Genomic DNA, 51,181 nt, shown 5'->3' on the forward strand with positions numbered 1-51,181 from the left:
TTAACCGGAAAACCTAATATTGGAATTACTGCAAACATCGTAAGCAAATCAAGCATTGGACCGAATGAAAGGATATATTCTTTTATACTCGCATTGCTTCTCCAAAGAAGTATGAATCCTATTAGTAAAAAAATACTTCCTATTGTTCTAACGAGTGATTTTACTGTAAACATCGTATGAAGAACAATAAAGGCACAAAAAGAAGAAATAAAAAATTGTAAATCCAAATGAAACAAAGAGGAAAATAAATATAAAAAAATTACTAATCCAAACACATACTTTAACATTGTATCACCATCCTCTCTTGAACTTTGGTATACCAAAAGATATTAATTAGTATGATTTACAAGAAATTATACCATAATTACCTAGTTTTGGTATACAATTTTATCTTTTTCTGTTTTTCACTGAAAAGATATGTATAAGTTATAGGTGAATACATGTAAGCGCTTTGACTTCAAAAAGTTATTTTTTAATGGACTTTAAACTTTATGAAATTAGAGCAACAATCTTATATGGTTTTAAAGATTATTATATACAAATCACTATATGTTTAACCAATTTAAATGAGTGCACAATTTTAAAAACCTTACCGCATTCCGATAAGGTTTATATTTGCCTTTTAAGTTCTCACTTGAATTAATTTACATTAAAAAAAGAAATTATAGACGTATCAATCCCCTTATTAATGTAAAAGATAAAATTAAGGGAGGTGTCTTATAATGGCAAAAGATGTACTTTGCGAAGTTGATAACTGTAAATTTTGGGCTTCTGGAAACAAATGTAGTGCGGATTCCATTTATGTTGTGAGCCATAAAGGGAAACAAGCTAAAAACAACGCTGAAACTGATTGTAAAACATTTGAAGCTGGAATGTAATTGTATGAAGGGTAACCTACTTAGAAGGTTGCCCTTTCTTATTTATAGTATTGATAATAACTATCATTTTCATTCAAATTTATTCCAATTATTTTATATTATTTACATCTAAACCATCAAAAATATTAAATCTTGGATCTATTTCAATCATAATCGCTGTTTTCTTATGATTACATTTCAAAAAAATTATCTTTTTCAACTTTACACACTCTTAAAGCGAATGATTCATACCAGTCTTTTTTTCCACGTTCTTGCGCAACTTTGTGAGCTGCGTGCTCCTTCCAAGTCTTAATAGCATCCAATGACTCCCAATATGAAACCGTTATCCCCATTTCATGATCTCGAGCACTTTCCACTCCTAAGAACCCTTGTTGACTTGAAGCTAATTCAACCATTTTGTCAGACATCTTACTATACCCATTATCTCCATCCGTTCTTTTAGAACAAAAGATTACAGCAAAATATGGAGGTTTTGGCGTTTTTGCAAATGAACTCATTTTTCTCCCCTCCTTCTTCTATTAATCATATTTGATGAAAGAGTTAAATAACATAGACAAATTCAAAAAAGATAAATAAAAAAGCGATACTAGGATGTATCGCTTTTAAATCTTACTCAAAAATATAAGGATTTCCGCTTATGTTAGTTCTCATTTCTTCAGTTACTTGAAAATCTTCTTGTTGAAAATTTTGTTCAAATACTTCTTTATTAATTCCGCTGCCATCATAATGCGTTAATTTATTTTCCATAAAAATCACCTTCTAATTAATATTAGTTTTATGCCGTAAAACTTAATTATTAGAATAACCAATTCTGAAAAATAAATTATAAAAACGATGCAAAAAAACGCATCGTTTCCATTTTTTATATTAATTTAGTCTCATTCACTTTATTTGTTAAAACAAAAGAATAAATCGCAGAAAGTAATGCAAAAATAACAATAATGCCTCCTACTAACGCGTTCATTGTTACTGTATATTGAGTAATTAGGATCCCACCTAAACTTGACCCTAAAGCAATTCCTGTATGAGAAAAAGAGTTATTTAAACCAACTTGAATATCCGCAGAATCTTTTGCTACTCTCGCTAGACTATCTTGAACGGCTGGACTAATTGACCAAGATACCGTTCCCCATAGAACAACTATAATAAATAAACTAATTATTGAACTAGGAGCGAATGTTAAAGTTAAAATAGAAATAGCTAATAAACCTAAATTAAACACTAATGTTTTACTTCCACCAAATTTATCAGTAGACCAACCACCTAACCATCCACCTAAAATCCCTGCCATACCAAATACTAGTAAAACAATACTGATCATGTTAGTAGATAATCCCATCGTTTTCATTAAGTATGGTGTAAAGTAAGTATAAATTGTAAAATGTCCTGTTAATTGTAAAAAAGAAATGAGTTGAATTGATAAAATACGTTTATTTTTAAGTGTTGCTACTTGCTTAATCAATGGAATTGTAGGCTGACCTTTAACTTTCGGTAAGAATTTATAAATCCCTAGCATAGCCAATAAGCTTAATAAACCGACTAATACAAATGTCATTCTCCAACCGAAGTTTTCACCGATCACTGTACCCAAAGGGACACCAAAAACTAGAGATGAACTGATTCCCATAAATATAACTCCAATTGCTCTACCTCTAATTTCAGGAGAAACGATGTTTGTTGCAGTCGTTATTGAAACAACAATTACAACCGAGCAACTTGCTGCAAGTATAATACGCGCGATTAATAATACAGCGAAATTCGGACTAATGATGGAAAGAATATTTCCAAAGAAAAATACTGATAATGCGATTAATAGTAATTTTTTACGTTCTATTTTTGAAGTGATCGCTATAAAAATTGGAGCTCCAAAAGCAAATACTACTGAAAAAATTGATACTAGTTGACCAACCGCACCAACTGAAACATGTAAATCTCCTGCAATCATTGACAGTAAACCAGTAATAATAAATTCAACGGTTCCTGCGACAAATGTTGCAATAGCTAAAATATATATACTTTTATGCATTGCTAAACTCCTCAAGTATGACTATTCATTCATAATAATTTTTTGCCACATTAGTTTATTATATAGGTATAATTAAAATTGTCTATGCAAAAAAACGAATCTACCTAAGATTCGTTTTTTACACGTTGTTGAAAAACAACATTGTCAATTAAATTACCAAATTTTCGTAAAAGGAGTAGAGTGATGTTGTTTTCCATTACAGGATGCTCGCTTTCCATGGGGCGGGACCTGAGCCTCCTCGGCAAGCCTGCGGGGTCTCAGCCTTCCCGCTAATCCCATAGGAGTCAAGCACCCCTCCATTCCAATCAACTTTTTCATCAAAAAAAGTATGCAATAAAGCCTAATCAAATAGCCTTTACTTAGAGTAATCTAGCAGTTTTTATTAATCAGTTTGTAGTACATTAAACTAAATTAATCAAATGATTTTGTTTTTTTAGAATAAGCTCATAATTTTTTAACTTCTAAAAAAAACATGTCTAGTATTATTGGAATCATAAAATTGCTCGAAAATATTAACATTTAAAACCATGAAAAGATCATCCAGAAAAATGATAATTTCATCATTATTAAATGTTCATTTAATGTCCGTTTTCCCTATTGACCATTTTATATTTCAACACTCTGAAAAAAAACAAATCCACCTAAAGATTCGTTTTTTATTATTCTTCATTATTTTCTATATTTGATTTAACTAGTTTTATACTTTGGTCTTCGTTATTTTCAACTAGATGCTGAAGGATAGATAATTTATTTGCCCAAAATTGCTCATAATATGATAACCATTGTTTAATCTCTAAAAATGCTTCTGGTTGTAGTTTGTATCTTCTTTCTCTGCCAACTTTTCTTCCACTAATTAATTCAGCTTCAGAAAGGATATGGAGATGTTTTGCAATTGCTGTTCGACTCATTGGAAAATTACTTGATATCTCTGAAATGGGCAATTCATTATTAGCTAATAATTTAAGTACTTCTCTTCTAGTAGGATCGGCTATCGCCTGAAATACGTCATATTTTTGTGCAGAACTGGTCACTAGTTTTCAACAACCTTTTTAAGCTTCTGAACAATACCAGCCCAACCACCATTCATATTGTCACGTACTATACCACTTTTTTGGTTTGGTTTTGGAAGAATTTCATCAGCAGTTTTCCATCCACTATGGATTAACGTAAATTCAGTTTGATCCCCTAAATCTTTTAAATTAAATGAAACTACCCATCCATCAACATCCCAAGTAAACGATACTCGATTTGGTTCATCAATTTCTAAAACTTTACAAGGTGATGGACCAAATGGACCTTGTAAATGAAACTCGTGACCTACGACTGGTTTAAAGTCATTTGGCATGAACCATGCAGATATACCTTCCGATGTTGAGACGACCTCCCAGACTTTTTGAATAGGTGCATTATATATTAGAGTTTGTTTAATATCTTCAACTTGGTTTTGTACGCCCATTTCAATCCTTCTTTCTAGTTAATATAAAACCTTTTGGTTATGTTTGAAATTATATACAACCATTTGGTTTCATGTCAATCAAATTTTACGTACTTATTTTTTCCTTAAGTTATTAAATTATTATAAATCGAAAAACTCCCTTACATTATGAATTTTCCTTAAACAACAAGAATATGTTATTTGTTGCAAAACGCTTTCATACATACTAAACTAATATAACAGGCTATGACTTTAGCTTCCTTCTACACTCAAATTTAGAATTTATCTAGCGGGTCTCTTTCCTGTATTCCTTATCAGAATTGATAAGGTTACGAGGCTATATTGAATCTTCCTTCTATTAGGTTTGTACTCTAAGTACTTTTTCTAGATTCAATAATTTCCTCGTTTTTTTTATTATAAAATTTGGAGGCAATACATGAATCAAACAAACATCCTTTTCCGAAGAAAAAATTCCCTCTATATCGAAAAACAAGAAAACAACCTCCCAAAACCATTACTTGCAACAGCCTTGAAACAACTTGAAGCGTTCAGTTATACTTTTTCACTTGAGCTTATTGAAATTTTACAAACATGGAACGATCAAGAATTTATAGCTTGGTTTATAGATTTCAGGGAAACTATTGCTAATGAATTAGGCTATAATGTTGACCATATTCCTTTTTACAAAAACTTTCCTAATGACGTAATGAAAATTGATGAAGCTGAAATTTATATAAATAGCTTGTTGTATTATATTTTTGATGTTCAGCCTCTTACCTTAATTCAAAAACGACCACCACTTAGAAATAAAAAAGAGCTAAAGATAATTAAACTTGCAAAACAAGATGATTTAATTCTAATTATTAAAAGATTAATTGACAGTACTGGTTCTTTTAAATCCCAGGACATTGAAGATATTGAATTTGTACTCTTAGCTCAAAATAAACCACAAAATTTATTACCAGAACTATTTTTATCAAAAGAAAAAATGGTTATTGTCCTAAAACTATTGTATCAATCAAAAAAAATAAGCGAAAATGAAATCGCAAATTATTTAAAAACGGCAACAGATATATTACGCTTTTGTGTTGCATTAAGTGATGGTGATCCATCGTTAAGCATGAATACTAAATTTAAATCATTTAGTAGAAAAGAGCGCAAATTCGTACTTTCATTATTAAATGAAATCCCTCATGCAATTGAAGAAATGGTTAAAAGACGCAACGTATGGATAAGAGTTGGAGAAAAACTACATCCTGGTGAATACTCGAAGCGTTTTCCGCACACTGCAAATTTATTCAATATCCTTAGAAACGAAAAGCAAATAAGTACATACCAAAGTAAAATCACTAAATACATAAGTGAAAAGAATCTCACTAAATTAACTAATGAATTAATAAAACGTCCTGGTGAGTTTGCTAGAAAACTAGATTTTGTTTTACGTTCATTTACTGAAGAAAATGATCAGCGATATATTGTTTCACAGTTTTCAATCGTTTGTAAGGATGTTTCAACTCCGGTTCTATTGAGTCTTTGGAATCATTATAATAAACGGAATGATGAGAGAAGAATTCGCACCTTTTTTCCAAAAGGAAATGTTGCGAAACTCTATGCAATTGAAAATAAAATAATAAAACTTAGTGAAGTTATAATCGATGTTGTTTTAAATATTGTTAAAAAAACTTTGTCCGAACGTTTTTCTGTTAAAGAATCTCTTGGCAAAGTATGGATCGATGAATCCTATCGTAACTTTACATTACCTAATGGATTGCGCTCGGCAAGTAAGTCACTTAGAACAATCCCTCGAGGTTCAAATGTTCCGATTGGTGAAGGTGATATTATTAGATTCTTTCTTTATTGGAAAGAAGGCGATGTAGATGGAGTACATACAGGAACTGTCGATATTGATTTAAGTGCAGTATTTTACGATGATAATTTTAATTATATAAGTGATATCTCTTACTATGAGCTAAGAAATCAACAGTTTAAATGTTATCACAGTGGTGATTTCACAAGTGCTCCTAAAGGGGCTAGTGAGTTCATAGACTGCCATATTCCTACACTTAAAAATAATGGGATTCGTTATGTTGTATTAAGTGTAAATAGTTTTTCAGATCATTCATTTTGTAATTTACCTAGTTGTTTTGCTGGATGGATGCTAAGAGACGATTTCAAGTCCGGTAAGGTTTTTGAGCCTAGTACTGTAATGGATCGCTTCGATCTAGCAAATGATCAAAAAATATGTATTCCACTAATTTTTGACACTTTCGAACAGAAAATTATCTGGTGTGATTTAGGTTTACAAGACAATCTAGAGTACTATAACAACGCAAAAAGTAATTCGAATAGTTTAGCAATACTAACTGAAGCTATGACTGAAAAGAATAGTATTTCTCTTTATGAACTATTAGAGTTACATGCTGTTGCCAGGGGTGAACTTGTAACAAATAAAGATGAAGCAGATACTGTGTTTACATTTAATGAAGAAGTCACACCATACCGTTATGATTTAATAGTAAGTGAGTTTATGAGCTAAGCTTTATTCCCCAGACAATTTATTAAAGTCTGGGGAATATTTAGTTTCCACTAATCATTGTTATAAATTCAGCACGCTCAGTACAAAACTCATTTTCCGCTTTAAATCCAAAATTTTCATAAAGTCGAATTGCTCTTTTATTAAACTTAGCAACTGTTAATCTCAGTGTAAAAAGATTAGTCGTTTCATGAATTCTTTCAAGAATAAACTTGAAAAATTCACTCCCAAATCCTTTCCCTGTTAAATCTGGTCTAACTCCTAATCCAATATCAACCATCCTTTTTTCATAAACGCCAAACTCGTTGCCTTTTGGTACTTGAGCTGACTGACCAATACAATAAAAGCCAATTAAGTTCTCATCTTGATCAATTACTGCTAAATACTCATTATTTACTAGTTCATCTAGTCCTTCTTTGCTTAATTCATTATTATAAAAATCGTAAGGTGGGGCATAATTCCAATTAAGAATTTCAGTAGCGTAAGACTCTGTCATTTTTCTAATGTATAATTTCATGATTTCTCCTTATTTTCTACTTGTTAATGCTGTAAAATTAAAAAGCATTACTCTTTTAAAATAGAGTAATGCTTGATTTAAATTAAGGTCTATGTAAAACTAAACAACCTGATCGAGCATAATAAATTTACGAAACTACTCTATTTCTAACAAAAAAGAATACTCCGATATTAATTAATAAAATTCCGAAAAATGCTGCTAATAATAATTGAATACCTAAAATTATACTTGCGTTATCACTAGCATGAAGGATCCACCAAATACTCGCAATGCCTAGGATGAATAGGTTAATATTAAATGCAATTGACATTGTAGCTAATACATTGTGTGTTTTATTTTGCATTTTAACCTCTACCCACACAGATAAAATCAAGGATACGAAAATAATACTAAGGAATTCAATAAACTGTAGATTCATTTCTTATTCCTCCTAAATTTTATTTGGCAATCAACTTACTATTAGGTTATTCTTTTGATTCGTTATAAAAGAATAAATTCCTTCCAAAAAATAGCATTATCATTTTAAATAAGAACTTTTACCTATAACTTTTGATCTGAAAAATCATGGTTTACTAAAAAAACAATCTTTTATCGGATTGCTTACGCTATTGAAAAATAGCCTAGTCAATTAATTATCAAATTTTCGTAAAAGGAGTAGAGTGATGTTGATTTCCACTACGGGATGCTCGCTTTCCATGGGGCGAGACCTGAGCCTCCTCGTCACGTTCGTTCCTGTGGGGTCTCAGCCTTCCCGCATTTCCCATAGGAGTCGAACAACCCTCCGTTCCAATCAACTTATTCAACAAAAATGGTTACACTAAAAACCTACTTTAATATCCTTTACTTAGAGTAGCATAACAGCTAGTTAATCAGTATGTAGATTAATTAAGTAAGAACATCAACTTATAATAATAATCATTTGAACTTGTTTATCTAAAATTTAGCAATTAAATATTTTTAACTTCTAAAATAAACAATTACTAGAGTTTGTTGATATTATAAAACTGCTCAAACAAATTAACATTTAAAATCATAAATAGATCAAATAAAATGAATTATATTATCAATAAGATTCTCTTAATATACGTTTGACCATTTTATATTTCAACATACAAAAAGCAACCCTTTTAAGGATTGCTCTCATTTATTTTTCATATTGAGTCCAATTGGATCCGTATATCTTATTTGAAACATAAATTATTTTTTTCTTAACTCTTTGTTCTTCAGGGCCTTTTAAAAATAATGGTTGATAATTATTTCGGCTAGATACTGAAGAAATTGAAAATGGAACAATTCTTATTTCTTTTTGATTTGTAAGTATCCCATTATTTAGATGAAAAGTTTGTTGGAAAACAAATGTATCTTTATCTTTTGGATTTTTATTACCACCGAACATAAAATTCCCTAAACTATACACAATAAACTTCCCTTTATACTCTTCAATTCCTTGAACAACATGTGGGTGATGGCCAACTATTAAATCCGCTCCATGGTCGATTGCATAATGAGCTAAATTCTTTTGAGTACTATTCGGTACGTAGTCTCGTTCGATTCCCCAATGGAAATGGATTAGAATAATTTTGACACCACTTTTTCTTAAATTTTGTATATCATTATTAATTTTAATCCTTAAGTCAGGTGAATCATTCCAGCCTTCATAGCCTAGTGCAGCAACTTTAATCCCTTTAATCGTTGTTACATATTGGTCGTTATAACCAAAATAACCTATTTTTTCTTTTTTTAAATTGTTAATCGTATCTTCAAAACCTTTTTGCATATAATCATGACTATGGTTATTTGCTACATTGACCGCTTCAATACCACTTAAAGTTAATATTTTGGCATAAGAAGGATTACCTTTAAAACGAAATGTTTTAGATGCTCTTATTTTTGAATTCGTTAACGTCGTTTCTAAATTAACAGTTGATAAATCATCTTGTTTAAAGATATTATTTAGTCCTTTTGTAAAATAAGCTAATCCATTTTTATTTGCTTCTGCTGGAAAAGAATTAATATATTGAAAATCCTCATCTGATCCAAGTGTAAAATCTCCAGCTGCACTAATTTTTATAGTCGTTTCTAAGTTTTTTGGTTTTGCCGTATTGTTATTTTCTGGCTTTTGAACTGGTGGCTTTATAGCTGGCTTCTTAATCGATTTTGGTTTGTCTACTACTTTATTTTCAGTCTCATGTTTTACTAAATTGCTTTCTTCATAAACTTTCTTATAAACAAAATAACTAAATCCTGATATACATCCAAATAGAACTAATATCATAAACCATATTACTATTTTTTTACTATTTCTTTTTTCAGTATTTTTATCCTTCCGACTCCTCATATGTTTTTATTTCTCCTTTTTATATCTTTGCTAGAAATATATTTTCGATTATTAGTTCAATAAAAAAATCTATTTCTTTTTAGTATGGATACCTGAGCCTCACCTACTACATTTAGACAAAGATATTACATAAAATCGCTCAAAATACTCATATAGAAAACTCGTCGACTGACCGGGCATAAGCGAAGGCAGAGGCGTAGTAGCACTTATACTTTATTCCTAACATTGGTCACCACGTAGAGTATGACTCCTTGCTGCCAAATTATACTTTCCTAAAGTGAAAAAAGAGAAAGTGAGTTTTTCTCTCACTTTCTATATGAGAAACTATTTCGTTTCTTAATTTTTCAACGTTAATACATAAGTCACAAATTCATTTAGATTATCTTTTAACATCACTTTAGAAACCAATATTTTTTTACCGGATGGACTCCAAGTAATTGGCCCAGCAATCTCGTCTAAATCAGTCGATAATTGTGTTATCTTTCTAGATTTGACATCGATCACGAATAATCCTCTTTCTCCCTTATCTTCTGAAATTACAGAAAAAGCTAATGTTTTGGAGTTTGGCGACCAACCTGCACCGAAAATTTGAGTTCCAGTAGCTAACGATACAGTTTTTCTTCCATTTTCATCGGTAATAAACAACTCTCTTTTGGTTGGAGTAATTTTTCTAACAATAGCGAATTGCTTTTGATCTAGTGATGGGATAACCCATTCAACTTTTTGCTCGTTGTATTTTTTCCTTATTAAATTAACTTTATCAGAGTTCGCATCAATCTTTTTTACTTGTCCATCTAAATCAGCTGAATACATTTGCTGAAATATTGTTGAATAAATGATAGTCTGATTGTCGATCCATCGTCCTTCTGTCGCAAATGCATAGATGGTATCCGGCTCTGACACTTTAACCTTCCCAGTTCCTTCAGAATTTATAATAAATCCTGTACCAGAATTTCCATCCTCTGTTTGCTTATAAAAAATATGCTTTTTATCAGGTGAAATAACGGCACCTACTTGATCATGCTCCTCACTTGCTAATACTTTTGATTTGTTTGTGTTTAGATCATATGAGAATAAATTAATATGATAAGTATAATCACCATTATCTGTCATTACTGATTTTGGTAATTTCGTATTTTTTTGCTCAGTTAAAATTGTATGATCATCCAACCAATCCGTCCCGCGAATACCCTCATAACGATCTATTTTCTCAAGGGCTAACTCGTTTGTTACAACCTCTTCATTTCCTGTTAATACAGTAATCTTTTTATGTTTTTTTTCAATTACTATATCTTCATTTTGACTTTGACATCCAGATATTAATAGTATTGTACTAACTAGAAAAAATACTTTAATCATGTACTTTTTATACATCACATCACCTTCCTACATTCGTACAAATTTTATGATACGTTTAGAATGTTTCTATTTTTGACATATCATGTTTCAAATTTGTAAACTTTTACTCCGCTAACGGAAATGTAATGATAAAATTTGATCCGCTACCTTCTTTCGATTCAACACGAATCGTACCATTTTGCTTTTCAATTAAATCCTTTGTTAAAGCAAGCCCTAAACCAGATCCTCCTGATTGGCGAGAACGATCTTTATTTACAGTAAAAAATGGTTCAAATATTTTATCCACTAATTCCGAAGAAATACCAATACCCGTATCTGATATATTCATAACTAAACGATTATTTTCAATCTTATTCGAAACGTATATCTCACCATTTGTTTTATTATATTTAATGGCATTATCTAATAAATTCATAATGATTAATGTAAAGCTTTCTTTATCAATAAGAATCGTTGCGTGTTCAAAATTTGTACGGATAGATAAACCAAACTTAGTCATTTTCCCTTTCATTCTTAAACAGAGATCTTCTAAAAGGGAATAAACATCAATTTTTTCTTTTACAATTTCAAAGTCATATTTTTCAAGCTCTGCTAGCTTTAATATTTTTTCAACCATATCGTAAAGACGAAGTGATTCTTTACCTATTGTACTAATTGCTTCTTCTAATAATTTTGGATCATCTGAATACATGTCTAATAAATCAATATAAGCCCTAATTACGGTCAGTGGGGTTTTAAACTCATGTGTAATCGATCCAATAAATTGCTTTTGTTGTTTTTCTAAAACTTTAAGCTTTTCAACAGCTAATTGCAGATTTTCCTTTTCTTGTTGAATGCCTTTTATATTATTTTGAATTTCATTACTCATGTAGAAAATTGCTTGGCTTAAATAACCCAATTCATCTTTTCGACTTAAAGTAGAACGGTCTGGATAGTTTCCTAATTGGATTTCCTCCGTTACTTTTCTAAGTTTTAAAATACTCATAACAAGAGAATTAAAAAAGAAATATCCAATGATAAAACTAAGAATTGTAGTTATTAAACCAATTTTAATAAAGAGTTTAATTGTATTATCATAAAACTTCTTACTATTAATTAATGAATAATCAAACTGAACTACCCCAATTTGATGATTCGCATTATAAATTGGTGCAAAATAAGATAATGTATCACCGCTCTCCTGATATGCAATCTTACCTTTTAACGCATAACTTAATGTATCCCTTACATTTCTTGTAGATTCTAATGGAAGAGAATCTCCTACAACTTTTCCAGACATATTAAAAATTGTCACATGAAGACTACTAATAATCCCAATCTGTCTAGCAATTTCCCGACCATATTGTTTAAAAAAATCTTGAGGATTTTCTGTTGTTTGACTTAAATAAACTTGCTTTACATATACATTTGCTAATTTACTTTGCCTAGCAAGTGTTTCTTCAGTTTGTTTTTGCTGATTTTGTTTTATCCCCTGTAAGACTAATATACTTAAGACAATGACAGTTCCAATTAATAGCATAGCTAAAAACAAGCTCGATTTAACTTTAATACTTAGTTTCATTTAGTTTCACTAGATATCTTATATCCAACTCCAAAAACAGTTTGAATTAAATGTTGATAAGAATTACCAAGCTTTTTACGTAAACGTTGGATATGAATATCGACAGTTCTCGTTCCACCGATATACTCCATTCCCCATACTAAATCTAATAATTCATCTCTGCTAAAAATTCGATCCATATTTGAAATTAATAAAACAAGAAGGTCGAATTCTTTAGGTGTTAGTTCTATATTGCTTCCATCAACAGTCACTTTTCTTTGAGCAGGAATTACTTGAAGCTTATTAATTGAAATGCTCTTTTTTTCATCAGGTGTTGATTGTTTTTTTAATCTTCGTAGTAAAGATCTAGTTCTAGCAAGTAATTCCCTAATATCAAACGGTTTTGTTATATAATCATCGGCTCCAAACTCTAATCCTAAAACTCGATCAATAATATCATCCTTAGCTGTAAGTAAAATAATGCCAAGTCCTTCTTTATTTCCAATTTGTTTACATAAGTCTAAACCGTTCATTACAGGCATCATAATATCCGATATTAAAATATCTGGTTTAAAATCTGGAATCTTATCTAATGCTTCTTTTCCATTAAATGCGTTTTCTACGATAAACCCTTCTCTACGAAATGCGTAAGTTAATGGATCTACAATACTTTTTTCATCATCTACAATTAATACTTTCCCTTGCAATTACCTCACCTAAATTCATAATTTATGTTTTTAGTTTTATTTACTTAAACTTTATTTTTGGATTTTTAATATTTCCTTAGAAAAATTATAGATTGCTCGGTACTGAATTACTAAACGTTTTTACTTTAAATGCAAAAAATTTACATCTTGGAAACATCTTGTTCTTTTTTTTCATTGTTCTTATCATTAATTAGTTTGGACAATATTCTAGTCCTTTATCTGAAATCATACATTTAGTAATGAGTACAAATGGGAGGGATTTCATGGAACACCCACATATTCGAAATATGCAAGATAAATGCAAAAAATATAAACTATGCCATGTAGTGTTTCAAACTTCTGAAAGAGCTTTATTAGAAGGAATTTTATTAGATAACAATTCGAGTAGCGCGGAATTACTCGTCCCTGAAGACCTCGCCGCACCGGAATCGCGTTTTTTTGAAGTAAGACAAAACAGCGGCGAAACTTTTCCCCCTAGATACCGAATATATAAAAAGGTCACTGTCCCACTTTCTTCCGTTGTATCAATATACTTGTTTCCATATTACTATCCAAGCTATCCATACATTTATCAAAGGAATTATCATCCTCAATAGTAAAAAAAGCATCTAGAATCTAGATGCTTTTTCATTTTTGATTTTGAAGTTTTATTCCGCTACAAATGCAAATATCGATAAAGGTTTGATTTCATTGGAAGTAATAGACTCTTCTAGCATTTTTACTTCTGATCGAATTAGTCCATTTAATTTACTAGGCATATTTTCAAAATTATTGAGTTCAATATCGATATCCGCCAAAGTCTTATTAATCTCCCATCTAGCATCCTGTAATTTTGGAGAGAATATAGATGTTTCATTCATTATGTTCCACCCTGAAGCTTTACAAATATTTTTCATATCATTTGGAGTAAAAAGGGTGCGAATATTTGATTCACTGTTTTGTTTTAATGACTCATACTGAGCTTGAATTAAAATAGATAGTAAATGCGGGTACTGCTCAATTGAGCTAATTCTTGTATCCCATTCGGCAAAGCATAATTTTTTACCCCATTTTTTAATCTTTTTTAAGACTGCAGTAAATTCTTCATGTGATTTTAAGTACCATGAGCAGTGAGACATTACAATATAATCAAACTCATCTTCATGGAAATCAACAGTTGGTGATAATATATCAATTTCAAATTCTATCTTTAGTTGTTTACCTAAATTGGATTGTAATAGGAAGTCCGCTGAATCTCCTAATGAAACTGGACTGCCGTATGTTGGTGGGCCAATATCGATTCCATGAACAAATCCATTTTCCCCGACAATATATGCTAAAACGGCCGTCGTATCTCCTTGACCACAGCCTATCTCTAATACTTTACTACCCTTTTCTATATTCCAAAACTCAACTAATTTAAAACGATGTTCTGTTTGTATTCTTTGTATATCAGACATCCCCTTACCTGATGCCATACAATCAATAACTGATTCAACTGCATTTTTTAGCATTGAATTCCTCCTTAGAGATAAAAGTTTTTATGAAACTATTTTTCTATTACTTTCAAATTGATTTTATATTAATCTACTTTAAAGTTTACCTCTCCTACACCTAAATCTACATTTATTGTTAATTTAACATCAGCGTTTTCATACGCTTCATTAACATAAACACCATTTCCTTTTGAAATTAAATCGATTACATTCGTTTTGCCAATTCCCTTACTTAAATTTATCTTTACACCCACATCAGAAGGTAACACGATGGTCGTTTTTCCAACCCCTGTTTCAATATTTGCTTCGAAGCTTTTTTTCCAGTTTCCACCTAAATTAACATTAAGCTCCCCGACTCCAGCCTCGATCTCTAATTCATTTAAATTCAGTCCACGTAAATCAAGATTTGTTTTTGATGCGCCAGTATTAACATCTAAATCAATCGGAAGTTTATTCGAAAGCTTCAAATTCCATTCATTCTTTAATTTACCAATTTTCACTTTTGGAAAATGCTTTTTAGATTGATCTATTCTTATTTCTCCCGTGGAATCTTTGAGCTTATATGATACATTCGGATTAAAATATTTATTGTTATATTCGATCGTTCCGTCTACCCAATTTTTTGTACCTTTAGAAACATTCATGATTCCAGCACCTAAATCTAAACTAACATCCAATTTTTTAGCTTGATCTTTATGAATAGAAACAGTTTCTTCTTTTACCTTTTCATTGTTAAAAATTGAACAACTCGCAAGAACGAATACCGAGGTAATCATTAATAAAGCAGAAATAATAAATTTTTTCATTTTTTAACCTCCAATTAAAAACTTCTAATAATCACATTTTATGGAAATTAAAAAATCTAGATAACATCCTGCAGTATCAATCTGTCTACGACCAAAGTATGAAAGTAAATAAAGTACGAGGTATCCATTAATAATTATTAGATTTTTAGACAGTATTCTCCTTTAATTGTTAATAAAATGATTTATAATTCCAACTGAAACTAGTCATACCTTCAAATTCAAATCAATTACATACGTTCTCTTGAATGCGAATAAAATGTAATGAAGGAATTGTAAAGGAGGAGAATATATGACAAGTTCTCCACTAACAACTGATCAAATGATTTCAATCATTCAAAACGGCCTTAGAAAAACTGAATCCTCAAAAAAAGTAATTATCGTAGGCGCTGGAATGGCTGGTTTGACCGCAGCTTCATTATTAAAGAATGCAGGACACCATGTCACAATTATTGAGGCAAATGATCGAATTGGTGGTCGTGCTTATACTTTACGTGCTCCGTTTAGTAATGGGCTCTATTTAAATGCTGGTCCATTACGAATCCCAAATGTTCATCATTTAACTTTAGAGTATATTAGAAAATTCAATTTGCCAGTAAATGAATTTATTAATGAAACCCGAAACGATATCATTTATGCAAATGGAATAAAAACAAATCAAACTAACTATAAAAGCAATCCTGATATATTAAATTATCCAGTAGCACCAAACGAAAAAGGAAAAACTTCAGATGTGTTATTGGACCAAGCTTTACAGCCATTTATCAATTTTATTAACCAAAATCAATCGACTAATTGGGAAATAGTCGAAAAAAGGTATGGTAATATTTCATTTGGTTCTTTTTTAAATTCGTACTTTTCTGTAGGTGCAGTTGATATGATTGGGGTGCTCCTTGATTTTGAAGCATTTATGGGAATGTCCTTTTTAGAAGTATTGAGGGAACAGGTCACTTTTAAATCGGCAACGAAATTTTATGAAATAACAGGTGGAATGGATCTTTTACCTAAAGCGTTTCTTCCTCAATTAAAGGATAATATACTATTAAATTATAAACTGACTAAAATTATTCAAAATGGTAATTCCCTAACAATCCAAACAACTGACAATACAACTGCAAACCAATACATTATGAACGCAGACCTTGCCATTATAGCTATACCATTTTCACTCTTAAGATTTGTGGAAATTGAACCATTTCATTCGATTTCTTATTACAAACGAAAAGCAATTCGCGAAATAAACTACATGTCTGCAACAAAAATTGGAATTGAATTTAAAAGTAGATTTTGGGAGAAATATGGTCAATTCGGTGGTATGTCTACAACCGATTTGCCTACCAGACTTTCACTCTATCCTAGTACTGGAATTGGCACCTCAGGTCCAGCAGTTGTCAAGGCAAGCTATACGTGGGCAGATGAGGCGCTAACATTGAGTGCCTTAACTGAAGAAGAGCGTATTCATTATGCTTTAAGGGATTTGTCTAAGATTTGGGGGAACCAAGTTTATTCTGAATTTGTAACTGGAACGTCCTTTAGCTGGAGTCAAAATCCATTTTCTGTTGGTGCCTTTACATTTTTTGAACCGGGGCAAGAAGAAGAACTGAATTCTTATATTTCTTCTCCTGAAGGCAGATTACACTTTGCAGGTGAACATACTTCAAGGTCCCACGCTTGGATTCAAGGTGCAATTGAGTCTGGTATACGGGCTGCTAATGAAGTGAATAGCCTATACTAAACTACTTAAAAGTAGGAAAGACCGGGTAATTACTGCCCGGTCCAATTTTATGTACAAATATTTTTCATTTTTACTTCACTCATCTAATGAATTAGCTCATATCATACGTTTTGATTTAAGTCTGTTTAACTCCCCAAATCGAAACTGATTTTATGCAATTACTAACTATTATTGAATCGGACCACCTGGCCTAAATCGGCACATCATTATTTCATTAACAAATTGCCCATTTGCTTTTATATTCCCTCTTTTAACACCTTCAACTTTAAACCCAAACTTTTCATATAGCGCTTGTGCCTTAGGATTTGTCTCCAATACTCCTAGCTCTACTCTTTCTAACATTAACCAATGATCTGCCAAATCTAATACTCTCGTAAGCAATGCTTTTCCAATTCCTTTATTATGATGATTTCCATCAGTTGCGATAAATAAATCTCCCACATGAGACCTGCGACCTGTTCTTTGCACTAAACCAACTAACCCTACTACATCTCCATTACATTCTGCGACAAATTCATATTCGTTTGCTTGTAAGTTTCTAATTCTATTTTCCATCATGTCTACTCGCATACTAGGTAGAAATATCATATATGGAAAAACATTTTCTTGGGTGCATATGCGATGAAGTGCCTTAGCATCATTTATTTCTACTGGTCTAATCAATACTTCCATCTATGCTCACTCCTACAACTTTTTATATTAAATCTTCAAGCCACTCATGATTAGGTTGATGTATCAAGATTGCTTCACGTAACCATGCTTTACTGTGAAAGGACAAATAATCTTTCACGTTTTTAAAGTCCTGATGATCTTTTTCTCTTGTATTTCTAACCTTATATAAAAGCACTATTTCTGGATTCAAGTAAGGAATCCCCTCATTTGTAACACGATAAAATCTGTCAAGCTTACAAGTAATCAATTCATCTCTTCTAAACTTCCAATCATTTAACTCGATTTCATTTAATAAAACTTCTAATTCATCTTTTGTCTTATCATTTTTGGCATGTATTTCATGAGTAGGTAGCTCTAAATATTCATTCTCCCAAGTTGATAATTCCCCTTTAATGACTTTATTAAACGTCCAGTTATGTAAATATTCTTTAAGATATAGTTGATCCTTACGCGCAATGGCTATTTCAATATCATGGTGATTTCTCGTTTGTTTTTCTATGAAAAGGTCAATTGCCCATCCACCAGCTATATACCATCCTTTATTAAAATCCTTCATACTTTTATACACTTTATAACATTGTTCAAAGGACACAGCATTCCAACCTCCTAATAAAAAAAGTACCACACAAAATGTATGATACTTATTTATAGATTTATCTAGTTCTAATAAATAATAATTTTTCTACCTTAGGATGAATTGGCTCATCTGCATATGAACGATTAGATCGATCATATGGTTGGAACCCATCATCTGTAGACTCACTTTGATCAATTTCATCCGAATAAAGTTGTGTTCCTAAATCATCTGAAACAATTGAGGTCTCCGAACCATCAGAAACTAAATTAGGACCGTAATTAATAGATAGTACAGTGAACAAACACAATATTGTTATAATGTTGAATAGTCTTTTCATCATGTTATTTCCTGCTTTCGATCATTTTTAATAGCGTGCTATTGTATTCTTTATATAACATGTTTTGTTTTTCTAACGATTCGTGTTTTTCATAGTATTCTGTAACAAGATCATAGTATTTAATTAATTTTTCATGATCATTGGTTTGAGCCCATAATGGCAAGCCAACTTCACGTAAATATGTAACTAAATTTGCTTCGTCCTTTTTTGCTTCTAGTAATAAAACCTTCATTCGAATAAAGGATGCACTACTTTTATCCTTTATTTTAGAGAGATTCTTACATAACAACTTAGTAGCCGTCTCGTAATCATTTATAATCATCATATTATTCGCGATGTTTGAAATGACCAAAAAATACTCTTCTGTGTCCTCTTGAATATTAGATAAATATTCTTGGTAATATTTAATTGCTTTCTTATGTTGATTAGAATGGTAGTATAAATAGCCTAAATTATGTAAAGCACTCATATGTATTGTTTTATCACTTAATATGACAGAAGAATCTAGTATTTCAATTAGAAATTGCTCGGCTCGATCTAATAACTTGCTCTTAATTAATTGAAGTGAAAGTAACATTTTTGCATCAAGGATCCGTTTAATATTATTATTTTGTAGAAAAATAGGAATTGCTTTATTACAAAAATACATAGATAAGGAAGTCTGATTAATAAAGCTATATACTAAAGCTCTATAGAAGCAATATTCCTGGAAATCTATCTCGAGGTTTGGCGTAATTTCTTGTACTTCATCCATTACTAGAAGAGAGTCATTATATCTCTTTTCTTTTATGTAATATATTGATAGTGTAAACAAATATTTTATCGTTTCATATTGGGAAAATTTCTTCTTTTTTACCTCAAGTTGTTTCCATTTTTTCTTTGCCATTTTAAGATCTTCAACAAAAATATAATATCTCCAAATTGTAATACAAAAATCATTTGATATATTAGTATAATTTATACTTTCCTCTTTACCAATCAATTCTTCAAACAGTATTTTACTAGAATCATAGTCAGCTCGTTCGATTGAATTCCATAATCGTTTAAGTTGACCCGTCACTTCATCTATACTATCATTTGCATCTATTTCAACTCGCATCTTTTTTAAAAGCAATTCAATCGTTTCTATACCAGCCTCTTTTGTACCGTTTTCAATTTTACTTAAATGTGAAACAGAGCATATTCCTTCACATAATTTCTCCTGGGTCCATCCTAATTTTTTTCGATGATGAAAGATCATCATGCCATAATCCATAATAAAATCTCCTGTTCACCTTTATTTAAAATAGATATTTATATGACTAGAAACTATTAATTTCTTATATTAATATTTTTAATTTTCTCTTAATAATTAAATTTTATTAGATTTTCCGACACATTAATATACTTTTTCGTTTTTTTTCAGACAAATTATATTCAAAAAATTTTCCCAATACAAAAAAGTCAAACAGAATGATATGATTTTAGTACAAGCAATTAAACGATACTAACGACTAATAACTTCATTAGTATTTTTTAAATGCACCCCCATTTAATAACCAGTTTTAAAGCAAGATGTAATCATTACATCTTGCGATTTTTTTGATTAAAGCCATTTTTATTTTTATAAATAATTTAAACATTGTTTCTAGTTTTCAAGCCATCAAGTAATTTAATAAATTCAAGCTAGTAATCGTCCAAATTAATTTATACTCGTAGAGGTCCTATATGACAAAAAAACCACTCATTTTATATTTGGTAATTATTGGAATATCCATCATTATTATATTAACATTAAAACAATCTATTGAAAAAGAAAAACAGAAGAGATTGGACGATGAAGCATCTACAGAATTCATAATTGAACAAAATGTTCAAAATTCTGTAAGAAACTACATTACAGCTTTAAAGTGGAAAGATGTTGAGATTTATAACTCTGTTGTAATAGATTCATTAAAAATCAGCAATCACTCTTACTACTTTACTAAGATAATGTCTAACGTAATTGATGCAAAATTCATCGGTGATAATTTATCTGTCATTCATTTAAATAAGAAAGATCAAAAAACAACGGTAAATATAAAATACGAAATAACATTTGTTGACGGGATAAAGCCTGAAGGAAAATATAAAAACGGTAGAAATATATGTAATGTAACAATGGATCTTGTTAAAATAAAAAATAAATGGGTCATTTCAAGTATATACGATTTAAAAGTTATCTAAAAAAACGTTCTCAATAAAGACCGTTATAAATGAAGAAAATCCACTAGGTGATAATTTTTTTCCTTGTGGTTTTTTTATGTATTTAATCTTTTTTCCTTCCTTTAATCTATGCATTTTCGCCAAAAAATTTATACAAAAAAGGAGAACTCAAAAGTACTCTGACTTTGAGCTCTCCTTTTTAAGTCATCTGTAGTTTCTTCCCAAATCAACTAGCCTAATTACTAAAACAAATTCGATTAAATTGTATCTAAATCTTTTAGCAACATATCTTTACTTTCTTCAAACTTTACTTCTTTTACATAATCATACGCTTTAGTTTTAGCAGCTAAGCTTTCAGTAGACTGATTTATTTTTGCATACGCTCTTGATAAAGCCTCATATGCATATGCTATGTAGAATGGCTCTACTTCTGCTTCTAAACTAATCTTCACACATTTTTTTGCGTAATCTAAAGCCGTTTCCCCTTGCCCTATAACAGCATACACTCGTGACAATTGCCAATATCCGATCGATATATTTCTTGGTGTATGGCTCTCTACTTTTGTCCAATGCCAAAATGAGCTATGACATAAATGAACCATTTCCTCTGTTTCACTTTGAGATCTATTTTCTAATTCAAGTAAATCCCACACTTTATTAAAACATGAAGCAGCAAGCTCCCTATGAGTGAAGCTATTTTGATTAATCGTCTCTTCCATAATTTACTCCTCCATAATTAAAATCAAGAATATGTATTACCTCAACTCTAAGTATAATTTTATTCACATTCCGAGTTTGAGTCCGCATCACAGCTAGCAATGGTTTCAAAGCCTGTTGAGCTATTTTTAATTTGTATGACTGAATTTCTTCGTTGCTCCTCTAACTTCAATCCTTTCTCACCAACGGATTGTTCATAATAATTTATTTCTTGTTCTTGTCGCTCGTCAGCATTAGCATTAAAGCTCATTAAAATACCTACTGGAGTTGCTAAAACTAACAAAAATACACCAATTCTAAGAGCCGCGTACTTAAATGCTTTGTACCCGTTTTTTAATAATTTATCCATTTGTATAGATCTCCTCAAATTGAATATAATATTCGAAATCCTTTAGCAATTATTGACTAACAATACTATTCTCTGTACTATTCATATTTTCCTGTTTGGCAATTATGGATTAAATAAATTCTAAGAGTAATCCTGGCCAAATGCTTAATCAAAAAAAACAAAAAACGCGTTCATACAGATGAAAATTAATTCATCTAAATGAACACGTTTATCTTAATTCATTCTATTTATTGTTGCTAAGCTACTATTCACCTAAATCTACATTGTGGTAAACACGTTGAACATCTTCTATATCTTCAAGAACGTCTAACATTTTTTCGAACTTTGCAAGACCATCTTCTGGAAGAGTTACATCATTTTGCGCTAACATTGTTAATTCAGCTACTGTAAACTCCGTAATACCTTCGTTTTTAAACGCTTCTTGTATTGCATAGAATTGGTCTTGATCAGCATAAACAATTACAGCGTCGTCTTCTTCTAAGATATCGCGAACATCTACATCTGCTTCCATTAAGATTTCAAGAACTTCATCAGAAGTCTTCCCCTCAAGTCCAATTACAGCCGTTGCATCGAACATATATGATACTGAACCTGTTACTCCAAGGTTACCACCGTTTTTACTAAATGCAGCACGAACTTCTGCAGCTGTACGGTTTACATTATTAGTAAGTGCATCAACAATTACCATTGATCCATTTGGTCCGAAACCTTCGTAACGAAGCTCATCAAAACTTTCTTCAGAACCACCTTTTGCTTTTTCAATCGCACGATCAACTATATGTTTCGGTACACTATAAGTTTTCGCACGCTCTAGTACAACTTTTAAAGCTTGGTTTGATTCTGGATCCGGCTCACCTTGCTTCGCAGCTACATATATTTCACGTCCAAACTTTGCATAAATACGACTAGTATTTGCATCTTTTGAAGCTTTCTTCTCTTTAATATTATTCCATTTACGACCCATCTTGTTCCACTCTCTTTCAACTTTAAATCTACGTTTAATTTACTATGTATTTGACTTTCGCCAAACATTTACCATTTAATATTATACCTCATTTATACTTTTTTTCGAAATTAATCGTTACTAAAAATTAGTGGAAATAAAAAACATTACTTTCTTTTTTGAAGTAATGCTTTTATTTTTAGATAACTTTTACCTTTATCAAATAAGTAAAATAATTATTCCCCTTCCAGATACCTTTTACTTCATAAATTATTTCTCCTTTTTTAGATCCAAGTTGGAATGAGTAACTTCCGTAGTTATTTAAATTGTGGTCATAAATGTATGCTTTTTTAGTCCCACTGTGCTCTAATATTTCCACATTTTCGGGTTGTTCTGAAAAATATATCTTTAGAAACTGTCCTTCGAATGCTGTAATAGCTACTTCTTCTTGAATATTTTTATATGTACCATTTGTTGATTGATCTTTATCTAATAATTTTCCCCAAGAATAATTTGCTATTTTATATGGAATTGTTTTATCTGCTAGCTCAAATTTAACTTTCGGTTTTTCATCATTAGACAAAATTGTTTGGTTAATAATGACCGAAATCGTAAAAATTGCCACTAAATATAAGATCCCTTTTTTAAACATCGAACTTCCGCTCCATATTTTTTCATTTAATAAGTTTAATGTAATCTATTTCTATTAAATTGTATATTGGGAAAATTCTGTACATTTTCAATAAATTCTACCAATTAATTTATAAGACCACCTTTTTTAAATTTTCAACATATTTTTCATAGAATTAACAAAAATTAAGGTAATATGATGGGAGAAGTAATAGAAAGGATTGATAAAATGTTTAACAATAATCCAGAATATTGGATTTCTAAACTTGGACTAGTAGCACATCCAGAAGGGGGATATTACAAATCTACCTATCAATCAAAGGAGCAAATATCTGATCGTGAATTAACGGTAAATTATGATGATCATAGATTGCTTTATACTAGTATCTATTTTTTGCTACAATCACATGATATTTCTCATTTTCACAGATTAAAGTCTGACGAATTATGGTATTTCCATGCAGGAAGTTCATTAACTGTTCATGTTATACATGAGAATGGTCAATACGAAGAAATAAAATTAGGACTTAATTTAGAAAATGGAGAAGTTCCTCAATATTTAGTACCGAAAAATTCAATATTCGGTTCATCAGTTATGGAAGAAAATACTTTTTCATTAGTAGGCTGTATGGTTTCACCTGGATTTGATTTTAAAGACTTTGAATTATTTACCCAAGAGCAATTACATAATAAATACCCAGAACATAAAGAGATTATTAATAAGTTAGCTTATAAGGAACTTCCTTATTAGGTCAAAAAAAGAAAGTGAGTTTTTAGCTCACTTTCTTCATGCTGTTGAAAAACAACCTTGTCAATCGAATCACCAAATTTTCGTAAAAGGAGTAGTGTGATGTTGATTTCCACTACAGGATGCTCGCTTTCCATGGGGCGAGATTCTTTAGCCTCCTCGGCAAGCCTGCGGGGTCTCAGCCTTCCCGCTAATCCCATAGGAGTCGAGCACCCCTCCGCTCCAATCAACTTGTTCATCAAAAAAAGTCTGCAATAAAATCCAAATCAAATAGCCTTTTACTTAGAGTAACTTAACAGTTGTATATTAATCAGATTGTAGATCAATTAATATCAAACTTTAATTAAACTAATCAACTGAATTTGTTTTTTTAATTAATATTTTTAATTTCTGAAAAAATCATTACTAGTGATTATTGGAATCAAGAAATTGCTGAAAATATTAACATTTAAATCCATTAATAAATCATCCAAAAAATGATTATTTCATCAGAATAAGCTCAATTTAATGTCCTCTTTCCCAATTGAACATTTTATATTTAACACACTGAAAGAAAGTGAGCTTTTAGCTCACTTTCTTTTTTTGGGGGGAATAGATTAATGAAACAACTAACTCAGAGTTAAGATAATCTTATTGATGGTATTTCACTAGATTACTTCATATTTAAATAACTAGTACTCACAAATCCTTTTTTACCATTGTAAGAAACAATTGCCCACTTATAATCGATTTGAGTTTTTCCTTCAGTTTGATAACCAAGGAAACTGACTTTTGCACCTTTTGGTATCACTGTTAGAACTTTATATTTCGTACTTGGACCTGTACGTAAATTTAAATTAGCTTTTGTTGTAACAGTAGTTGGTACTTTTTGTAAATATTTAGTATTTACATAAGCTATACCATTTTTAGTAGTTGTTGTTTTAATTTGTGCCCAGCTAGCATTATAGAATTTTACTATCTCAATTTGATCTTTCTTTCTTAAAGTGTCTACTACTTTTGAACTTGTATTTGGAGCACTTCGTACGTTTAATACACTTGCAGTTACCTCATATACACTAATCGGAGCATTTAAAACCGCAGCACTAACATGTGTCGGCCCGGCTGTTACACCATTTGAAACTAATAATGCGCCAGATAAGGCCATAGTTGATACAAAAGCTTTTAATAATTTTTTCTTCATTTTAAATTCCTCCTCTCACTTTACATCTCAATAATATTGAATCAATGTTTCAAAATTAGCCATAAAATGTATCCAAATTGTAAACTTTTCGGTTGTTTTGAGTCGATACACCTAATTGGAAAAATTTGCATATCGTTCCAAATTTATGGACATTCTAAATTTTGTATTTGTATGAATGGAGGAAAACTATGGATAATCAAGAGAATAATGAAGAAATATTGACTAATCGGCAAGGCCATCCAGTAACAGATAATCAAAACGTGAGAACCGTTGGGAATCGTGGACCAACAACTTTAGAAAACTATGACTTTCTTGAAAAAATCTCTCATTTTGATCGTGAACGAATTCCAGAACGTGTTGTGCATGCTCGTGGAGCCGGTGCACAAGGGTATTTCGAAGCCTATGGAAAAGTAGGTGATCACGCAATTTCTAAATATACTAGAGCAAAATTATTTCAAGAGAAGGGGAAAAAAACACCTGTGTATGTTCGATTTTCCACAGTTGTAGGTGGTGGACATTCTCCTGAAACTTTACGTGATCCACGTGGTTTCGCTACAAAGTTTTATACTGAAGATGGAAATTGGGATTTAGTCGGTAATAATTTAAAAATCTTTTTTATTCGTGATCCTTTAAAATTTCCAGATATGGTTCACTCATTTAAACCAGATCCAGTAACAAATCTTCCTGATCCTGAAAGAATGTTTGACTTTCTTCATCTAACACCAGAATCCACTCATATGGTTACATTTCTCTTTTCACCATGGGGAATTCCAGCTAACTATCGACAAATGCAAGGGTCCGGTGTTAATACATATAAGTGGGTAAACAAAGATGGCGAGGCAGTTCTTATTAAATACCACTGGGAACCGCTAAAACAGGAAATAAAAAATTTATCACAACGTGAAGCAGATGAAATCCAATCTACAAATTATAATCATGCAACTCAAGACCTTTACGAGGCGATTGAGAAAGGCGATTATCCAGAATGGGAATTATGTGTACAAATCATGAGTGATGATGAGCATCCAGAACTTGATTTTGATCCACTGGATCCTACAAAACTATGGGATCCAGAAAAGTTTCCTTTTTTACCAGTTGGAAAAATGGTATTAAACAAAAATCCAGAAAACTATTTTGCAGAAGTTGAACAAATTGCATTTGGGACTGGTGTTCTAGTTGACGGACTGGATTTTTCAGATGATAAATTACTTCAAGGTCGTACTTTTTCGTACTCAGATACACAACGATATCGAGTTGGAACAAATTACTTACAATTACCAGTTAATTCACCAAAAAATCATGTAGCAACAAATCAACGTGATGGGCAAATGGAATATAAAGTTGACGCAGCGCCAGGTCAAAACCCACATGTGAATTATGAACCTTCATCACTAGGTGGATTAAAAGAGGCGCCAAAGAATGGAAAAGATCATGAACCCGCGTACAATAATAAATTAGTACGACAAAAAATTGACCGACCTAATGACTTTATCCAAGCTGGTAATACTTACCGTGCTTTCGACGAAACTGAAAAAAGTGAACTAATTTCAAATTTAGTCGATGCACTAAAAATATGTAAGCCTCATATCCAAGAAACGATGGTTGGTTATTTTACAAAAGCGGATGAAGAATATGGACGCAGAGTGCGTGAAGGTTTAGAAAAAGCGAATAGTAATCAAACTGAACACACTAGCACTGAAGCAGCTGATGTCGCGTCTGACAAAGCTAAAAACATGGGTCATGAATCGGATCGATATTAAAAGTATCAATTGGGATAGGCAGACGCCTATCCTTTTTAGCGTAATCGTTTATTATTTTTATCAATATCTTACTAAATTTTATTTTTCCATTAAAATCAAAAGAGTATTATCTGAATATTACGACTCAATATTCACAATTAAGAGATAACAGTTTAAAATAAGTTTGTAAGGACAATGATGATACATATGAAATTAATTGAGAGTGGGCTGATACTTAAATGAATAATGTGACTAAGTTTAATATTTTCAAACCAGCAAAAGACATATTTGAGGCATTTGTTGATCCAACTAAAATAGGTAACTTTTGGTTTTCTTCTAGCTCTGAGCGATGGGAAGAAGGAAAAGTCATTACTCTAAAATACGATCTTTACAATGCAGAAGGTAAAATTAAAGTCATCGAGATTGAGTCAAATAAGAAGATTGTGTTTGCTTGGGGACCTACAGAAGAAGGAAATATCGTAACGATTACATTAAATGAACAAGATCAAAATAACACAATTATTGAAGTCGTGGAAGAAGGCTTTAATGAAAGCAACCCAGAATATGTTCATCATTTAATCGATAATAAAGAAGGCTGGGTATTTATGCTTAGCTGTTTAAAATGTTATTTAGAATTTGGCGTCACTAAGTTAAGAGGCGGATTGGTGAAATAATTTTAAAATAATACGATTGTATATGGGGCTGTCTCATAAGTCAGGTTAACTGACTCTTGGGTGCCCCTTTTTAATCGTAAATAGTTCAGAATTCTGTAGCCATAACTATGAGGGGGTATCTCTGGGGTACTTATCATTTGTAGTTGGACTGATTAATCTTTTTTATAGATGATTAGCAGATTTTTATTCGGTTTAGTTAGTAAATGAACAGTTCTGCTAGTTTACCATTAGAAAGATACTACTTTTACACGATTCCCAACTTATAATACCCCTACCAGTATGGGTAACATATAAGTTTATTTGCGGTTCCTTGGAATTTAATTGCAGTATTATTAATTTTTTGCGATTCTCTGTTTTTAATTGCAGTTTCTCCAATTTTAATTGCGATTTTCAGATTTTATTTGCAGATAGCAGTTTAATTGCAGCATTTCACCATTTATTTGCACTGTTGGACTCTTTATTTGATGTTCTATTAAACTTATTTGCCGCACCAGTAATTATTTGCGATTCTCAGATTTTATTTGCAGATAGCAGTTTAATTGCAGCATTTCACCATTTATTCGCACTGTTGGACTCGTTATTTTGCTGTTCTATTAGACTTATTTGCAGCACTAGAAATTATTTGCGATTCTCAGATTTTATATGTCCCTTTTTGTTCCAACAATAAAAGTGCAGCTAAACTCATTAATAGAATTTTAGCTACACTAAGAATTAACTAAACCTTTTCAACCCTTCTTCAAGAAGGCCCACAGCAAACTCTAATTCACTTTTAGTTACAATTAAAGGTGGATGCCATGTTATACAATTGCCTCCAGAAAGCTTAAATGAAAGTCCATTATTTAAACAATAATAAAGAATTTTTTCGGCTAATTCATCATTCTTTTCTTTTGTATCGCGAGACTTTACTAACTCAATTGAGATTAATAGACCCGCAATTCGAATATCACCGATTCTCTCATACTTTTCATAAAGTTCATCTAATTTTAACTTTACGTATTCGGATTGTATTCGGCAATTCTCTTCCAAGTTGTAGTCATCTATATACTCAATTGTTGAACAAATCGCTGCACAACCTAATGACGGTTTCTCATGTGTATAATGTCCAAGCGATATTTCTTCGGCAACATCGTATTTTGTACGAGCTAGTACAGCCGCTTGAGGTATTACCGCTCCACCTAAACCTTTTCCTAGAACTAGAATATCTGGCTCAATCTCAAATTTTTGATGAACATAAAATGTACCACTTCTCATTAGAGCTGTCGGAACTTCATCAAAAATTAATAGAATGCCATGTCGATCACACATCTCTCTTAGTCTCTTAAAATAAGATTTTGTTGGTATATGTGTATCAGTTGCCCGAATTGGTTCTAATAGAATTGCTCCAATTTCTCCTTCATGCTCAATCATATATTCAATATGGTCCAAGCAAAAATTCGCTATTTCTTCATGTGAGTCAGTTTTTAATAGATTACGATATCCATTAAAAGGAATCGCTTTTAATGTACCCGGCATAAGAGGGCCCATATCCTTTTTAAAGACGTATTCTCCACCAACTGAAATGGCATCTAAACCAGCTCCATGAAATGATTCCCACATCGAAATGACTTTATGACGTCCAGTCACCTTTCGCGCAATTTTTAGGGCTAGTCCGAAAGCTGCACTCCCAGATGGGGTAAATAGAACCTTGTAATCTTTTGAAGTTGTTTTATTTACTAATGCATTAGCTGCCTTAATGACAATCTCAGACGTAAACCTTCTTGGAATAAATGGGAGTTCATCAACTTGTCTTTTGATTGCTTCAACTACATATGGATTTTTATAGCCAACTTGATGTGAGCTATTTCCATGAAAATCTAAATATTTGTCTCCATTCACACCAATTAGATAACTTCCATTAGCATCGACAATTCCATTAAGACAAGGCGTAGACATTGATTGTCTTGCAAAAACCTTTGCATCCTCTTGAATGACTTCTCGACTAATTTGATTTAATTGATCCATCCATTCCGTGCGAAGAGGGCTTGAGTTAATATCGCCCTCTCTTTTCAAATGAGTATTTAACATGTTACTTTCTTACCTTCTACAATTAAATCATTAATTTTGTCAATTAACATAGGCAATTCACTCATTGATTTAATTGTAAAATCTGCACCATTTTTTCTAAATGATTGTTCAGTTTTTGATATGATTGCTTCTTTCTCACTATCTGTTAAGCTACTAAACTCTTCTAAACTAAGTCCCATTTCTGAACTTCCGATAATGACGCCGACAGACCAAACACCTGCATTAATACCTTCTTTAATATCTGAAATTGTATCGCCAACTTTCACGACTTTCCATGGAGCTGTTAACTTTAATGCTTCCATGTTACGGTAAATCATATATGGATACGGTCTACCAAATGAATTTGTTTCGTCAGGAGTAATATAGAAGTCTGGATAATAGCCTTTAATCTCAGCATTTGGAACGACTACATCCATCATTTTATTTGTGTATCCTGTTGTTGATCCTATTTTAAGACCTTTATTCCTTAATTCTTGCACTACTTCGATTACTCCAGGAATCGGATCTGCATAATCAGATAGTGAAGCCATTAAAGCTGGCTCAAAGTTTGCGTATAGTATATTCACATCTTGTTCATTAAATGGTCTCTCATATTTTTCAATCCAAAGCTTAGAAATTCTAGGCATTGAAAGCATTTCACGAATATGATCGATTTTTAACATCCCCATTGGTGCACGAGCTTCTTCCATTGTTACTTCAATTCCAGCATTTTTAAAAATATCGATAAACACATTTACTGGCGCAAAACATCCAAAGTCAACTGTAGTACCAGCCCAATCTAAAATAATTCCTTCTACTTTATTCATTTTGTCACCACTCCCATATATTCTTCAATAATATTACATAAACTTTGGATGTCTTCTTCATAAATTTCTCCAATATTTCCTACACGGAATGTATCAGCATCTGTTAGCTTACCAGGATAGATGACAAATCCTTTTTCTTTTATGAAATAATAGAAGTTTTCAAAGCTAAACTGTTCACTTGGAAATAAAAAGGTTGTAATAATTGGCGATTGATTTTCCTCAGAAATATAAGCGTTGATTCCCACTTCTTTCAGTCTCATTCTTAAAACGCGGTTATTATTCTTGTAGCGAGCATACCTAGCTGAAATGCCACCTTCTTCAATTAACTCATCAATCGCTTTTGAAAATGCCGCAACAACATGCGTTGGAGAAGTAAATCTCCATTTTCCATCCTTGTCCATTTCCTTCCATTGATCGAATAAATCTAAAGATACACTTCGAGCAATTCCCTCACACTGAACGAGCTTATTTAGTTTTGCTATAACAAATCCAAATCCTGGTACTCCTTGAATACATTTATTAGCACTACTAATTAAGTAATCAATCCCCAGTTTTTGAATATCAATTTCAATGCCACCAAAGCTACTCATTGCATCGATAATTAATGTTTTATTATATTCTTTTGAAAGATCGGCGACCATTTCAATTGGGTTTAAAATTCCAGTTGTTGTTTCGCAATGAACCATTACGATGTGAGTAATAGCTGAATCTTTTTCAATAATATCTCTTAACTCTTCTTCTTTAGGTAGCTCATCATATGCAATGCTATATTGAACGAAATTAAGCCCAATATACTTAGCCATTTTTACAATACGTTCACCATAAGCTCCATTCGTTACAATCAATACTTTGTCATTTTTTGAGATTGATGAACTTATAACTGATTCAACTGAAAATGTACCACTGCCTTGCATTAAAACAACTGTATAATCTTCTTCTGAAGCATTTGCCAACTCTAGAAGTTGTGTTCTAATTTTTTGTGTTATTTCTTTATAATCGTTATCCCAAGTACATCGGTCAAAGAGCATTTCTTCTTTGACCGTATTTGTAGTTGTTAATGGACCTGGTGTAAGTAATTTATAGTTTTTCATAACCTTCATCCCCTTAGTAATTATTTTGCTGCATTAAAGAACTGTTGGTGCTCTTCTAATAATTTAACTGTTAATGGTTGACTAAATTTCATAGAATGAGCTGGTTTATGCTCGTCGCTAACGGTTTCGCCTTTGTATAAAGCAACTGGGTAATTTTTAATTAAATCTTTACGAGCATCTTTAATAATTACTTCTGCCATTTTCATTGCTAATTCATTTGATTTCTTATCTTTTTTAACAACTGCAACTGATTCAGTTAGTGAGAAGTTTCCTTCTGTTGGATCTACGTAGTCAATTGGTAAACCTGAATTTTTATCTAACACTGCTTGGTGACGTAATCCGATACCTGCTGCAACTTCTCCAGCTTCTACCTTCTTAATTGGACCTGAACCTGAGCTCTCTAAATGTGGACCACAGTTTGCGATTAAATCATGTAAAATTGTTTTACCTTCTACTTCACCATACTGAGTAATAATCGCTTGAATTAATAACCATCCAGTTGAAGAATCCATGATATTTGGAATTGATACTAAACCTTTAAATTCTGGTTTTGCTAAATCTTTAATTGATGTTGGCATCGGTAAGCCTTTTTCTTTCATTACTTTTGTATTTACAAAAATTGATCCTGTGTTAGCTAAAATTGGTGTATAAAATGAAGGATATTTCTCTAAAGAATTTGTTTTAAATGTTAAGTCTTCAAACATATTGTGTTTTTCCTGAGCACTGTCTAAAAAGTATGAACTCATTGTTACTAAATTTGCCTCGATTTTATCGCCTTCAGCCATAAGTTTTCCACCTAATTCAGAAGTACCAAATGTTTGGAATACGTATTTTCCTTCATAACCTGCTTTTTTCAATGCACTTTCCATTGATGTAATGGCTTCTTCATCACCATTCGTATAAATAACAACTTTTCCTGAGGCATTTGTTTTAGAACTATTACATGCAGTTAATGAAAAAACTAAACATAATGCGAATAATGACAACACAATCCCTTTGAATTTCTTAAACATTTGAAATAACCTCTCTTATTTTAATTTTTTATAAATTATTGATTATCCCTGAATAACACTTTTCCGTTGAAAATAGTCGCAAATGAATTTAACGATTAAGTTCGTAAAAAAGATTAATAGCGATAATACAAATATTTCATCATATTTTTGGAAGTGCTGAAGTTCTTTTATTTTGCTTGCAACTAAAGAAGTTTCAGCTGTTATTAAGAATATGATCCCACTTACCGTTACCATTGAATTGATAAAATAGTAACTAATCATTTCAAAAACTGTTGACTTAGAGTTCGGTAAGACAACTCTGTAAATTGTTTTAAACCAGGAATCCCCCATTAATTCTCCAGTTGTCTCCCAACCAGGATTCATTTTAGATAATGAGTTTTTCGCTAATAAATATGGTGTAGTAAAGAAATGAACGATGTTGCAAAGAATGATAATTGCAAATGTTCCTTTTAAACTACTATTATTGAAAAATAGTAAATACGATAAACCTAAAACCATTCCTGGAACAGTGTTTGTTAGCATCGAAATTAAATCAATGACTAGCTTAGATTTACTTTTTATAGCTGTTCTCACATTTAATAGTGCCGAGCTATATGCAACAAGAGTTCCTAGAATTGCTGTTACTACTGAAACATATAACGAGTTTTTATAAACTCCAATTAAATCTGTAGATTGAAAAGCATCTACGAAATGTTGTAGCGAAAAAGTTAATTTAAATGGATAACTAATAAAAAATGGTATGATGAACATTACTGCAAATACTGAAAGAATACCAACTAAAATGATTGTAGAAATGATCCCGAAACAAATATCTCGAACCTTGTTGGAAATCATTTCAACGTTTGTAAACTTATCATAATGAAAATTGAATTTTTCAAGATAGTTTAGCAATAAAACACCAAATACAGCTGGAACTAGCATCAATACTGCAATAACTGCACCATTATTAAAATTAGGAATTGATCCAAGCATAACTTGATATAGCTGGGTAGCTACAACGTAATATGTACCACCCACAGAAGCCGGTATACCGTAATCTGTGAAGCTTAAAATAAAGGAAAGAACAAAAGCTCCACCAAGCGTTCCAAGTAATGGGCGAATAATTGTATTTTTGAAGCTTCTAAATGGTCCGTCACCCATCAATTCAGAAACAACCATAAATTTTTTATCAATATATTTAAAAGAATTATTAATTAATAGAAATGCAGCTGGTAATGTATAAATTACATATCCAATTAGTAATCCATTAAATCCATAAATTTCGAATAGATTTTTTCCTATTAATTTTGTAATTAAACCTTGTTGACCAAAGGAATAAATAATCGCAAATCCATATGTGATCGTTGGAAGTAACATTGGAATGAGAATAACGACTTTCATAAATCCTTTTAAAGGTCGAATCAATTTCGTACAGTTAATTGAATATGCCAGAATAAAAGCTAAGACTGTACTGATACAAGCAGTAATAGTAGAAACCTTAATACTATTTCCAATTGCTTGTACTAGGTTTTTATCTGACAGTATTGTTATATAATTATTAATTCCAAAACCATAATCCGTTTCGAATGAGCGATAAAATAATGTGATTAATGGTACTAATAGAAATGAGACAAATAATATGAATATTGCTAAATAAATAATTCGCATTTCCGGTTTAACTTTATGCATATTTCTCACCAAACAAGTTGTAAATATTATGTCTCTTAATTTGAAGTTGCTTTAATATAAACTCTTCAACAAATCGATTATTTGGTTCGTTTATGATTTCGCTTGGCGTACCAAATTGTGAAATTTTACCTTCATTAATAATTAAAATTTTATCTGATAATGTTAATGCTTCTTCTGGATCGTGAGTTACGATGATAGTTGTTAGTTTAAATTCTCTTGCAATCGATTTAATTCGTTCTTTAATTGATTCTTTTATGACGCCATCTAGCGCACTTAAAGGTTCATCTAATAGTAAAATTTTTGGCTTCGTTACTAATGTTCTAGCAAGAGCAACTCTTTGTTTCTGACCCCCAGATAACTCTCCTATTTTCTTATTTAAATGAGGCTTTAATTCTAAGAAATCAATATATTCCTGTAATTCTTGATCCGATACAAGACCTTTCTTATTCCTTAATCCATAAACAATATTTTCATAAGAATTCAAGTTAGGAAAAAGTGCATAATCTTGGAAAACAATATTGAATCCTCTATTTTTCATTGGCGTTTTAGTAATATCTACATCATTGAATATTATTTGACCTTGATCCATTTGCGTTAGACCTAGGATTAGATTTAGTAAAGTTGTTTTTCCACTTCCACTTGGACCTAGTAATGACACGATTTCTCCGGTTTTTATGTCGAGATTTATATCAGATAATACGACTTTTTTATCAAACTGTTTGCTAACGTTTTGTAGTTTCAGCAAACTGTTCACCTCCTTAAGTACAACCTTAGTATAAAATTCATATGTAAATCCAATTAGCTTTTTAAGTAAATAATATGTAAATTATACGTAAGTTTTGCATAACTTGTGCACATATTTACATTTTTTTAATCAAACATTTGCATTTCTACTATTGAAAATGTGTATTCATTTCAATTAAACTGTAAGCAAATAACATTAAATTACTGAATGGGTGAGGTTATGTTTCCACTTGAAAGACAACAAAAAATAATCGATTTATTAAAGGTAAATAACGTATTAAAAATAACTGAGCTAACTGAAGCTCTAAATATATCTACTGATACTTTACGTAGAGATTTAAATTTACTTGAAAAGCAAGGCAAAATAGAGAAAATATATGGTGGTGCAAAAATAGCTGAATCGAAGTTTTTTGAATCATCAATGGAAGAAAGAATGGTGAGTCACTTAGAGGAAAAAGAAAAGATTGCTGCCAAATGCGCTGAACACATTGAAGATGGAGATTGTATTTATTTAGATAGTGGCTCTACTACACTACAAATTGCGAAATATATTAAAGATAAAAAGAATTTAACAGTCGTTACGAATTCGATTCCAATCATCAATGAGTTAATGAATAGTTCGATTGAATTGATCATAATCGGCGGTAAAATTAGACGAAATGAACAATCAGTCGTTACGTACGATTACTTATTTAATTTTAACGAATTAAATATTCTAAAGACGTTTATATGCGCAAGTGGAATTACAATTGAAAAAGGAATTTCCGATTATAATTTAGAAGAGGCATTTACAAGGAAGAAAATAATTGAGTTATCCAACCTTAATTATGTTGCAGCTGACAGCACAAAATTCGGTAAGAATGTCACTGTTCACATAGCACCGCTTGAAAAAATTGATTATATCATTACTGATTCTCATATAAATAAAAGTTTTATTTCTAAATTTAATAAGACAAATACAAATCTGGTAATTACAGAATAAATAAAAGCAGGAGGATTCATTTATTGGGATCCTCCTATTTTCATTTAAGAGATGAGTAGTGTTGAATAATATCAGAGCTGAAAGTGCAATTAAATTCTGGGAATCGCAATTTAATTTGACAAATCTGCAATTAAATTCTAAGTAATTCTAATTAAAATTAGCTAATCTGCAATTAAATTACAAGGAACCGCAATTAAAATAAAATAATAACTATACTAGTAAGGGTACTTTAACCTAAAACTTATAAAAACAGGTACCTTCAAAAATAGAAAACTGCCAATTTGCTATTAATCTTTCTATATTGAATAAAAAATTGATAGAACCCGCTAATTATCTATAGAAGTGAGGATAATTTGCTAAGATAGCCCACTATTAACAACTTTCAGATCTTAAAACTGTTCAAATAAAAAAAGGGCTACCATATGTCACCCTCTGTGACCAATGGAACCCCCATAAGCTTACTTTAATCTTAAATTCTTTTTCCTCATTAAAAGTAAAGCCTTTTTATTCTCTTCTATTCAATGGTTACATATTAAAATACCACTCGTCACAAGAGTAATTTTAGATCATTATGTCTATCTCCGCTGTTTGGCCCCTCTTACATAAAGGATAATAATCGCAAAGATAATCATTCCACAAACAATAAAAGGCATTAAGCCTGAACTGTAAACCATATATACTCGAATATGACGTATTGCATTAACAACTATAAAAAGCACCATGCATAACCATAAAATTACAATAAGAGCCGCATTCTTATTTCTTCGCATAAACATCAGCCCCTTCCAAAAAAAGCAACTACAAAAAATTATTTTATTCTATTATATAGTCGAATTACCTAATCAATGACCACACGTTTTTGAGTATTTGTAAAAGTTTTAAAAAATTAAAAGGATAGCCAGTCTATAATAACTAGAGCTACCCTATGTTTTTAGCTTTTATAAAAAGTATAAAACTACATTAAAAATCCTGGTTGTGCTTCCTTTATTGATATATCGAAAAATCTGTGATATTTGCATATGGTAGATCATTATTAATCTTATTTTCTAAATCAATAAGTGTATATTTTTGCCATTCCTCTAATCGATTCAAATCCCATTTTTGAACAAATAAATGGTACAAAAATATTTCTCTCAATTTAAGAAAAACTGGGATTTGTTTTACTATGTCATTATGAAGTAAGTTTTCTAGTTTATATCCTTTAAAAAAGCGCGTCAAAAAAGTCTTAATAAACTGTTCATTCATTTGGTTAAAAGAGTTCTGTTGCCAATATGCATGATAAAAAGCTGTAGCAATATCCTGTGCGAACCAATTAAATGCACAATCATCAAAATCGATTATAAAGGGCGTATTACCAACTAGAATTATATTCCCTTGATGAAAATCATTATGAATAAGCCCAAATGTATCGGATTTCACTTGAAATTGTAATAGCTTTTCCATGTGTTTATCATAAATCTCTTTCATAGTAGGAACTAACTGATCTCTAATCCCAAAAACATCAACACGATTAGGTGACCATACAGGACGATGTACTTCACTTAATTTATACTTCTTGACTAAAGAGTGCATCTTCCCCAATTCTTTACCCCATTGTTCAAACAGTTGTATGTTCCAATGATTAGGATTTGTAACATCAATTTATTCGCCATTAATATAATCAAAATAAGTTATGACTCTTTCATCTTCTTTTCCTAGATTATGATCCACTCTTGGGACATTTACTCCTTGCATATGTAAAAAATTTATAAACTGAATTTCCTGTAACACCATTTCTTTTGTTCTTCCTAATTTAGACTTTCTAACCACCTTATTATATTCTTCATCAAAAAAAACATCATTTTGAAGCCCACCGCTTAAACGGAATTGATTACTACGCTTCTTATTCATTGATAGTCCCCATCTCTCTTATAGACTTTCATACAATCCCCTTTTTGTGTTCACAACCAAAATATATTAAGATATTTTTAAGTGTTTAATTCTTTCTATATTAAATATTATATCTATTCAATTTAAGGAGTTTTCAAAATATGAGTATGCCATTTGAATTTAATTGGTTAATTGTAACGAACGATCACGCCGTTAGACAAGAAAACAATCTATTCTCTTTAGAACTTAACGGGTACCATTTATTTCCTATTGATACACCAATCAATGTCTCCCGAAAGAATGATGAAAAACCTTTTGGAGTAGCTGTTATTCAAAGCATTGAATGGCGGAATAAGAATACTTATATGGTTTATGAACTAAAAGCAATTGATACAGTGAACTAAGATGTTGAAGAAATTTTATTAGAGCCCCAAGCCTATTGCTTCTTTTCCAAAATAAAAAACGGATAGCTTAGCTATCCGTTCTAGTGTGTAGACAAAGTCCTAAAAATCTGATTTTCAGACTGATTGCAAGCGCTTGACTTTCGAGGCGCGAAGCCTGGTGAGGAGCGGAGTTACCTTTGACGGTAATGAGCACCACAGACAGGCGAAGCAACGAAGAAAGCGAGCGTTTGTCAACAGTCTGAAACGGATAGCCTTAGCTATCCGTTCTTTTTAGGCCTTAAACCATCATAACTCGATAATCGATTGATATGCCTGTTTTGCTAAAGCATTATGACCAAGTTCATTTGGATGAACGCCATCAGTACCTTCAAAAAACTCCGAGTTTAGATTCTTATGTTGTTGAAATGGAATTCGAAAATCAATGAGATTAAATTGATTCACTTTTACCATTTTCTCGATTCGATTAGCTAACTCTTGTGCCTTCAACACAAATGTATCAAAACCAGCAATCGGTTCCCACACTTCTTCATGATTGATATGATCTATATGGATTGGTGGATGGATTGCTAAAATAGGTTGAATACCATTGTGCATTGCTTGCTTTACCATCGAATAAATATTTGAAAGTATATAGTTTATTTCAACATCCCACCACAAATCATTTCCACCTGCACAAATAATAACGTGTGATGGATTATTTAATATGACATCATGGTAAAATCGTGACAGCATTCCAGTACTTGTATCTCCTGAAATCCCTTTATTAATAACCTCGACTGATAATTCATTTTGAAGAATAGTTGGCCATGCATCAACTTTCGAGATTCCTAAGCCTTCTGTAAGGCTATCACCGATACATATAATCTTCATCTTCTCACCATTGTTCCTTTATAGTTTCTTGTCTCACCCTTGGTCTTATTTTTATTAAATAAGTTATTCCACTAACTCCAAACATAAAGACAATATTAATCGTGAATGCAATAAATCCTGAATCAAAATCTTTCAAAAATTGAGGAGCATGAGGGAATATTGTTCCAAAAGTTGTATTTTTTATTGTTACGTATGCTACTGTAACTAGTCCAGATAGTATCCCTGCAACTGCACCTATTTTTGTAACTGGATTACGTTTAAAGAACGTAACAATTAGTGCAGGGAATAATTGTAAGACGAAGCTATATGCCATTAATAAAAGAGAAAGCATTGTCTTTCCACCATAAAATGTAAAAAATAATGCGATTAAAGCAATGATCGGGACTAAAATTCTTGTAAGTCCTGCTAACTTTGCATCGCTTGTTTCCGGTTTTATTGCTTTATAAATATTTTTAGAAAGTAAGGTTGAGGCAGTTAATAATAACAACGAACTAGGAACTAAAGCTGCTAGTAAACCAGCCGAGCCAATTACACCAATAAACCAAGGCGGAAGTGTTGCTTTAGCAATTTCGAATAAAACTAAATCAGTACGTCCATCTGGTATATGTGGCATTTGTAAAAGTGCAGTAAAACCAATAAAAAGAATAAAAACCATCAAAATTTGATAAAGAGGTATAAGTGCCGCATTTTTACGTAATGTTTGTGAGTCCTTTGATGATAGACTTGCTCCGAAAACATGCGGCCACATATATTGACCGAGCGCAATAATTAAACAAACTGATACATACCATGAGATACTATAGCCAGACTTAGGTAATAATAGGAACCCGGGTTTAGCGGCATCTAATGTTCTAAACATCGGTTCTACACCACCGTAAAAATGGAAAGGTAAATAAATCCCTAAAAACAAAATTGTTATGAGCATCAAAATATCTTTTAATATAGCTGTAAATGCTGAACCATGAATTCCTGAAATATAAACAAAGATTGTTACAACAATTACACCAATCCACACTGCTAAATTTGGAGAAATAGCGCCGTAGGAAGCTTCAGATACTATTATTTTTATTCCATTTAGTTGGAGGACCATATATGGAACAATTGAAACAACTCCAACTAGTGCAACAAGTAGTCCTAATGATTTACTATTATATTTTTTAACAAAGAAATCTGGCTGTGTTAATAAATTATGTTTTTTTGCATAGCGCCAAATGTGAGGTAAGATCCAAAATGGAATAATATAAGTAACAGCACAGAAAATATAGATTACTGGACCACCCATCGAATAAGATGCACTACTAGCTCCTAAGAAAATAAACGTTGTAAACATTTCACCTGCCATAAGGACGAACATGACAATACTACCAAAATTCCGATCCCCGACTACCCATGATTCCATATTCATTTCTCTTCCTCTTCGGGCACGGATACCTAAATAAAGAGCTATTAGAAACGTAATTCCAATTAATAGAATGCTCATTGATTTTCCTCCTGTTTCTCTAATATTGCATTACTAATAAAAAGGCAAACAGATGTGATTACTAACCAACTCGCAGACCAAAATACAATAAATGGTAATCCTAATATGTAAGGCTCCACTCGATTCACAACACTTAATGATCCTATGAAAGCAAAAATAGTTAAAAAAATTGCTAAATATTTCATTCCGTTTCCTCCTTGTCTTTAAGTTGATTATTTAAAAAATTCTGTTAATATTTTATAGACTTATGTTAAACTCGTTTTATAAAATAGTAAAATCTTACTCTCTTATTGTAAGCGCTTAATAAAGGAGCATAAATGATGAAAAGTTATTCTAATCTTTCAGAAATACTAGAATTTGATAAAGAAGTGTTGCTAAATATTTTAAACTATTCTTCAGATGAAATTTATATTTTAAACCGAAATCTTGAAATCATTTATGTTAATAAAATGTGCGAGCAACATTACGGTTTACGACAGAACGAAATTATAGGAAAACATAATGACATTTTTTTGGAAAAAGGGTATTGGACCCCTTCAATTATTCCAATAGTTTTAGAGAAAAATAATACCGTTACAATCAATCAGACTACACATACTGGTAAAGAATTAGTAACAACTGCCATTCCAATTTTCAATCCTATTAATAAAAAATTAGATTTCATTTTTATTACATCTCGCGAAAAGAATTATATTTCTATAATTCATAATAACACTTATGAAATGCTTGATTCGAGCAAACATTTTAATTCAAATGGATTTTTAACAATTGACGAAGAAATGACAAATATCATTGAATTTTGTAAAAAGATTGCTCCTGTTGATACAAATATTTTAATTCAAGGTGAATCGGGAACAGGAAAAGGTGTACTAGCAAAATATATTCATGATTTAAGTAATCGGAATGCCGGTCCTTTTCTCGCCATTAATTGTGCTGCCATTCCAGAAGATTTATTGGAATCTGAACTATTTGGCTATGCAACGGGCGCATTCACAGGAGCCTTAAAGAATGGAAAAATTGGCTTACTCGAAACTGCAAATAAGGGAACAATTTTTTTAGACGAAATCGGAGAAATTTCTTTGAAATTCCAAGCAAAATTACTCCAAGTATTACAAGATCGTAGCTTTTTTTCAGTAGGTGGCAGAGAATTAAAAAAGGTTGACGTTCGTATTATTACGGCGACGAACCGTAATCTATTAGAAATGGTAAAATCAAAACAGTTTAGAGAAGATCTATTTTACCGATTAAATGTAATTGATATTCAAATTCCTCCACTTAGAAATAGAAAAAAAGATATTCCTATATTAGCTGATCATTTCTTAACTAAATTCAATCATAAATACAAAGTGAACCGCACATTCTCAACAAATGTAAAAAATACTTTTGAAGCTTTTCAATGGCCAGGTAATATCAGACAACTTGAAAATATTATTGAAAGACTTGTTATTACTAGCGAATCAGTCATACGATTGTCTGATTTGCCGTCGCAATTAATTCCTGAAAATCATCCAGTTACAATCCAAGAGGATAATTCATTGGAAAATATTTTGGAAGAAACTGAGAAAAAAATGATTATCGAATCTTACAGGATTCATAAGAGCTCTCGAAAAGTTGCAAAGGATCTTGGTTTAAGTCAAACAAAAGCAAACAAATTAATCCAAAAGTATTGTAAAAACGAATAGATTTTGACTGATTAAACTAAAAGGGAGATACTTCTATAGTATTTCCCTTTTTTTGTGTAGACAAAGTACTAAAAACTTGCTTTTCAGACTGATTGCGAGCGCTTGTCTTTCGAGCCGCGAAGCCAGGTGAGGAGTGGAGTTACCTTTGACGGTAATGAGCACTGCGCTGAACAGGCGAAGCAACGAAGAAAGCGAGCGTATCAACAGTCTAAAATAATTAATTTTTTTGAGTCTGTAAAACATTCATATTAGAAGCTATCAATTCAACAATACAATCCCCTACTTCTGAAGTGGAAGATGAACCCCCTAGATCAGGCGTTAAGACATTTTTTTCAATTAATAATTGTTCAATTGCGGTAAGAATTACCTTACCATATTGTTCATACCCTAAATGATCGAGCAACTGGCTAGCTGACCAAATTGCTGCAAGTGGATTTGATAACTGTTTTCCAGCTATATCTGGAGCTGAACCATGAATTGGTTCAAACATTGATGGATATACTCTCTCAGGATTTATGTTTGCTCCAGCTGCAAGTCCCAAACCTCCTGCAATAGCCGCACCTAGATCTGTTAAAATATCACCAAATAAATTAGAAGTCACTACTACCTCAAATCGTTTTGGATCTTTAATCATGAGCATAGCAGCTGCATCAACAAGATAAGAATATGTTTTTACTGAAGGATATTCTTTGCCCACTTCTTCAAATAGTTGATCCCAAAATACCATTGAGTAATTTAGAGCATTACCTTTACTTATGCTTGTTAATGTTTTTCCTTGTTTTAGGGCTACTTCGAATGCATATCGAATGATTCGTTCAGTACCTTTACGTGAAAAGACGCTATTTTGTAAAACTACTTCATTCTCTTTTCCTCTATATAGCCAATCTCCTGCACCTGCATATTCACCTTCTGTATTCTCTCGGATAAATAACATATTTATATCTTCAGAATTGAAATTAACGAGAGGGCACGGTGCTCCTTTTAATAAAGTTATAGGACGTATATTCACGTATTGATCGAAGCTCTTACGAATTTTTAATAGCAAGTCCCACAATGAGATATGATCAGGTACACCAGGAAATCCAACAGCTCCTAAATAAATTGCTTCAAATTCTTTTAATCTTTCAATCCCATCATCATCCATCATTTTTCCGTATCGCGCATAGTACTCACAGCCCCAAGGGAAAGACGTAAATTCAAATTGAAAAGTATGATCGAGACTAGCTATTTTATTTAAAACTTTCACGCCTTCATTAATTACTTCCGGCCCTATTCCATCCCCTGGAATAACTGCTATTTTATGTGTTTTCATACCATATCTCCTACCTTACTTAATTCAGTTTTGATTCCAGACAATTAGCTTCATCTCTGTCATTTCTTCAACTGCAAACTTTATCCCTTCTCTTCCAGTTCCGCTTTCCTTCACACCACCATAAGGCATATTATCCACTCGGAACGTTGGAACATCATTAATGATTACCGCACCTACATGGAGCTCGTTTGAAGCAAGTAGTGCATTCGATACGCTATCCGTATAGATTCCAGCCTGTAGCCCATAGTGTGAATTGTTTACATGGGAGATGGCTTCACGGATTGATTTCACCTTAGTAACCGTTACAATTGGAGCGAATACTTCCTGACAAGAAACCTTTAAACTAGGTGTACAATTAGCAATAATTGTTGGCTCTAGTATATTTCCTTGTGCTTTACCACCTGCTAGAATAGTTGCATTGCTTTGTTTAGCTTCTTCAATCCAGCTTAACGTTCGATCTAATTCATCCGGAGTTATTAATGAAGAAAGATATGTTTCATGGTCGAACGGATTACCAAGTTTTAATTGTTTAGCTGCCTCTACAAATTTATTAGTAAACTCTTCGTAAATCTCTTCATGAACAAAAATTCTCTGTAAAGAAATACATACTTGACCTTGATTTGAAAAAGCACCCATTATACATCGATCAATAATTTTATCAATATTAATATTTTTATCAATAATGACGGCAGCGTTTGATCCAAGTTCAAGCGTTGTTTTCTTTAACTTTGCTTTATTCCTTATGTTAATCCCAACACTAGTACTACCAGTAAATGTAATCATGTTTACTCGACCATCTTCAACAATCGTGTCGCCAACCGTACGGCCAGGACCCGTTACAACGTTTAATACACCATCCGGTAAGCCAGCTTGTTTGAATAGCTTAGCTATAAATAGTGCCGAAAGCGGCGTTTGAGATGCCGGTTTTAAAACCACCGTATTTCCAGACGCAATCGCTGGACCAACTTTATGAGCCACTAGATTCATAGGAAAGTTAAATGGAGTAATCGCTCCAATTACACCAATCGGATTTCTTACTGTATATCCTACTCTTCCTATACCACCAGACGCAGCATCAAACGGAATTGTTTCTCCATGTATTCGCTTTGCTTCCTCTGCTGCAAATTTATATGTTTCAATTGTTCGGGTTACTTCTCCCAATGAAAATGTAATTGGTTTAGCAGTTTCCCTTGTAATAATTTCCGCTGCTTCATTAAAATTTTCTTTTAATAACTGTACGACATTTTCAAGAATTTGTGCTCTCAAAAATGCAGGCATTCTAGCAAACTCGTCTTTCGACTGATATGCTGCTTCAATAGCCTGTTCTGTTTGTTCTTTAGTTGCAACAGCAATCTCTGAAATTACTTCTCTAGTGTAAGGGGAATAGAGGTTTGAATACTCTTTTGTTTGTACCTCTTCTCCATTAATAAATAAATGCTTTTTTATCGGACTCACTTTGTTTATCATCATTCTTCCTCCAAAGCTCTTAGGACCGTTTCATGGAACTGTACAATTGCTTTCTCTGACGATGAATAAAAGCCTTTATTAAATGCTCGTGAACGGAATCCAACTTGTTCTAATTCAACTAGTTCAACATCTTCATTTCGAACCACTTCTGCAAATTCAACTAAGTCTTTTTCTTCTTGTGTTAAATTTTCATCTCTAAAGTAGTAAGTATAGACTCCAAGTGTTGTTTCATGGTCGATAGGAATCATTTGGATCGTAGCAATATTTCCTGGGCCAGGATAAATGGTCATCATTAAATTTGGCCATAACCAATAGAAAGTACCACCTTGCATTTCTACTTCATTAAAATCTAATGATCCCATTTTCTTATTTGCTTTTACGACCGATCCTTGAACAGAATAATTTTGACATGTAATAATTTGATAGTCTTTCATATCTAGCGTAGCAACAAAGCTAGGATGCGCTACATGACAATGATCACACTCTAAATAATTATCAATGAATGCTTTCCAGTTTGCTTTAATAATTCTCGATTTACTGCTCGTTCTTTTTAATTCACTTAAAAAAGGAAATTTACTTAGCTTTTCAAAAAAGTCTCCATATGTTTCAATTAACGATGTAGCTTGATCATCTAAATTAACGAAAATAAATGACTCAGCAATTTCCATCCTTACAGATCGTAAACAAGCATTTGATACACAAGCTAAATCTTCCCCTCTAAAGTTAGGAGCTTTATTTAATTTACCATCTAAATGAAAAGTCCATCCATGGTAACCACATTGTAGAATTTTTTTATTTCCACTTTCATTTTTCTCTAGTTTAGTTGCTCGATGAGGACATACATTATAAAAAGCTTGAATAACCTCATTCTTGTCGCGAGTTACAATAATCGGTTCACCCGCTACCTCGGCAGTGAAGAAATCTCCAATATTTTCTAACTGACTAACATGCCCAACTAATTGCCAAGTCTTTGAAAAGATTTTTTCTTGTTCTTGTTCTAAAACCTTTGGATCAGTGTATAAATCATACGTTAAAGTTCTTTCGAAGATTTCAGTTGTTGCATTTTGTACTTTATTAAAAGTCATTTACAAAAACTCCCCTCACATTTCCCTAATTTTTTCCCCTATATCTTTTACCTTGCAATAACCGTGCCAGGATTAAAGAACTCCAATAAATCAACATTTATTGAGTCTTAACGACTCAAATTAATAAAAAAAGTGAACTGAATACAACTCGATTGAGTTATTTTCAGTTCACTTTTTGAGTTGGATAAGAGCAATTAATAAATTCAATTACTTACAATGTGCATTATCTTGATCTAATACTTGAATTATATTAACAAGTTTCCTTAAAATTAAAAAACTCGCAATGATTTACGAGTTTTTCAACTTAATTTATCGGATTTAAATACTTTGAATATATTATAGGTACATTATTTTTATTAACCAATTCAATAATAGCAACCTTTTGTAACTTCCCAGCCAATGTATCATTTCGATGTAAACAATAATTATACGCTTCTACTAGTTTGTTCGGTGACAATCTATTAGCTAATGTACAATGTGGTACCCACTTACCAGGCAAATACATAGAATTTGGATTATCATTAAATTGTTTAAAATAAGTATGATAATCTTCATGAAAATCAATCAACTCTCTTGAAACAATTGGTGAAAAAAACAATGTCCCAGTATTTAGAAATGAACCAACTGAATTAAGCGTAATATTTATCTCCGGCATATTCTCATAAAATTTATCAAATTGATCAAAGAAGTTTTTTCTATCTAAACTATGATAACTTGCTAAAGTAATATGCGGTTTACGATCTACTACTTCATCCGCATAGAAAGAAATCGATTTCTCTCTTAACTCTGACCAAATATCTTTAATAATTTGTTCGGTTTCTGCATCAAATAACGCGACAACTCCGTACATCAATCTTCCCTCTTTCTATACTTATACTAGATCCATATGCATAATAAAGAGCTCACCTTTTCTCCCCATTACTCTCTTTCCGCTATCAATAAATCCGCTTTTTAAATAAACATGCTGTGCAGCAGTATTTTTATGATTCACGCCCAAAATGATTTCATCTCGTTCAGGGAAATTCGCTTTTACAAAAGAAGGCAATAAATTTAAAGAGTGTTTTGCAATCCCTTTTCCTTGAAAATTTGTATCAACAGAATAAGCCCTTAATAGAATTGCATTTGTATTATCACTATATTGTCTAACTCCTTCCCAACCATGCAAAACAAAAAATCCTGCAACATCATTGTTACTCAAAATTAAAATCGCATGACGATCAGCCTCTATTACACATTTCTCTATATTATCAATAGGCAGACCAGTGAACTTTAGATGCTCATCAGCTAGAAAATAGTTTTTTAATTGATCATCATATTGATCATTATAAAATTGTAAAGAAATAGTATTTGTCGTCAATAAAGAATTAGACATGAAAATATCCCCCAATAAAAATAGAATTACAAGAATAGTACAACAATTATTATCGTATTTCCACATTGTTTTTTTAACTAATTTATTACGATTCTTAATCAACTATTTTGAATTCATGGAGGGTTAAATACTAATATGTACTCATTTTATAAACAAAAAACCACCTTTTTAGTGGTTTTTCCTCGACAGTTTTCTTTAAAACCTATTTTTGCTCAAATGGTTCTGGATATTTTTGCTGAAAATACGATAATAAATCGCTTTTTTTAAGAAGGAGATTTAAACAAATTTGCTGGCTGATTGCAGATTTAAATACAAGTTTATTGCAAAACTGACACTTTTCCTTTTCAATAAATGCATGTTTAATAGACAAAGGGAAAATCGTTTGTTGTTTTCCGGCTAATAATATGTAGCTTTGATGATTAACTGAAAAGCTTATTTTATAACCGTCGTATCCTCCAAGCTTACTAATTATTACGTTTTGAATATCTAAGTCTTGAATCACCATGTGTAATAGCACCTCCGTTTTCAACAAAATATATGACGAAATGCTATTTTTATGACTCATTATCGTTAAATATTTTCATAAAAAAATAAAAACTACCCAAAAAGTAGTTTTTTATCACGATTTCTTTATTAATTTATTATTTTACTTTGGTCGATGATTGTCAAAAGCCATTTTAAGTCTGTTTAAAATTGTTCAGAATAATGTTCTTGGAAATAAGTTAATAATTCTTTTCTTCTATTAAATAATGTTGGACAAACTTGTTGACTAATATTTGATGGTAAAACTAGTTTATTGCAAAGCTTACATGTACCTTTGTCATTAAAAGTATGAATTAGAGACAAAGGAAATAATATATTTGTTTTACCGACTAAAAGGACATAATGCTGTTGATCGATCGAAAATCTAATTTTATAGCCTTTATAATCCGTATGTTTTGTAATGAGTATGTTATGAATATCAAACTCAAGCTTTGTCACTATGGCTAGCACCTCCGATTAAAGGGTTGGATTAAGATTTTAATAGACTTTTTTACGCTTGTATTATCTATATTATTAGTTTAATTAACAAAACTTTCATAAAGCAATAATCTTATAGGTATTTACTGAAATAAAAAAACTATTACAGTTTTTTCACGTCGTTGAATAATGAGAATGCAATGTTTCTTTTTTGTTTTTTTTGTTAAATTTTGATTTAATTTTACTTTTTCGGAAAAATTTTACACTAAATAAGTGAAGCCACCCATGTTATTATGTTAGAATTTAAACTAAATGTGATCTCACATTGTAAATATTTTAATTACCAAATTCATGTAATCTAAGATTTGCCCTTACTATCAAATGAGGTAAGGGATTTTTCTTTGTTATTTCAGTTATTGGTTAGAGGGAAGGTTAGTAATGAAATCGAAATCAGCAAGTACCTTAATAAAGTTAAATTTGAAAGGAGAAAGAAATAAAAAAAGAGCATTAAACTCAATGGCATTAGTTGGACTTGCATCAACATTAACAATTCAAATTCCATATAACACTACTGCAGCTGCAGCCTCTATTGATTCCAAGAAAACTCTGCAATCTAGTAAACTTTATTCAAATAATAATATAAGTACATATAAATCAATCGGCAATGGTGTCCGTGTAAGATCTGGAGCTGGGACTTCTTATCAAATTTTAGGTAGTGTGAATAAAAATCAAAAATTAGATGTAATTTCATTATCTAATGGTTGGTATAAAATAAAATTTAATGGATCAACAGGATATATTAGTGCATCTTATGTTGGAAAAGTAATCGAATCGAATAATACTAATATTAATCAAGTGGTCAGTTCGGGGAACTACATTTCTACTGGTAATGGTGTCCGCATAAGATCTGGTGCTGGAACTTCTTATCAGATTCTAGGTAGTGTGAATAAAAATCAAAGACTAGATGTAATCTCATTGTCTAATGGTTGGTATAAAGTAAAATTTAATGGAACAACAGGATATATAAGTGCATCTTATGTTGGAAAAGTAACCGAGCCGAATAATAGTAATAATAATCAAGTAGTCAGTTCAGGAAACTACATTTCAACTGGTAATGGCGTCCACATAAGATCTGGGGCTGGAACTTCTTATCAGATTTTAGGTAGTGTGAATAAAAATCAAAGACTAGATATAATCTCATTAGCTAATGGTTGGTATAAGGTAAAATATAATGGGACAACTGGGTATATTAGTGCATCTTATGTTGGAAAAGAAACAGGTTCAAATCAGACAGATCCAAATAAGACTGATTCAAACAATGTGAATTCAAATCAGGTTGATTCAAATAACATTCAATCATTTGATGTACAAACTTTAATCACCATATCAAAAAAGTATTCAGGTGTACCATATGTTTGGGGTGGAGAAACTCCAACTGGATTTGACTGCAGTGGGTTTATCTCTTATGTATTCAAAGAATCTGGAATGTCACTTCCTAGAACAAACGTTGCAGGTTATTGGTACAATAATTCAAATTTAAAATCCGTAGATGACGTAAAACCTGGAGATTTAATCTTTTTCCAAAACACTTATACTTATGGACCGTCTCACATGGGTATAGTGATTAATAGTAACGAGTTTATCCATGCAAGTAGTAGTTCAGGAGTAACTATTTCTAAAATAAACAATTCATATTGGAACCAACATTTTTTAGGATTTAAAAGATTTAAATAAGTTTTTCAACACTCTTAAATATAAAATGGTCAATAGGGAAAACGGACATTAAATTGAACTTATTTATGATGAAATTATCATTTTTGGATGATTTATTAATTGTTTTAAATGTTAATATTTTGAGCAATTTCATAATTCTAATAATCACTAGTAAAGTTTTTTTCAGAAGTTAAAAATAATAAGAGCTAATTTTTAGAAAAACAAATTCAGTTTATTTGTTTAATTAAAGTTCGATATTAGTTGACTTACAAGCTGATTATTACACAACAGTTAGGTTACTCTAAGTAAAGGCTATTTGATTAGGGTTTATTGCAGACTTATTTTGATGAATAAATTGATTGGAACGGAGGGGTGCTCGACTCCTATGGGATTAGCGGGAAGGCTGAGACCCCGCAGGCTTGCCGAGGAGGCTCAGGTCTCGCCCCATGGAAAGCGAGCATCCTGTAGTGGAAATCAACATCACTCTACTCCTTTTACGAAAA

Annotated in this window: 55 protein-coding genes (1 of these 55 running past the window's edge); 12 read left to right on the forward strand and 43 right to left on the reverse strand. The window is 31.6% G+C overall.

Annotated elements, in window-relative coordinates; translation table 11 throughout:
• A protein-coding gene (locus tag BED47_RS08490) for a hypothetical protein (RefSeq protein ID WP_069033299.1) crosses the window boundary here: on the reverse strand, window positions 1-287 show its 5' portion. It extends 1,090 nt beyond the left edge of the window; 287 of the gene's 1,377 nt are visible here — the first part of the coding sequence; its start codon is at window positions 285-287; its stop codon lies off the left edge, out of view.
• 435 nt (window positions 288-722) lie between these two features.
• Here BED47_RS08490 and BED47_RS08495 point away from each other — a divergent pair, with 435 nt between their 5' ends.
• The gene (locus tag BED47_RS08495) at window positions 723-878 is read left to right on the forward strand and encodes a DUF1540 domain-containing protein (protein WP_069033300.1); all 156 of its coding nucleotides are present in this window, start codon (window positions 723-725) and stop codon (window positions 876-878) included.
• A gap of 170 nt (window positions 879-1,048) precedes the next feature.
• Here BED47_RS08495 and BED47_RS08500 read toward each other — a convergent pair whose 3' ends face one another.
• From BED47_RS08500 to BED47_RS08515, 5 genes are all read right to left on the reverse strand, one after another.
• Entirely contained in the window at window positions 1,049-1,375 is a 327-nt protein-coding gene (locus tag BED47_RS08500; RefSeq protein ID WP_069033301.1) for an antibiotic biosynthesis monooxygenase family protein, read from the reverse strand.
• 112 nt (window positions 1,376-1,487) lie between these two features.
• Complete coding sequence (locus BED47_RS23675; RefSeq protein ID WP_175403473.1) at window positions 1,488-1,625, reverse strand: hypothetical protein; 138 nt, start codon at window positions 1,623-1,625, stop codon at window positions 1,488-1,490.
• Window positions 1,626-1,740: 115 nt separating this feature from the next.
• Window positions 1,741-2,904, reverse strand: coding sequence for an MFS transporter (locus BED47_RS08505; protein WP_069033302.1), 1,164 nt, complete (start codon window positions 2,902-2,904; stop codon window positions 1,741-1,743).
• Between the two features lie 659 nt (window positions 2,905-3,563).
• Window positions 3,564-3,935, reverse strand: a complete 372-nt coding sequence (locus BED47_RS08510) for an ArsR/SmtB family transcription factor (RefSeq protein ID WP_069033303.1) — start codon at window positions 3,933-3,935, stop codon at window positions 3,564-3,566.
• A complete protein-coding gene (locus BED47_RS08515; protein WP_069033304.1) occupies window positions 3,935-4,360 on the reverse strand; it encodes an SRPBCC family protein in 426 nt (141 codons plus the stop codon). The genes BED47_RS08510 and BED47_RS08515 overlap by 1 nt, the downstream gene beginning before the upstream one ends.
• 415 nt (window positions 4,361-4,775) lie before the next feature.
• Between BED47_RS08515 and BED47_RS08520 the strand changes: the two genes are divergently transcribed.
• Window positions 4,776-6,875, forward strand: a complete 2,100-nt coding sequence (locus tag BED47_RS08520) for a TerD family protein (RefSeq protein ID WP_069033305.1) — start codon at window positions 4,776-4,778, stop codon at window positions 6,873-6,875.
• 40 nt (window positions 6,876-6,915) lie between these two features.
• Here the strand turns inward: BED47_RS08520 and BED47_RS08525 are convergent, their stop codons facing one another.
• The 6 genes from BED47_RS08525 to BED47_RS08550 form a co-directional block, all read right to left on the reverse strand.
• Window positions 6,916-7,389: a GNAT family N-acetyltransferase gene (locus BED47_RS08525; protein ID WP_069033306.1), complete on the reverse strand. Its 474-nt coding sequence runs from the start codon at window positions 7,387-7,389 to the stop codon at window positions 6,916-6,918.
• 127 nt (window positions 7,390-7,516) lie between these two features.
• Entirely contained in the window at window positions 7,517-7,807 is a 291-nt protein-coding gene (locus BED47_RS08530; RefSeq protein ID WP_069033307.1) for a hypothetical protein, read from the reverse strand.
• A gap of 726 nt (window positions 7,808-8,533) precedes the next feature.
• The gene (locus BED47_RS08535; RefSeq protein WP_069033308.1) at window positions 8,534-9,727 is read right to left on the reverse strand and encodes a CapA family protein; all 1,194 of its coding nucleotides are present in this window, start codon (window positions 9,725-9,727) and stop codon (window positions 8,534-8,536) included.
• A gap of 336 nt (window positions 9,728-10,063) precedes the next feature.
• Window positions 10,064-11,101 carry a TolB family protein gene (locus BED47_RS08540; RefSeq protein ID WP_069033309.1) on the reverse strand — a complete coding sequence of 346 codons (1,038 nt, stop codon included), beginning with the start codon at window positions 11,099-11,101 and terminating at the stop codon, window positions 10,064-10,066.
• Window positions 11,102-11,189: 88 nt separating this feature from the next.
• Window positions 11,190-12,647 carry a sensor histidine kinase gene (locus BED47_RS08545; protein WP_069033310.1) on the reverse strand — a complete coding sequence of 486 codons (1,458 nt, stop codon included), beginning with the start codon at window positions 12,645-12,647 and terminating at the stop codon, window positions 11,190-11,192.
• Window positions 12,644-13,333: a response regulator transcription factor gene (locus BED47_RS08550; protein ID WP_069033311.1), complete on the reverse strand. Its 690-nt coding sequence runs from the start codon at window positions 13,331-13,333 to the stop codon at window positions 12,644-12,646. Before BED47_RS08550 ends, BED47_RS08545 begins: the two co-directional genes overlap by 4 nt.
• A gap of 263 nt (window positions 13,334-13,596) precedes the next feature.
• On the opposite strand from BED47_RS08550, the gene BED47_RS08555 reads away from it, so the two are divergent.
• Complete coding sequence (locus BED47_RS08555; protein WP_069033312.1) at window positions 13,597-13,929, forward strand: hypothetical protein; 333 nt, start codon at window positions 13,597-13,599, stop codon at window positions 13,927-13,929.
• 51 nt (window positions 13,930-13,980) lie between these two features.
• On the opposite strand, the gene BED47_RS08560 is transcribed toward BED47_RS08555, so the two are convergent.
• Window positions 13,981-14,826 carry a class I SAM-dependent methyltransferase gene (locus BED47_RS08560; protein ID WP_069033313.1) on the reverse strand — a complete coding sequence of 282 codons (846 nt, stop codon included), beginning with the start codon at window positions 14,824-14,826 and terminating at the stop codon, window positions 13,981-13,983.
• A 68-nt stretch (window positions 14,827-14,894) separates the two neighbouring features.
• Window positions 14,895-15,614: a toast rack family protein gene (locus tag BED47_RS08565; RefSeq protein ID WP_069033314.1), complete on the reverse strand. Its 720-nt coding sequence runs from the start codon at window positions 15,612-15,614 to the stop codon at window positions 14,895-14,897.
• Window positions 15,615-15,903: 289 nt separating this feature from the next.
• Here BED47_RS08565 and BED47_RS08570 point away from each other — a divergent pair, with 289 nt between their 5' ends.
• Window positions 15,904-17,346 (forward strand): flavin monoamine oxidase family protein, encoded by a 1,443-nt coding sequence (locus tag BED47_RS08570; protein WP_069033315.1) that lies wholly within the window; start codon window positions 15,904-15,906, stop codon window positions 17,344-17,346.
• Window positions 17,347-17,514: 168 nt separating this feature from the next.
• Here BED47_RS08570 and BED47_RS08575 read toward each other — a convergent pair whose 3' ends face one another.
• The 4 genes from BED47_RS08575 to BED47_RS08590 all read right to left on the reverse strand — a co-directional run bounded on the left by BED47_RS08575 (window position 17,515) and on the right by BED47_RS08590 (window position 20,187).
• Complete coding sequence (locus BED47_RS08575; RefSeq protein WP_069033316.1) at window positions 17,515-18,018, reverse strand: GNAT family N-acetyltransferase; 504 nt, start codon at window positions 18,016-18,018, stop codon at window positions 17,515-17,517.
• Window positions 18,019-18,040: 22 nt separating this feature from the next.
• The gene (locus tag BED47_RS08580) at window positions 18,041-18,610 is read right to left on the reverse strand and encodes a nucleotidyltransferase domain-containing protein (RefSeq protein ID WP_069033317.1); all 570 of its coding nucleotides are present in this window, start codon (window positions 18,608-18,610) and stop codon (window positions 18,041-18,043) included.
• Window positions 18,611-18,671: 61 nt separating this feature from the next.
• Window positions 18,672-18,935 (reverse strand): hypothetical protein, encoded by a 264-nt coding sequence (locus BED47_RS08585; protein WP_091024260.1) that lies wholly within the window; start codon window positions 18,933-18,935, stop codon window positions 18,672-18,674.
• Between the two features lies 1 nt (window position 18,936).
• Window positions 18,937-20,187 (reverse strand): helix-turn-helix domain-containing protein, encoded by a 1,251-nt coding sequence (locus tag BED47_RS08590; protein WP_069033319.1) that lies wholly within the window; start codon window positions 20,185-20,187, stop codon window positions 18,937-18,939.
• 452 nt (window positions 20,188-20,639) lie between these two features.
• On the opposite strand from BED47_RS08590, the gene BED47_RS08595 reads away from it, so the two are divergent.
• Entirely contained in the window at window positions 20,640-21,137 is a 498-nt protein-coding gene (locus BED47_RS08595) for a hypothetical protein (RefSeq protein WP_069033320.1), read from the forward strand.
• Between the two features lie 236 nt (window positions 21,138-21,373).
• Here the strand turns inward: BED47_RS08595 and BED47_RS08600 are convergent, their stop codons facing one another.
• The 4 genes from BED47_RS08600 to BED47_RS08615 form a co-directional block, all read right to left on the reverse strand.
• Window positions 21,374-21,835, reverse strand: coding sequence for a hypothetical protein (locus BED47_RS08600; protein ID WP_069033321.1), 462 nt, complete (start codon window positions 21,833-21,835; stop codon window positions 21,374-21,376).
• Between the two features lie 59 nt (window positions 21,836-21,894).
• Window positions 21,895-22,182: a hypothetical protein gene (locus tag BED47_RS08605; protein ID WP_069033322.1), complete on the reverse strand. Its 288-nt coding sequence runs from the start codon at window positions 22,180-22,182 to the stop codon at window positions 21,895-21,897.
• A 244-nt stretch (window positions 22,183-22,426) separates the two neighbouring features.
• Entirely contained in the window at window positions 22,427-23,146 is a 720-nt protein-coding gene (locus tag BED47_RS08610; RefSeq protein ID WP_069033323.1) for a YebC/PmpR family DNA-binding transcriptional regulator, read from the reverse strand.
• A gap of 178 nt (window positions 23,147-23,324) precedes the next feature.
• On the reverse strand, window positions 23,325-23,777 hold the full coding sequence (locus BED47_RS08615) for a hypothetical protein (protein ID WP_069033324.1): 453 nt from the start codon (window positions 23,775-23,777) through the stop codon (window positions 23,325-23,327).
• Between the two features lie 207 nt (window positions 23,778-23,984).
• On the opposite strand from BED47_RS08615, the gene BED47_RS08620 reads away from it, so the two are divergent.
• Entirely contained in the window at window positions 23,985-24,506 is a 522-nt protein-coding gene (locus tag BED47_RS08620; protein ID WP_069033357.1) for a cupin domain-containing protein, read from the forward strand.
• Here the strand turns inward: BED47_RS08620 and BED47_RS08625 are convergent.
• Entirely contained in the window at window positions 24,503-24,703 is a 201-nt protein-coding gene (locus BED47_RS08625; protein ID WP_069033325.1) for a hypothetical protein, read from the reverse strand. The genes BED47_RS08620 and BED47_RS08625 overlap by 4 nt on opposite strands.
• A gap of 452 nt (window positions 24,704-25,155) precedes the next feature.
• Window positions 25,156-25,683, reverse strand: coding sequence for an SH3 domain-containing protein (locus BED47_RS08630; RefSeq protein ID WP_069033326.1), 528 nt, complete (start codon window positions 25,681-25,683; stop codon window positions 25,156-25,158).
• A gap of 188 nt (window positions 25,684-25,871) precedes the next feature.
• Between BED47_RS08630 and BED47_RS08635 the strand changes: the two genes are divergently transcribed.
• Window positions 25,872-27,443 carry a catalase gene (locus BED47_RS08635; RefSeq protein WP_069033327.1) on the forward strand — a complete coding sequence of 524 codons (1,572 nt, stop codon included), beginning with the start codon at window positions 25,872-25,874 and terminating at the stop codon, window positions 27,441-27,443.
• A 218-nt stretch (window positions 27,444-27,661) separates the two neighbouring features.
• On the forward strand, window positions 27,662-28,096 hold the full coding sequence (locus BED47_RS08640) for an SRPBCC domain-containing protein (protein ID WP_069033328.1): 435 nt from the start codon (window positions 27,662-27,664) through the stop codon (window positions 28,094-28,096).
• A gap of 711 nt (window positions 28,097-28,807) precedes the next feature.
• On the opposite strand, the gene pbfA is transcribed toward BED47_RS08640, so the two are convergent.
• The 6 genes from pbfA to BED47_RS08670 are packed head-to-tail and all read right to left on the reverse strand — an operon-like array spanning window position 28,808 to window position 35,483.
• Window positions 28,808-30,160, reverse strand: a complete 1,353-nt coding sequence (gene pbfA / locus BED47_RS08645; RefSeq protein ID WP_069033329.1) for a (R)-1-hydroxy-2-aminoethylphosphonate ammonia-lyase — start codon at window positions 30,158-30,160, stop codon at window positions 28,808-28,810.
• On the reverse strand, window positions 30,154-30,966 hold the full coding sequence (gene phnX, locus BED47_RS08650) for a phosphonoacetaldehyde hydrolase (protein WP_069033330.1): 813 nt from the start codon (window positions 30,964-30,966) through the stop codon (window positions 30,154-30,156). Before phnX ends, pbfA begins: the two co-directional genes overlap by 7 nt.
• The gene (gene phnW, locus BED47_RS08655; protein ID WP_069033331.1) at window positions 30,963-32,057 is read right to left on the reverse strand and encodes a 2-aminoethylphosphonate--pyruvate transaminase; all 1,095 of its coding nucleotides are present in this window, start codon (window positions 32,055-32,057) and stop codon (window positions 30,963-30,965) included. The genes phnX and phnW overlap by 4 nt, the downstream gene beginning before the upstream one ends.
• A 20-nt stretch (window positions 32,058-32,077) precedes the next feature.
• Complete coding sequence (locus BED47_RS23875; RefSeq protein ID WP_069033332.1) at window positions 32,078-33,070, reverse strand: extracellular solute-binding protein; 993 nt, start codon at window positions 33,068-33,070, stop codon at window positions 32,078-32,080.
• A gap of 42 nt (window positions 33,071-33,112) precedes the next feature.
• Window positions 33,113-34,738: an ABC transporter permease subunit gene (locus BED47_RS23880; protein WP_069033333.1), complete on the reverse strand. Its 1,626-nt coding sequence runs from the start codon at window positions 34,736-34,738 to the stop codon at window positions 33,113-33,115.
• Window positions 34,731-35,483 (reverse strand): ABC transporter ATP-binding protein, encoded by a 753-nt coding sequence (locus tag BED47_RS08670; protein ID WP_069033334.1) that lies wholly within the window; start codon window positions 35,481-35,483, stop codon window positions 34,731-34,733. The genes BED47_RS23880 and BED47_RS08670 overlap by 8 nt, the downstream gene beginning before the upstream one ends.
• Window positions 35,484-35,702: 219 nt before the next feature.
• Between BED47_RS08670 and BED47_RS08675 the strand changes: the two genes are divergently transcribed.
• Window positions 35,703-36,464 (forward strand): DeoR/GlpR family DNA-binding transcription regulator, encoded by a 762-nt coding sequence (locus BED47_RS08675; protein ID WP_069033335.1) that lies wholly within the window; start codon window positions 35,703-35,705, stop codon window positions 36,462-36,464.
• 575 nt (window positions 36,465-37,039) lie between these two features.
• On the opposite strand, the gene BED47_RS08680 is transcribed toward BED47_RS08675, so the two are convergent.
• The 3 genes from BED47_RS08680 to BED47_RS24090 form a co-directional block, all read right to left on the reverse strand.
• Window positions 37,040-37,234: a hypothetical protein gene (locus BED47_RS08680; protein ID WP_069033336.1), complete on the reverse strand. Its 195-nt coding sequence runs from the start codon at window positions 37,232-37,234 to the stop codon at window positions 37,040-37,042.
• A 214-nt stretch (window positions 37,235-37,448) separates the two neighbouring features.
• Window positions 37,449-38,105, reverse strand: a complete 657-nt coding sequence (locus BED47_RS24085) for a phosphotransferase enzyme family protein (RefSeq protein WP_368072855.1) — start codon at window positions 38,103-38,105, stop codon at window positions 37,449-37,451.
• The gene (locus tag BED47_RS24090; protein ID WP_254664571.1) at window positions 38,106-38,354 is read right to left on the reverse strand and encodes a phosphotransferase; all 249 of its coding nucleotides are present in this window, start codon (window positions 38,352-38,354) and stop codon (window positions 38,106-38,108) included. It lies immediately after the preceding gene.
• Window positions 38,355-38,494: 140 nt separating this feature from the next.
• Here BED47_RS24090 and BED47_RS08690 point away from each other — a divergent pair, with 140 nt between their 5' ends.
• Window positions 38,495-38,737: a DUF2584 family protein gene (locus BED47_RS08690; RefSeq protein ID WP_069033337.1), complete on the forward strand. Its 243-nt coding sequence runs from the start codon at window positions 38,495-38,497 to the stop codon at window positions 38,735-38,737.
• A gap of 285 nt (window positions 38,738-39,022) precedes the next feature.
• Here the strand turns inward: BED47_RS08690 and BED47_RS08695 are convergent, their stop codons facing one another.
• The 3 genes from BED47_RS08695 to BED47_RS08705 are packed head-to-tail and all read right to left on the reverse strand — an operon-like array spanning window position 39,023 to window position 41,272.
• Window positions 39,023-39,607, reverse strand: a complete 585-nt coding sequence (locus BED47_RS08695) for a GDSL-type esterase/lipase family protein (RefSeq protein WP_069033338.1) — start codon at window positions 39,605-39,607, stop codon at window positions 39,023-39,025.
• A gap of 4 nt (window positions 39,608-39,611) precedes the next feature.
• A complete protein-coding gene (locus BED47_RS08700; RefSeq protein ID WP_069033339.1) occupies window positions 39,612-41,087 on the reverse strand; it encodes a sodium:solute symporter family protein in 1,476 nt (491 codons plus the stop codon).
• On the reverse strand, window positions 41,084-41,272 hold the full coding sequence (locus tag BED47_RS08705; RefSeq protein ID WP_069033340.1) for a DUF3311 domain-containing protein: 189 nt from the start codon (window positions 41,270-41,272) through the stop codon (window positions 41,084-41,086). Before BED47_RS08705 ends, BED47_RS08700 begins: the two co-directional genes overlap by 4 nt.
• Before the next feature lie 135 nt (window positions 41,273-41,407).
• Here BED47_RS08705 and BED47_RS08710 point away from each other — a divergent pair, with 135 nt between their 5' ends.
• On the forward strand, window positions 41,408-42,769 hold the full coding sequence (locus BED47_RS08710) for a sigma-54 interaction domain-containing protein (protein WP_069033341.1): 1,362 nt from the start codon (window positions 41,408-41,410) through the stop codon (window positions 42,767-42,769).
• 217 nt (window positions 42,770-42,986) lie between these two features.
• Here BED47_RS08710 and BED47_RS08715 read toward each other — a convergent pair whose 3' ends face one another.
• The 7 genes from BED47_RS08715 to BED47_RS08745 form a co-directional block, all read right to left on the reverse strand.
• A complete protein-coding gene (locus tag BED47_RS08715; protein WP_069033342.1) occupies window positions 42,987-44,081 on the reverse strand; it encodes a tartrate dehydrogenase in 1,095 nt (364 codons plus the stop codon).
• Window positions 44,082-44,105: 24 nt separating this feature from the next.
• The gene (locus BED47_RS08720) at window positions 44,106-45,548 is read right to left on the reverse strand and encodes an aldehyde dehydrogenase family protein (RefSeq protein ID WP_069033343.1); all 1,443 of its coding nucleotides are present in this window, start codon (window positions 45,546-45,548) and stop codon (window positions 44,106-44,108) included.
• Entirely contained in the window at window positions 45,548-46,633 is a 1,086-nt protein-coding gene (locus BED47_RS08725; protein ID WP_069033344.1) for an aromatic ring-hydroxylating oxygenase subunit alpha, read from the reverse strand. The genes BED47_RS08720 and BED47_RS08725 overlap by 1 nt, the downstream gene beginning before the upstream one ends.
• A 304-nt stretch (window positions 46,634-46,937) precedes the next feature.
• Window positions 46,938-47,483 carry a 2'-5' RNA ligase family protein gene (locus BED47_RS08730; protein ID WP_069033345.1) on the reverse strand — a complete coding sequence of 182 codons (546 nt, stop codon included), beginning with the start codon at window positions 47,481-47,483 and terminating at the stop codon, window positions 46,938-46,940.
• Between the two features lie 21 nt (window positions 47,484-47,504).
• On the reverse strand, window positions 47,505-48,005 hold the full coding sequence (locus BED47_RS08735; RefSeq protein WP_069033346.1) for a GNAT family N-acetyltransferase: 501 nt from the start codon (window positions 48,003-48,005) through the stop codon (window positions 47,505-47,507).
• 202 nt (window positions 48,006-48,207) lie between these two features.
• Complete coding sequence (locus tag BED47_RS08740) at window positions 48,208-48,510, reverse strand: hypothetical protein (protein ID WP_069033347.1); 303 nt, start codon at window positions 48,508-48,510, stop codon at window positions 48,208-48,210.
• Between the two features lie 182 nt (window positions 48,511-48,692).
• Window positions 48,693-48,986 (reverse strand): hypothetical protein, encoded by a 294-nt coding sequence (locus tag BED47_RS08745; RefSeq protein WP_069033348.1) that lies wholly within the window; start codon window positions 48,984-48,986, stop codon window positions 48,693-48,695.
• Between the two features lie 417 nt (window positions 48,987-49,403).
• Between BED47_RS08745 and BED47_RS08750 the strand changes: the two genes are divergently transcribed.
• On the forward strand, window positions 49,404-50,699 hold the full coding sequence (locus tag BED47_RS08750; RefSeq protein WP_069033349.1) for a C40 family peptidase: 1,296 nt from the start codon (window positions 49,404-49,406) through the stop codon (window positions 50,697-50,699).
• Window positions 50,700-51,181: the final 482 nt, after the last annotated feature.

Source organism: Gottfriedia luciferensis, assembly GCF_001712755.1.
Classification (GTDB): domain Bacteria; phylum Bacillota; class Bacilli; order Bacillales; family Bacillaceae_G; genus Gottfriedia; species Gottfriedia luciferensis_B.

Excerpts from the sequence above, each read along its gene's own strand:
- BED47_RS08495 (WP_069033300.1), top strand. The coding sequence starts at position 723 with ATGGCAAAAGATGTACTTTGCGAAGTTGATAACTGTAAATTTTGGGCT.
- BED47_RS08500 (WP_069033301.1), bottom strand. The coding sequence starts at position 1,375 with ATGAGTTCATTTGCAAAAACGCCAAAACCTCCATATTTTGCTGTAATC.
- BED47_RS23675 (WP_175403473.1), bottom strand. The coding sequence starts at position 1,625 with ATGGAAAATAAATTAACGCATTATGATGGCAGCGGAATTAATAAAGAA.
- BED47_RS08505 (WP_069033302.1), bottom strand. The coding sequence starts at position 2,904 with ATGCATAAAAGTATATATATTTTAGCTATTGCAACATTTGTCGCAGGA.
- BED47_RS08515 (WP_069033304.1), bottom strand. The coding sequence starts at position 4,360 with ATGGGCGTACAAAACCAAGTTGAAGATATTAAACAAACTCTAATATAT.
- BED47_RS08520 (WP_069033305.1), top strand. The coding sequence starts at position 4,776 with ATGAATCAAACAAACATCCTTTTCCGAAGAAAAAATTCCCTCTATATC.
- BED47_RS08525 (WP_069033306.1), bottom strand. The coding sequence starts at position 7,389 with ATGAAATTATACATTAGAAAAATGACAGAGTCTTACGCTACTGAAATT.
- BED47_RS08530 (WP_069033307.1), bottom strand. The coding sequence starts at position 7,807 with ATGAATCTACAGTTTATTGAATTCCTTAGTATTATTTTCGTATCCTTG.
- BED47_RS08535 (WP_069033308.1), bottom strand. The coding sequence starts at position 9,727 with ATGAGGAGTCGGAAGGATAAAAATACTGAAAAAAGAAATAGTAAAAAA.
- BED47_RS08540 (WP_069033309.1), bottom strand. The coding sequence starts at position 11,101 with ATGTATAAAAAGTACATGATTAAAGTATTTTTTCTAGTTAGTACAATA.
- BED47_RS08545 (WP_069033310.1), bottom strand. The coding sequence starts at position 12,647 with ATGAAACTAAGTATTAAAGTTAAATCGAGCTTGTTTTTAGCTATGCTA.
- BED47_RS08555 (WP_069033312.1), top strand. The coding sequence starts at position 13,597 with ATGGAACACCCACATATTCGAAATATGCAAGATAAATGCAAAAAATAT.
- BED47_RS08560 (WP_069033313.1), bottom strand. The coding sequence starts at position 14,826 with ATGCTAAAAAATGCAGTTGAATCAGTTATTGATTGTATGGCATCAGGT.
- BED47_RS08565 (WP_069033314.1), bottom strand. The coding sequence starts at position 15,614 with ATGAAAAAATTTATTATTTCTGCTTTATTAATGATTACCTCGGTATTC.
- BED47_RS08570 (WP_069033315.1), top strand. The coding sequence starts at position 15,904 with ATGACAAGTTCTCCACTAACAACTGATCAAATGATTTCAATCATTCAA.
- BED47_RS08575 (WP_069033316.1), bottom strand. The coding sequence starts at position 18,018 with ATGGAAGTATTGATTAGACCAGTAGAAATAAATGATGCTAAGGCACTT.
- BED47_RS08585 (WP_091024260.1), bottom strand. The coding sequence starts at position 18,935 with ATGATGAAAAGACTATTCAACATTATAACAATATTGTGTTTGTTCACT.
- BED47_RS08590 (WP_069033319.1), bottom strand. The coding sequence starts at position 20,187 with ATGGATTATGGCATGATGATCTTTCATCATCGAAAAAAATTAGGATGG.
- BED47_RS08595 (WP_069033320.1), top strand. The coding sequence starts at position 20,640 with ATGACAAAAAAACCACTCATTTTATATTTGGTAATTATTGGAATATCC.
- BED47_RS08600 (WP_069033321.1), bottom strand. The coding sequence starts at position 21,835 with ATGGAAGAGACGATTAATCAAAATAGCTTCACTCATAGGGAGCTTGCT.
- BED47_RS08605 (WP_069033322.1), bottom strand. The coding sequence starts at position 22,182 with ATGGATAAATTATTAAAAAACGGGTACAAAGCATTTAAGTACGCGGCT.
- BED47_RS08610 (WP_069033323.1), bottom strand. The coding sequence starts at position 23,146 with ATGGGTCGTAAATGGAATAATATTAAAGAGAAGAAAGCTTCAAAAGAT.
- BED47_RS08615 (WP_069033324.1), bottom strand. The coding sequence starts at position 23,777 with ATGTTTAAAAAAGGGATCTTATATTTAGTGGCAATTTTTACGATTTCG.
- BED47_RS08620 (WP_069033357.1), top strand. The coding sequence starts at position 23,985 with ATGTTTAACAATAATCCAGAATATTGGATTTCTAAACTTGGACTAGTA.
- BED47_RS08625 (WP_069033325.1), bottom strand. The coding sequence starts at position 24,703 with ATGGGATTAGCGGGAAGGCTGAGACCCCGCAGGCTTGCCGAGGAGGCT.
- BED47_RS08630 (WP_069033326.1), bottom strand. The coding sequence starts at position 25,683 with ATGAAGAAAAAATTATTAAAAGCTTTTGTATCAACTATGGCCTTATCT.
- BED47_RS08635 (WP_069033327.1), top strand. The coding sequence starts at position 25,872 with ATGGATAATCAAGAGAATAATGAAGAAATATTGACTAATCGGCAAGGC.
- BED47_RS08640 (WP_069033328.1), top strand. The coding sequence starts at position 27,662 with ATGAATAATGTGACTAAGTTTAATATTTTCAAACCAGCAAAAGACATA.
- pbfA (WP_069033329.1), bottom strand. The coding sequence starts at position 30,160 with ATGTTAAATACTCATTTGAAAAGAGAGGGCGATATTAACTCAAGCCCT.
- phnX (WP_069033330.1), bottom strand. The coding sequence starts at position 30,966 with ATGAATAAAGTAGAAGGAATTATTTTAGATTGGGCTGGTACTACAGTT.
- phnW (WP_069033331.1), bottom strand. The coding sequence starts at position 32,057 with ATGAAAAACTATAAATTACTTACACCAGGTCCATTAACAACTACAAAT.
- BED47_RS23875 (WP_069033332.1), bottom strand. The coding sequence starts at position 33,070 with ATGTTTAAGAAATTCAAAGGGATTGTGTTGTCATTATTCGCATTATGT.
- BED47_RS23880 (WP_069033333.1), bottom strand. The coding sequence starts at position 34,738 with ATGCATAAAGTTAAACCGGAAATGCGAATTATTTATTTAGCAATATTC.
- BED47_RS08675 (WP_069033335.1), top strand. The coding sequence starts at position 35,703 with ATGTTTCCACTTGAAAGACAACAAAAAATAATCGATTTATTAAAGGTA.
- BED47_RS08680 (WP_069033336.1), bottom strand. The coding sequence starts at position 37,234 with ATGCGAAGAAATAAGAATGCGGCTCTTATTGTAATTTTATGGTTATGC.
- BED47_RS24090 (WP_254664571.1), bottom strand. The coding sequence starts at position 38,354 with ATGAATAAGAAGCGTAGTAATCAATTCCGTTTAAGCGGTGGGCTTCAA.
- BED47_RS08690 (WP_069033337.1), top strand. The coding sequence starts at position 38,495 with ATGAGTATGCCATTTGAATTTAATTGGTTAATTGTAACGAACGATCAC.
- BED47_RS08695 (WP_069033338.1), bottom strand. The coding sequence starts at position 39,607 with ATGAAGATTATATGTATCGGTGATAGCCTTACAGAAGGCTTAGGAATC.
- BED47_RS08700 (WP_069033339.1), bottom strand. The coding sequence starts at position 41,087 with ATGAGCATTCTATTAATTGGAATTACGTTTCTAATAGCTCTTTATTTA.
- BED47_RS08705 (WP_069033340.1), bottom strand. The coding sequence starts at position 41,272 with ATGAAATATTTAGCAATTTTTTTAACTATTTTTGCTTTCATAGGATCA.
- BED47_RS08710 (WP_069033341.1), top strand. The coding sequence starts at position 41,408 with ATGAAAAGTTATTCTAATCTTTCAGAAATACTAGAATTTGATAAAGAA.
- BED47_RS08715 (WP_069033342.1), bottom strand. The coding sequence starts at position 44,081 with ATGAAAACACATAAAATAGCAGTTATTCCAGGGGATGGAATAGGGCCG.
- BED47_RS08720 (WP_069033343.1), bottom strand. The coding sequence starts at position 45,548 with ATGATAAACAAAGTGAGTCCGATAAAAAAGCATTTATTTATTAATGGA.
- BED47_RS08725 (WP_069033344.1), bottom strand. The coding sequence starts at position 46,633 with ATGACTTTTAATAAAGTACAAAATGCAACAACTGAAATCTTCGAAAGA.
- BED47_RS08730 (WP_069033345.1), bottom strand. The coding sequence starts at position 47,483 with ATGTACGGAGTTGTCGCGTTATTTGATGCAGAAACCGAACAAATTATT.
- BED47_RS08735 (WP_069033346.1), bottom strand. The coding sequence starts at position 48,005 with ATGTCTAATTCTTTATTGACGACAAATACTATTTCTTTACAATTTTAT.
- BED47_RS08740 (WP_069033347.1), bottom strand. The coding sequence starts at position 48,510 with ATGGTGATTCAAGACTTAGATATTCAAAACGTAATAATTAGTAAGCTT.
- BED47_RS08750 (WP_069033349.1), top strand. The coding sequence starts at position 49,404 with ATGAAATCGAAATCAGCAAGTACCTTAATAAAGTTAAATTTGAAAGGA.